We start from the raw sequence: 57,671 nt of genomic DNA on the forward strand, positions 1-57,671 counted from the left end.
CGAAGAAGTCCATCAGCTGGTAGAACCCCTTGTCGACCTCGCCGATGACGTTCTCCTCGGGGACCCGAACGCCGTCGAGGACGACCTCCGCGAGGTCCGAGGCCCGGATGCCGAGCTTGTTGTCTATCTTCTCGGTCCGGAAGCCGTCAAGGTCGGTCGGGACGAGGAACGCGGTGATGCCCCGGTGGCCCTCGCCCGGGGAGGTCTTGGTCATCACGACCGCCACGTCGGCGACGGTCCCGTTCGTGATCCACATCTTGTTGCCGTCGATGACGTACTCGTCGCCGTCCTTTTCGGCCCGCGTCTCGATTCCCGCGACGTTCGAGCCGTGGGCCGGTTCGGAGATGCAGCTACAGCACGCCGAGTCGCCCGACGCGATGCGGGTGAGCCACTCGTCTTTCATCCACTCGTCGCCGTACTTCCGTATCATGCTCGAGCCGAACCCGCGACTCCCGATGGCGCTCCCGATGCCGGGGTCGGCCCGCCAGAGTTCCTCGGTGACGATGATCGACGAGAGGGTGTCCATCCCCGCCCCGCCGTACTCGTGAGGGACGTTGGGCGCGACGAAGTCGAGTTCGGCCGCCTTCTCCACGAGGTCGGCGGGGTACTCGCCCGTCTCGTCGTGTTCCCTCGCCACGGGGCGGATCTCCTCCTCGCCGAACTTCCGGACCGCCTGGCGGATTGCCCGCTGTTCGTCTGACAGTTGGAATGCCATACGGACTCATAGCCTTCCAATGAAAAATATTTTTGGGGCAGGGGAAATACTGTTAAACAACCATGCGCGCCGCAGTCCTGGAGGAGTACGGGGAACCGCTACGGATAGAGGACGTCGACAGGCCCGAACCGGCCGCGGACGGCGTCGTCGTCGAAACCGAGGCCTGCGGCATCTGTCGGAGCGACTGGCACGCCTGGCAGGGCGACTGGGACTGGATCGGCGCCAAGCCGCCGAAGGGCCAGATTCTGGGCCACGAACCCGCGGGAACCGTCGTGGCCGTCGGCGAGGACGTGACTCGCCTGGAAGAAGGCGACAGCGTCGCGGTCCCGTTCAACCTCAGCGACGGCACCTGCCCGGAGTGTCGGACCGGCCACTCGAACGTCTGCGAGAACCTGCTCCCGCTCGGGTTCGCAGAGGCCGCGCCCGGCGCGTTCGCCGAGCAGGTTCACGTCCCGGCCGCCGACCAGAACGCCGTCGCGCTCCCCGACGGCGTCTCGCCGGTCGCGATGGCGGGGTTGGGCTGTCGGTTCGTGACCGCCTTCCACGGCCTGGTCCACCGCGCCGACGTCGACGCCGGCGACTGGGTGGCGGTCCACGGCTGCGGCGGGGTCGGCCTCTCTGCGGTCCACATCGCCGACGCGCTCGGCGCGAACGTCGTCGCGGTCGACCTCGCCGACGAGAAACTGGCGAAGGCCGAGGAACTCGGCGCGGCCGCGACCGTCAACGCCGCCGAGACGGAGAACGTCCCCCGAGCGGTCAAGGGAATCACCGACGGCGGCGCGCACGTCAGCGTCGATGCGCTCGGCATCGCCGAAACCTGCCGGAACTCCGTGACCAGCCTCCGGCGGCGGGGCCAACACGTCCAGATCGGCCTCACGACGAAGGAGGAACGCGGGAGCGTCGAACTCCCGACCGACGCGATGGTGATGCAGGAGGTGGACTTCCTCGGCTCGTTCGGGATGCAACCGCCCCGGTACGACGAGATATTCCGGATGGTCGAGAAGGGCGCGCTCGACCCCAGTGCGGTCGTCTCCGAGACGGTGACCCTCGACGACGTGCCCGAGAAGCTCGCCGCGATGAGCGACTACGAGACGATGGGCATCCCGGTCGTCGACGAGTTCTAGCGGAACGCACAATTCGCCGCGCGTTGTGACAGAAATCCGCTCCGTCTCGGGGACGAATCTCCGTCACAGCGTATCGTGGTCGCGTTCTTAGCAGTCCGGCGGCTCGACGGGGTTCGACGGTGGTTCACCGGCGGGCACGCCGAGGAAGATTATGTACGCCATCGCCGGCTGGGTGTCGCTCGCGTTCTCGACGATGTCGGCGTGCTTCCCGGTAGCGACGACCGCCTCTCCTGCCGTGTAGGTGCGGGTGACGCACCGATCCCCGAAGGTAACGTCGATTTCACCTTCGACGACGACGGCGATGGCCGGTCCCCTGTCGACGTGCCAGCCGCTCGTCCCTCCGGGCTCGAGGCGTGCTCTGACGAGCACCACGGTCGACGCATCAGGGACGAATGCCAGTTCCGCGGCACCGTCCCGGTAGGCGACGCCGTACGCCGCAGCCACGTCGTCGGGGAAGGTCGCGTGGGGTGCGACCACTTCGGTCTCGAAGCCCTCCGCCTGGTTTACCTCGGTTTCGAAACGCTTCGCCCGGTCGACCCGCTCTCCGTCGTCCTCGGTATCGTCGGCAATCGCCGTGTTACTGCCCACCGAGAGCGCAGCGCCAGCACCGAGCGCTTTCAGCAGCGGACGTCGTCCTATTCCAAGCCGGTCGTCGGTCGTGCGGTCGGCTTGTTCGAGGTGCTCCGTTAGTTCCCAGTTCCAGTCTTGCCCTTCCCCCGCATCTTCGTTCTTTGGTGTTGCCATGGGTTCTTCCCACCCGTTCTCCTCCCGGAGAACCGTTATCGGCCTCAGAAACCCCTCCGGTGGTTTCAAGAGCCGTGATAGCTACCATTACGAGCGGTAAGTAACTACCTGGCGACGGTCGAGTAACAAGTGGTTGTTGTGCAGACGGTGCAAGATGGTCAGCTGTTGCAAGCCGCCGAATACGTCTCTCGGTGCTGTTCCACGAGCGAACGCGAACAACGAAAACGGACTACTATCTGCCGTTAGACGGTCACTCACCCCGGAACCGCCGCCTGACGCGCTCGGCGAACATCTCGCGCTCGACGGCCGCGTGGCGCATCCGCCCGGTCGCGGCGGTGCCGTAGTCGTCCTCGACCGTCGCCGACGAGACGAGTTGGCCCTTCTCGGCGTCTATCTCCTCGACGGTTATCGAGACGGTCACTTCCTCGCCCGCGGGCGTGGGCGCGCGGTGGTCGCACTCGATGCGGACGCCCACGATGCGGTGGCCCTCAGGGAGTCGAGGCACCACGCCGTCGTAGACGGTCTGCTCCATGTAACCGACGATTTCGGGGGTGGCGGCGATCTCGATACCGTCGGCGACCTCCTGGGGTTCTATCTCGCCGACCTCCCATGTGGCCTCGTGTTCGAACCCCGGCGCTATCGCCGAGAGCGGGTCGTCGCTCACGTCACCGCCCCTCGAACTCGGGTCGGCGGTCCTCGAGGAACGCCCGGACGCCCTCGGCGTGGTCGTCGGTTTCGAAGACGATGCCCTGGGCGGTCGCCTCGTCGGACATCGCGCGCTCGACGGACTTGTCGAACCCCTCGCCGAGCAGCCGCTTGGCGTGCCGGAGCGCGACCGTGGGGCCGGACGCGATGCGCGTGATCAGTTCGTCGGCCCGGTCGTCGAATTCGTCGGCGGGGTAGACGTGGTTCACCAGGCCGAGGTCGAGCGCCCGGTCGGCCTCGACCAGTTCGCCGGTGAACACCAGTTCCTTGGCGACGTTCTCGCCGACGATGCGCGGGAGCAGGTAGGACGTGCCGGCGTCGACGCTGAGGCCGACCTGCCGGAACCCGAAGCCGACGGCGGCGTCGTCGCTCGCGAGTTGGAGGTCGCAGGCGATGGCGAGGTTCGCCCCCGCGCCGAACGCTACGCCGTCGACCTTGGCGACGGTCGGCAACGGGAACGTCGCCAGTCGGGCAATCGTCTCGCTCGTGGTCCGTTCGAGGCGCAACACCTGTTCGTCGAGCGGTTCGTCGGATTCGAAGCGCTCGCGCATCGCGTCGACGTCACCGCCCGCCGAGAAGGCCTCGCCCGCGCCCTCGACGACGACGCACCGGGCGTCGTCGGTTTCGGCGATTTCGTCGAGCGCGTCGCGGACGCCGGCCGAGACTTCCTCCGAGAGGGCGTTGCGCCGGCCGGGGCGGTTCAGCGTTATCGTGGCGACCCCGTCGTCGATTTCGAGCGTCGTGGGTTGGTCTGACATCGTGTCCGTTGCTCACTCGGCGGCTTTCTTCGACTCTCGGTCGCGGAGTTCGAACTTCTGGACCTTGCCGGTCGTGGTCCGGGGGAGTTCCTCGACGAACTCGACCTCGCGGGGGTGTTTGTACTCCGCGAGGTTGTCCAGGCAGAATTGTTTGAGTTCGTCGGGCGTCACGTCGACGCCCGGCGCGGGCACCACGAACGCCTTGACGGTCTCGCCCCGTCGGTCGTCGGGGATGCCGACCACGGCGACGTCGGCGACGCCCTCGTGTTCGAACAGCAACTCCTCGACCTCGCGGGGGTAGACGTTGTACCCCGCCGTGTTGATCATGTGCTTCTGGCGGTCGACCACGTAGAAGAAGTCGTCCTCGTCCCAGTAGCCGATGTCGCCGGTGTGGAACCACCGTGTGCCGTCGACCTCCGTGAACGCGTCCTCGTTCGCCTCGGGCAGGTTGTAGTACCCTTTCATCACGTTCGGGCCGGCGACGACGAGTTCGCCGGTTATCTCGTCGAGGTCGAACTCGTCCTCGTCTACGGGACCCTCTTCGACGCGGGGGCGCTCGTTGAACTCGCGGTCGACGATCTTCGACTGGACGCCCGGAAGCGGTTTGCCGATGGAGCCGACCCGCCGGCCTTGATTGGGGCTGTTGAAGTGGGTCACCGGGCTGGTTTCGGTGAGTCCGTAGCCCTCGTACACCTCCACGTCGTACAGTTCCTCGAACCGCCGGAGCACCTCGATGGGGATGCCCGACCCGCCGACGCCCGCCAGTCGGAGCGACGAGAGGTCGAACTCCTCGGCGTTCGGCTGGTTGATGACGTCGTTGTACATCGCCGGCACGCCGTGCATTAGCGTGAGCCGTTCGTCCTCGATGAGCGAGACGGCCTGCTGGGCGTCCCACGACGGTAGCGGGTAGTACGCCCCGCCGTTGAACAGCGTCGCGTTCATCACGACGGTCATCCCGTAGATGTGGAACAGCGGGAGCACGCCGAGTTGTCGGTCGTCGGTCCGGATGCCCTCCGGTACGAGCCCCGCCGCCGTGTCGGCGTTCGACGCGAGGTTCCGGTGGGTCAACTGGACGCCCTTCGGTTCGCCGGTCGTCCCGCTGGTGTAGGGCTGGACCGCGACGTCGTCGTCGTCCCTGTCGACGATGTCGGGTTGGCCGTCGCCGAGGAACTCCTCGAAGTCGGTGCCGGCGTCGGTTTCCTCGCCGACCGTGACGACGTGGTCGACGTCGGTGTCGTCTTTGACCTCCTCGACGAACGGGACGAGGTCCGACAGCGTGACGACCGCCTTCGCGCCGCTGTCGGCCAGCAGGTGGCTGATCTCTCGGGCCTTGTACTGGGGGTTCATCGGCACCACGATGCCGCCGGCCCGGAGCGTCCCGTGGAACGCGGTCACGAACTGTGGGACGTTCGGGAGGTAGACGGCGACCCGGTCGCCGGCGCCGACGTCGCGGTCGGCCAACCCGGCGGCGAACTGGCCCGTTCGCGCCCAGAACTGCTCGTAGGTGAGGTCCCGGCCCTCGTAGGAGACCGCCGTCTCCCCGGGGTGTTCCTGCGCGACCGACGCGACGTTCGTGACAAGGTTTGCCATGTACCGTAGGTATCGTATCTCATACCCTAAAGGATTTCCCCCGGAGGGAACCAATCTTGTCTCCCCGGCCGAGTTGTTCTAACAGTACTAGAACTACATCAGTAAATCTTTACGGTGGAAAAGAACGGGGGTTACCCGCCGAGGTAGGCGTCGCGGATGTACTCGTCGCCCCGGAGCGTCTCCGGCGGTCCTTCGCGCTCGAACCGGCCGTTCTCCAGCAGGTAGATGCGGTCGGCGTGGTCCATCGCGAAGGTGACGTTCTGTTCGCAGAGCACCACCGTCACGCCCGCGTCCCGAATCTGTTCGATGCCGTCGCTGATATCGTCGAGGATGACCGGAGCGAGGCCGAGCGTCGGTTCGTCGAGCAACAGCAGGTCGGGGTCGCTCATCAGCGCCCGGCCGATGGCGAGCATCTGCTGTTCGCCCCCGCTCATCGTCCGGGCGTTCTGGTCCGACCGGTCTTCGAGGACCGGGAAGAGGTCGTAGACGAACTCCAGTCGCTCTCGCTTGTCGGCGCGGTGGCGGTACGCGCCCAGGTCGAGGTTGTCGGCCACGGTCATGTAGCCGAACAGGTCCCGCGTCTCGGTGCAGTGAATCAACCCCCGTGAGACGAGTTCGCTCGGGCCCGCGCTCGAAGCTTCCGCGCCGCGGTAGGTGACGCTCCCCTCGTAGGGCAGGTGGCCCGAGACGGCGTCGGCGAGCGTCGACTTGCCCGCGCCGTTGGGGCCGATGACCGAGACTATCTCGCCCGCCTCGACGTGGAAGTCGAGTCCGCGGAGCGCGGCGACCTCGCCGTAGGAAACTCGGAGGCCCTCGGCGCGCAAGACCGCTTCCGAGGGGTCGGTTCGTCCGCCCGAGTCGGCGGCGCGCGCCGCCGACTCGGGCGTTTCGGGTTCCGCCTCAGTCTCGGCGTCGTCGACTCGTCCGTCGGCGTCGCCGCCGTGGGGTCCGGAGTCGGCGCTCACAGCGAATCGCCTCCCAGATACGCCTCCTGGACGCGGGGGTTCCGCTTTATCTCCTCGGGGCGACCCTCGGCGATCTTCGACCCGAACTGGATGACCAGCGCCCGGTCGATGAGCGAGAGCAGGCCGCGCATGTTGTGGTCGACGACGACGAGCGTGATGCCGTCGTCCCGGAGCGACTCCAGCAGTTCGGATATCTCGCCGACCTCCTGGTTCGAGAGGCCGGCGAACGGTTCGTCGACCAACAGTAGGTCGGGGCCGGTCGCGAGCGCCCGGCCGAGTTCGAGTCGGAGCAGGCCTGCGTGGGGCAGTTCGTCGGGGAACTGGTTCAGTCGGTCGCCCAGGCCGACCCGCTCGCAGATGCGGGTCGCGCGCTGTCGGGTTTCGCCGCGCAGGCCCGACAGCGACAGGATGCGGTCGGGAATCAGCGCGAGCGCGACGTTCTGGACGATGGTCCGGTCCTCTAGCGGCCGGAACGACTGGAAGGTACGGGCCATCCCGCGCCCGACCATCTCGTAGGCGGGTTCGCCGGTGACGTCCTCGCCGCGGTACCAGACCGTGCCCTCGGTGGGCGGGTAGGTGCCGGTGACGCAGTTGAACGTCGTCGACTTGCCCGCGCCGTTCGGCCCGATGAACCCCAGTATCTCGCCCTCCTCGACCGCGAACGAGAGGTCGTCGACCGCGGTCAGGCCGCCGAACCGCTTGGTCAGGCCGTCGAGGACGAGGAGGCCGTCGTCCGGCCCGTACGTCGCCGACTCGGAGTCGGGGGCGGTCTTCGGCTCGGTTCGGGCGTCGTCGGCGTCGGTTTCAGCGCTCATGGTCGTCCTCCTGAGGGGTCGGTCGGTCGCCTTCCTGCGGGTTCAGTCGGTCGCGTAAGGCCTCGTCGTAGCTGTCGAGCGTTCGTTCCAGCGGCGTTCGCAGGTCCTCGACCCGCTCGCCGCCGTCTGGAACCGCCCGGTCGGCGCCCGGTTCGCCGCGGCGCATCGCCCGCCGACCGTTCCGTATCGCCCAGCGGACGACGCCGCCCGGCAGGAAGAACAGCAGCGCGAGCGTGACCAGCGAGAACAACAGCAGGTCGAGTTCCGACACCGGCACGCCGACGACCGGCACGGTCCAGGTGAGTCCGCCGAGGTAGTCCCGGAGCATGTAGAACACCAGGCCGCCGACCGCCGGGCCGACGATGGTCCCCATGCCGCCCAGCACTGCGGCGATGATGACCTCGATGCTGACGGTCAGCACGAGCAGTTGGCTCGGCTGGGGACTCCCGACCGACGGGGTGTGGACGAACATCGCGCCGGCGAGGCCGCCGACGGCGGCGCTCAGCACGAACGCGAATATCTTGAACTTCGCCGGGTTGAGTCCGGCCGCCGCCACCGCGTCCTCGTCCTCGCGGATGGCGGTGAACACCGCGCCGGCGTCCGACCGCGTGACCGCGAGCAACAGCACCAGCACGAACACGAACAGCCCGAACGCCAGGTAGTAGTTGGCCGTGATGGCCGTCTCGAAGCTCTCGAACGTGAGCAGCGCCTCGGGGCTCGACAGGCCGAGTTCGCCGCCGAAGATGTCGCTGAACACGATGAATATCTGGAGCAGGATGAGCGGCGCGACCAGCGTGATGAGCGAGAGGTACGGCCCCTCGAGCCTGAGCGCCGGCACGCCGACGACGATGCCCGCGACGGCCGCGAGCACCGTCCCGGCCAGTATCGCCGCGGCCGGTGGGACGCCCCAGCCGAGGTTGAGCAGCGCCGACGAGTAGCCTCCGACCGCGAAGAACAGCGCGTGGCCGAAGCTTATCTGGCCGGTGTAGCCCGAGACGGCGTCCCAACTCATCGCGAACACCGCGAAGTAGAGCGCGCCGGTGAGCTTCAGCGCCATCAGCGGGCCGACTCCCAGCGGGAGCAGACCGATGGCGACCAACCCGAGGAGGCCGAGTTTGTGCCGGAGCGCCAGCGACGTCGGATCGAGCAGGTCGCGGTAGGTCGACCGTTCGGTGGTCACGTCCTCGGACATGGGTCAGGCCTCCGCGAGTTCGCGGCCGAACAGTCCCTCGGGCTTGACCAGTAGCACGACGACCAGGACGACCAGCGACGCCAGTCCGCTCAGGCTCGAATCGACGTACGAAACCACGAACACTTCGAGGAAGCCGATGAGGTACGCGCCGAGCACGCTCCCGCGGATGGAGCCGATGCCCCCGAGCACGACGATGGAGAACGAGAGGACGAGCGGCCCCCGGCCCATCGTGTAGCTCGCGGTCCGGAACGACCCGAGGAAGACGCCGGCCACGCCCGCGAGCGCGCCCGCGAGCAACCACGTGTAGAGGTACATCCGGTCGCTCTCGATGCCGACGAGCGCCGCTCCCTTCGCACTCATGCTGGTTGCGAGGATGGCCTTGCCGGTCTGGGTGTAGTTGACCGCGACGATGAGGGCACCGATGAGCAACCACGAGAGCGCGAACGTCAGCGCCTGGTTCGTCTGGACGGTGATGCCCGCCGCCGACAGTTGGCCGGGCAACAGCGACGGAATCGCCTTCGGTTGGGTGCCGAAGACCACGACGAACACCTGCTCGACGGCGATGGACGTCACCAGCGTCAGTATCATCACCATTATCGGTTCGTCCTGCACCCAGCGAATCATCCCGAGGTAGAGCACCGCGCTGAACAGGCCGGCGACGACGAGCGCGGCAAGCGTTCCGGTCCAGATTCCCAGCCCCAACGCGGCCGTGGCGTAGTACGCCGTGAACGCGCCGATGGTGAGCGTCGCGCCGTGGGCGAGGTTCAACACGCCGCCGACGCCGAATATCAGCGTGAATCCGATGGCGACGAGCGCGTACAGCGCGCTTATCATGACGGCGTTGACGGCCGTCGTGAGTACGTTGACCATGTGTCGAAGGTAGGGAGTTCAGTTAATCCACGGCGGCGCCTGGTACTTGGTCGACGCGAGGTTCTCGGGCCAGATGACCTCCTGGCTGCCCGACCCGCCGGTTTCGCGCCACTGGAGCCAGACCGGCCACGCGTACTTCTTGCCGTACTTCACGTCGTGGGGGTACTCGTGGTCCTTCCCGTAGTACTCCAGCGACGAGGTCGTGGTCCCCGTGTAGGACATGTTCTCCAGTTTCGGGATGACTTTGCCCGCCTCCTTGCTCTTGGCCTGCTTGACCGCCTCGGCGTACATCTTCACAGCGTCGAAGGTGATGTAGCCGGTGTAGACGGGGTACTTGCCGTTGGCCTTCTGGTAGGCGTTGGCGTACGGCACCGTCTTCTTGGTTATCTTGCTGGTCGGCGTCGCGGAGTTCTGAGTCACCGCGTACCGGCAGGCGCCGTTGACCGCCTTGTAGTACGAAGGCAGTTGCATCGGCACGTGGATGCCGCCGAACTCGAACGGTCGTTTCTGCTTGTGCCACTGGACCACCGCCGAGGTTCCGGTGTGGGCCATCACGACGTAGGCCGCGTCGACGCCCGCGTTCGCGACCTGGTCGTAGATGGGCGAGAAGTTCTGCGTGCCGCCGGCGTAGCGCTTGTTTATCGGCACGTCGATGCCCGCCTGGCTCAGCGACCCGGTGAGCGCCTTCGAGATGGGTTCGGTCCACTTGTAGTCCTCCGCGAGGATGGCGACCGACTTCCAACCCATCGACTCGAAGTTGGCCTTCGCGAAGTCGACCATGTTCTGGCCCAGGTAGTGGGAGTTGACGGGACCGACCCGGAAGTAGTACTTGAACCGGTCGTAGTTCTGTGCGACCTTCCGGGTTGCCTCCGGCGTCGCCGCGCCGGTACTCATGTGGAGCGTCTGCTGCTGGGCGATGGACGACATCAGGTTCATCTGGACCTCGCTCGTGAACACCCCGGTCGTCAGGTCGACCTGCTCGCCGACGGTCAGTTCCTGGTACTTGCGCTTGCCGGTGGCCGGGTCCTCCTTGGTGTCCTTGACCGAAACCTCGACGTTCGCGCCGAGGACGCCCCCGTCGTCGTTGAGCTGTTTGGCCGCCAACTTCGCCGAGTTGGCGATGGACGCGCCGATGGGGTTGTTCCCGGGTTCGGGCGCGAGGACTCCAATCTTCAGCGGCCCGCCCTGGAGCTTCTTCGAACTGCTCGACTGCGACCCGCCCATACAGCCCGCCACCGACGTTCCCGCGACGCCCGCGCCCGCGAACCGCAGGAACCGGCGCCGGTCGATTCCCGCCGCCACTCGATTTTTAGCATTGTTGTCTATTCTCCCGCCATTCCTTTCACCCGACCGTTTGTCGCCCGCTCGGTTATCATCGTTAACCATAGTCCCGGATGTTCGTTTCCATTACTATGCACATAAATGTGTGGGATGGTGACACCCCTCTCACTGCTGGCGATTCTGCCCCGAACGACCCCGCCGGAGGTCCACGGGCGGTGGTGGGTGTTGTACGCGAAGTCGAACATGAGACGCACATCGTCCTTGCCGTCGCTCCCGCGCGACCGAACGTCCGCGGACGAGCGCCACCGGAAACGAACAGAGACGGCGATAACGGCTTTCGGTTCCGGCGACCGAACGGACCGAATTGCGAAGAGAATAACGGTATACGGAAATATATTCTTCCATCACACGAAATGTGTGTCTCTTGCCGTAACATAAATACGGGTAAAGGGAAAATATCATCGGTGGATTTATAGACGATTGCTCGCATCGATGAACTGTAGGAGACACATCCAATGTCAAACGACGAAACGCCGATGATGCGAGGGCGTAATCACGAGTGGTGGCCGGACCAGTTGAACCTGAAGGTTCTCGACCAGAACGCCCGCCCGGTCGATCCGATGGGCGAGGAGTTCGACTACGCCGAGGAGTTCCAGAAACTCGACCTCGACGAAGTAAAGGCGGACATCGAGGACGTAATGACGACGTCGCAGGACTGGTGGACGGCCGACTACGGCCACTACGGACCGCTCTTCATCCGGATGGCGTGGCACAGCGCCGGCACGTACCGCACCAGCGACGGTCGCGGCGGCGCGTCCGGCGGTACCCAGCGCTTCGCGCCGCTCAACAGTTGGCCCGACAACGCGAACCTCGACAAGGCGCGCCGACTGCTCTGGCCGGTCAAGCAGAAGTACGGCCGCAAACTCTCGTGGGCCGACCTCATCGTCCTGGCCGGGAACGTCGCCCTGGAGTCGATGGGATTCGAGACGTTCGGCTTCGCCGGCGGACGCGAAGACGCCTACGAACCCGACGAAGCCGTCTACTGGGGGCCCGAGAGCGAGTGGGAGGCGTCCGAGCGCTTCGACGAGGAGGACGAGCTTCAGGAGCCGCTCGCCGCCACGGTGATGGGCCTCATCTACGTGAACCCCGAGGGACCGGACGGCGAACCGGACCCGGAAGGGTCGGCGGAGAACATCCGGGAGTCGTTCGGCCGCATGGCGATGAACGACGAGGAGACGGCCGCGCTCATCGCGGGCGGTCACACCTTCGGTAAGGTCCACGGCGCCGAAGATCCCGAGGAGCACGTCGGCCCCGAACCCGAAGCCGCCCCCATCGAGGAGCAGGGCCTCGGCTGGAGGAGCAGCCACGGTTCCGGCAAAGGAAGCGACGCGATCACCAGCGGTATCGAGGGTCCGTGGAACTCCACGCCGACCCAGTGGGACATGGGCTACCTCAACAACCTGCTCGAACACGAGTGGGAACCGCAGAAGGGGCCCGGCGGTGCGTGGCAGTGGACCACGAAGGACGGCTCGCTCGACGAGGCCGCACCCGGCACCGAGGACCCGTCGGAGAGGGAGGACGTGATGATGCTCACGACGGACGTCGCGCTGAAGCGAGATCCAGACTACCGGGAGATCATCGAGCGCTTCCAGGAGAACCCCGCCGAGTTCCAGGAGGCGTTCGCGAAGGCGTGGTACAAGCTCATCCACCGCGACATGGGCCCGCCGGTCCGGTTCCTCGGTCCGGAGGTTCCCGACGAGGAGATGCTCTGGCAGGACCCCGTCCCCGAGGTCGACCACGAACTGATCGGAGACGAGGAGATCGCCGAACTCAAAGAGGAGATCCTCGACTCTGACCTGTCCGTCTCCCAACTCGTCAAGACCGCCTGGGCGTCGGCGTCCACGTACCGCGACAGCGACAAGCGCGGCGGAGCGAACGGCGCCCGCATCCGACTCGAACCCCAGAAGAACTGGGAAGTCAACGAGCCGGAGGAACTGGAGACGGTGCTGGAGACGTTCGAAGGAATCCAGGAGGACTTCAACGGCTCGCGGTCCGACGGCAAGCGGGTTTCGCTCGCCGACTTGATCGTCCTGGGCGGCAACGCGGCCGTCGAGAAGGCCGCGACGGACGCCGGGTACGACGTCGAGGTTCCGTTCGAACCGGGCCGTACCGACGCCTCGCAGGAGCAGACCGACGTCGAGTCGTTCGAGGCGCTCGAACCCGAGGCGGACGGGTTCCGTAACTACCTCGGTGGCGACCACGACCTCTCGGCCGAGGAGCTGCTGGTCGACAAGGCCGACCTCCTCGACCTCACGGCCGACGAGATGACGGCCCTGGTCGGCGGCATGCGCGCGCTGGGTGCGAACTACAAGGGGTCGGAACTCGGCGTCTTCACCGACCAGCCAGAGACCCTGACCAACGACTTCTTCGTGAACCTGCTCGACATGGACTACGAGTGGGAAGCGGTCTCGGACTCCCAGGACAGGGACATTACGGGATGGGAAGCGCACTCGGACTCCCACGACGTCTTCGAGGTGCGCGACCGCGAAACCGGCGAAGTCGAGTGGGCCGCTACCCGTGTGGACCTCGTCTTCGGTTCGAACTCCCGACTGCGAGCGCTCGCGAGCGTCTACGCGGCCGACGACGCCGAAGAGGAGTTCGTCCACGACTTCGTGGACACGTGGAGCAAGGTGATGAAGCTCGACCGCTTCGACCTCGAGTAATCTCGACGCTTTCTCTCTCGGTCTTCGTCTCCCTTTCTTCTGTCTTCGTCTCGCTTCGCTCTCGTCGTCGTGAAATGGTTCGCTACATGAAACAGCCCCGGACGGACGGGTAGCTACTGGCGTCCCCCGGCCGCCCGTCGAGTCGTTCAGGGCGTCAGTTCCGACGGGAAGACCGACCGCTTCTCCCGAGCGCCGAGCGGTCTGGCTTCCGCGCGGTACCGTTCGAAGACCGAGAGGGCCCACTCGCGCGCTTCGGGGGCGTCGGTGTCGACGACGGCTTCGAGCATCCCCGTCTCGGCGTCGTGACAGCAGATGTCGATTCGGTCGTCGAAGATGCCGAGGCCGCACCGCTTCCCGTCGGGTAAGTCGTCGTGCAGGAGGACGGTGCAGTTCTCGCAGGCCGCCGCTTCGGCTACCCTCTCGGGGTTCCAGGCGACCGTCGCCTCGAAGACCTCCGGCGAGAAGACGTACTCGTACTCCATCCCGTCGACGATGGCTAGGCAGACGGCTTCGTTGTTACTCGACTTGAAGACGGTCGTCCCGAATCCCCGCATCGTCTCGGTCTCCTCGATGAGTTCGGTGACGCGTTCGACGGGCCGGTACGGGTAGTCGGGTCCGGGGTACGAGACGACCGCGTCGGCGAACAAGTCCGCGGAGAACCCCTCCATCTCACGGGGAAGCCACCGCCAGACGTCCCTGAGTTTCCGTTCGGTCGCCATCGCGTCGCGGAGGGCGAAGAACCGCTCGGCGACGAACTCGCCCAGTCGCGTCAGTTCGTACGTCGGACCGACCCTGACGACCCACCGACGCTCCTGGAAGTCCGAGAGGATTCGACCCATCGTCGGCGAAGAAGCGCCGGTCGCGGTTCGCAGTTCGTGTCGGTCGCGCGGGCGGCCGGCCAGCGCACCGAGCACCCCCACCCGGTGGTCCGAGCGGGCGAGAAACTCGATCTCCTCGACTGGAGAACTCATGCTAGATGTACTCTCGCACCGACCTAAACCGTTCGGTGAGCACCGCCGTCGAACTCCCGGCGAGGACGGCGTTCGAGACGGAGAGCGGGGAGGGTTTCACGGCGTGAAAACTTTCGCGAGGTAGCTAAATCACCTTCCGCGGCGTCCCGTCGGGACGCCATGAGTGACCGAGAGCGGCCGACGACCGGGTGGCAACTCGACCGGAACGCCCCGGCAGCCTACGAAGCGTATCTGGTGCCGCGACTGTTCGCGCCGCGGGCCGAGCGACTCGTCGACCGAGTCGGCGTACGCGACGGAGATACCGTGCTGGACGCGGGCTGTGGCACCGGCATCGTGGCGCGACTGGCGGCATCCAGGGCGAGCGAAGGAGGCGCCGTGGTCGGACTCGACGTGAACGAGGGGATGCTCGACGTCGCTCGGGAGGCCGACGACGAGGACCGACCGCCCATCGAGTGGCGCCGGGGAGACGCGACCGACCTCCCGTTTCCGGACGGGAGCTTCGACGTCGTCCTCTGCCAACAGGCCCTGCAGTTCTTTCCGGACCCCGTCGCCGCACTTCGGGAGATGCGTCGCGTACTGACCCCGGAGGGGCGCGTCGGAATCGACGTCTGGCGACCGGTCGAGTTCAACCCCGGCTACGTCGAACTGGCCGACGTCCTGTCACGCTCCGTCGGCGACGACGCCGAGGAGACGGTACGCTCCCCGTTCCCCGCGTGGAACGGGGACGACCTTCGACGCCTCGCCCGCGAAGCCGGATTCGACGGGTCGTCGGTCGTCATCGAAATCGTCTCCGTGCGCTACCCTTCGGCCGAGGAGTTCGTTCGTCAGGAGGTCGCCAGTTCGCCGCTGTCGGAGTCGTTCGAGGACGTCGGACGGGACGACCGGGCGGCTCTCGTCGGCGAACTGGAGGCGGCGCTCCGGGAGTACACCGACGACGAGGGAGTCGTCTTTCCGATGGAGTCGCACGTGCTCGTCGCACGTCGCTAGCGGCGACCGGGTCCGTCGTCGACCGGGAGGCCGAGGGGTTTCTCGGCGGAGCGGACACGTGTCTCCTCTTCTGCCCGCTCCGGGCGCACGATGTCTCGATGCGATTCTCGAGGCACTACGTCCGATTTCCGCTCGCCTTGCGCGCCACGGCGACGTAGTTCGTTCCCAGCGCGAAGGTTTCGACGACCGTGACGTCCTCGAACGAGTCTCGTAGCCGTTCGAGGACGTCCTCCTCGGAGTTCCAGTTTCCGACCACCCGATAGAAACGACGGACGAGCGGGTTGAGTACCCGACCGGGACCCGACGGGACCAGCCGAATCTCGTACACGGCGAATCTCGCGTCCGGTTCGAGCGCGTCGTGGACGTTCTCGACGACCGCGCGAACGTCCGGCGTGGCGCTCACCGCGGTCGTCGCCAGCGCCCCGTCGAACCGGTCGGCGTCGAGTGCCAGGCGGGTCGCGTCGGCGCGAACGATTTCGACGTTCTTCCAGCCGTGCGCTTCGATTCGCTCGTTCGCTCGCGCTACCATGCCGGCACTGTAATCGACGCCGAGAACGCATCCCTCGGGGCCGACCGCCTCTCGGAGCAGTTCGAAATTCGTCCCCGGCCCGCAACCGATATCGACGACGGCGTCGCCCAGTTCGAGGCCCAGCCGAGAGACGGCTTCTCTCCGGTGCTCGAGGGTGTCCTGCTCGTAGAAGTCCCAGAGCGACTCGCGCGCTCCAGAAGTCCCACTTTCGCCGACCGCGCTCTAACTGCGTCCGGCGCTCCGACGAATCGGTCGTTTCGTTCATACGATACGCGTGTCTGCTCCCTCCTCTATCGATGCGTTCTCCAACGGCTTATGCGTAAGGCGGTATCGAACTCCAGAACCGTCGCTGTTGTGCGGACGAAATGTGCGCCCGGAACACTAACCTCCAGCGTCATCCCGAGGCGGCGTGCCGCGTCGGCTGGCAAACCCTCGTGCCGGGCGGGCTGATTAGGGGTAGCCGACCCACTGATGTCGCGTACCCGGGTTCTCCGCGCGGTCATCGCTCCCGTGTGGGAGTACTCGGGCGGGGACTTGAGGTACGCACCGCTTACTAGACGACCCCCGGGGATAAGGGTTGCCCGAACGCGTACCTAAGTCGTTAGGCATCGTCCTTTTTGTACCGGAGTGCACCTATTCGAGCGTATGATGGATGCTGACTCCACCGGCGTTCCCCGGAGCCGCCTCGGAGACGAACGGACCATCTCTCCCCGTCTCGACGAGGCCCTCGAACTCCTCTCGAACCGTCGGCGACGGTACGCGCTCTACCACCTCCGGCGGCGGGACGAGGCGGTTTCGCTCGCCGAACTCGCGGCGCGCATCGCCGAGTGGGAGGAAGGGGCGACCGACGAGGCGCGCGTCCGCGCCGACCTCTATCACAGCCACCTCCCTCGACTGGCCGACGCCGGCGTCGTCGCCTTCGACCCCGAGATGGAGATCGTAGAACTGACCTCGCGGGAACAGTCTCCGCTGTCGAAGTACCTCGACCTCGCCGCCGACGAGGAGAACGTCGCCTGAGAGCGCCGCCGACGTCACGGCACCACGGCACGCCGCCGACTCGCCGACCTCCGGGCGTCCTCGGCCGACCGTTCGGCATTCGTCGCCCTCCCTTCTGCAGAGCGCCTACCCCTGCCGTCCTTCGCCGACGCTCTCGGCCGCGGTGGAGAGAAATCGGCGACCAAACCGGGCCTGCACGTCCGGCGGAACGGGGACCGAGCGAAGTCGGAATCCGAGATGCATATACCCCTCGCAACCCTGTTGTCCGTACCGAATGCACGACGAGGCCCTCGCTGTACTTCGCCAAGACGACGTGATGGCACGGCTCATCGACGAACACGACCCTTACGTCGAACAGGACTGGTCGGAGTACGAACGACTCTGTATCTCGATCATCAACCAACAGCTCTCGACCGCGTCGGCGGCGGCCGTCAGAGGCCGCGTGTTCGAACATCTGAACCACGAGGTCACTCCCGACGCTGTGCTGGAAGCGGACGAGGAGGAGCTCCGCGACGCCGGCCTGTCCGGGATGAAGATCAAGTACATGCGGAACGCCGCGGAGGCCTTTCGGGAGTCTGACTTCTCGAGGGAGGGGTTGGCCGGCCACTCGAACGAGGAGGTCGTCGAGGAACTGACCGCCGTCAAGGGTATCGGGGAGTGGACCGCGCAGATGTACCTGCTGTTCGTGTTGGAGCGGGAGGACATCCTTCCCCTCGGAGACCTCGCCGTTCGCCGGGGTATCGAGGAGCTATACGGAAACGGTGCCGAGATGACGCGCGCCGAAATGCGGGAAATCGCAGAGCGGTGGCGACCGTATCGGTCTATCGCCACGCGGTACATCTGGGCCGATTACGAGTCCAGTAAGTGACGGCCCGTCGGTCCGACGGCCGCTGGCCTCCGGCCACGACTGCGGCATCCGGTCGCGAGTTGCTGACGCAGTAAGTGACGCGGGAGTACCGACCTACTCCTCGACGTTCTCCTCCTCTTCCTCCTCGGTTTCCTCCTCCTGGTCGACGCGCTTCTGGACGTTGACCTGGTAGTGTTTGAGGATGTCCCGGCCCAGCAGGACGGGGTAGTCCATGTGGCCGCGGTCCTCGACGCTCGCGGTCACGGTGTGGCGGTTGCCGCCGACGCCGATGACCACGTCGACGACCGGCCGGGACCGACTCGACTTGCTGGACCCCGATTTGACACGGGCGATGCTCTTGATGGGACCCGCGCCGATCTTCGCCGCGAGTTTGGTGTCGATGCTCGTCCGGGTCGCGCCGGTGTCGGACTTGGCGGTGATGGTTTCGGAACCGCTGGTACCGCTGACGATGACCTCCTCGGTGTAGCCGATGACGACCGGTTCGGTCGGCGCGGTGTCCTCCGGAATCGGCTTGCACGCGGGTACCGAGTCGTCCAGCGAGACGGCGAGGTCCTCGACCTTCGCTTCGTCGACCGAGCCGCCGGCGCGTTCGATGGCTAACTGGGCGATGTACGGGGCGGCGCTCCGTTCCGTCGCCTTGAACAGCCCCTTGAACCCGGCCGTCGGGTTGACTTCGAGGACGTACCAGCCGTCGTGGCCCTCGATGAGGTCGACGCCGGCGTAGTCGAGGCCGATGGTTTCGGCCGCGTCGCGTGCGATGTCCGCCACCTCGCGGGGCATCGAGTCGGTGGCGTCCTCGACGTCGCCGCCCAGCGCGACGTTGGTCCGCCAGTCGTTGTCCGGCGCGTAGCGGTTCATCGCGCCGACGATGCGGTCGCCGACGACGTACACCCGGAGGTCGCGGTGGCGGCCCTCGTCGCGGTCGATGAGTTCCTGCAGGAACGCCTGGCGGTCGCCCACCCGGGGGTTGACCAGTTCGTCGGGACCGACCTTCCACGTACCGCCGCCGTGGGTGCCGATGGCGGTCTTGTAGACGGCCTCCTCGCCGAAGTCGTCGCGGCCCCGGTTCAGCTTGGAGTTCGACAGCGCCATCAGCGCGTCCGGGACCGGCAGGCCCGCCTCCGCGAGCGTGGTCGCGGCCGCGAACTTGTGGATGGCGGTCATCACCGAACTCGGCTCGTTCAACACCGGCAGTACGCCGTCGTATATCTTCGCGAGGCCGAGCGTCTCCGAGGGCTGTTCGGTGTTCGACAGCAGCAGTCGGTTCGCGACCAGGTCGACGTCGGGTTCTAACGTGACCTGACCGTCTTTGAGCCGGACCGCCGTGTTCTCCTCCCGAAGCCAGAACGGTTCGTGGCCCAGGTCCTCGATGGCGTTGAGGATGGCCTTCGTCTCCTTGCTGTTATGTAGACTGAGTACACCGATGCGCGCGGACGAACCCTCGCTGCTCATGACGTCCGTACATTCGTCGGCGTACCTTAAAAATGGGAACGCCGAGAGCCGAGGGCACCTTCGGCTCTGCGTCCGACACAGAGACGACCGTGGGATGGGGTGTTGCACGAATTTATATACCCCGATACCCGAGTGGGTGACATGGCCGGGTCTGACGAGGCGTTCACGTACAACGGCGGCATCGTCGAGCCGGGCGAAACCCAGAACATTCGCTACGGAATCAGCGAGACGTATCTCGGCGACCCCGTCCGCATCCCCGTCACCATCGTCAACGGCGCCGAGCCCGGACCGACGGTGTTCCTCACGGCGGCGGCCCACGGCGACGAACTCAACGGCATCGAGGTCGTCCGCGAGGTCGCCCACGAGTGGAACCACGACGAACTCCGTGGCACGCTGGTCTGTATGCCCGTGCTCAACGTCCCCGGATTCCTCGCCCAGGAGCGCTACCTCCCAATCTACGACCGGGACCTGAACCGGTCGTTCCCCGGGAGGCAGGGCTCTACCAGCGCCAAGCGGATGGCCCACCGCATCTTCCGGAACTTCATCGCGCCCTGCGACCTCGGACTCGACTTCCACACGTCCACGCGCGGGCGCACGAACATGCTACACGTGCGGGCCGACATGACCGACCCCGACGTGGCCCGCCTCGCCAAGGCGTTCGGCTCGCACGTCGTCATCTCCTCGGAGGGACCGTCGGGGACGCTGCGCCGCGAGGCCAGCGACTACGGCGTCCCGACCATCACCATCGAGATGGGCGAGGCCCACCGGTTCCAGCGCGAGTTCATCAACCGCGGGCTCGAAGGCGTCGAGAGCGTCCTCGCCGAATACGGCGTCCACCGCACGAACGCCGTCAAGTGGCCGGGCTGGCGGACCATCATCGACGAGGCGAAGGAGAAGACCTGGCTCCGGGCCGACGTCGGCGGACTGGTCGAGATGCACCACGACCGGGGGTCGCTCGTCTACGAGGGTGACACCATCTGCACCATCACGAACCCGTTCAAGACCGACAGCGACAGCGTGGAGGCGCCGTTCACCGGACTACTGGTCGGCGTGCTGGAGAATCCGGTCGTCTACCCCGGCAACCCGCTCTGTCACATGGTCGAACTGACCGCCGACACCCGCCGGGCGCTCAAGCGCGAGCGCGCCCACGCCGACGAACCGAACGGCGATGTCGCCCCGCCGCCCGAGAGTCGGTAACGGGACGTCTCCGCCGAACTTCGACTCTCGTCGTGTCCCCGTGCCTCTCCCGTCGTCTCTCCTTTCACTTCCTTTCGTTTTTCTGCCATCGAAATCGCGATGTTCACCGCAACGCTCACCGCGACGTTACACGTTCGACCCCGCGCTCGTCTGGGGGAAACGGTTTCGGCCCGACGGTCGCTCGAAATGAGGTAGAAACTTCTATTTGCCCACAGTCCAACCTCCCGAACGGACAAGTATGAGTCAATCGTATAATCGAGGCCTCATCGAGGATTTCGGCCGGTGGCGGGAGTTCACGGCCGGGATGTGGGCCTGGATATTCCACAAGTTCACCGGGTGGGTACTCATCGGCTACCTCTTTACTCACATCGCCGTACTGAGTACCGCTTTCGCCGGTAGTAACGCTTACACGGACACGATCCGGGGTCTGGAGAGCCTCGCCGTCGTCCGCGTCATGGAGATCGGTCTGCTCGCGGTCGCCGTCTTCCACATCCTGAACGGCGTGCGCCTGCTGTTCGTGGACCTCGGTCTCGGCCTCGAATCGCAGGACAAGAGCTTCTACGCCTCGCTGGTCGTGACGGCGGTCATCGTGCTGGCGAGCGTCCCGACGTTCTTAGAGGGGGCGTTCTGAGATGGCCGAACGCTACTCCTCGTTCCGGAGCGGGAGCGCCTCGTGGCTACTCCAGCGCGTGACGGCGGCGTTTCTCGTCGTCGTGCTGGCGTTCCACTTCTTCCTGCTCCACTTCGTCCACCACGCCTCGGAGGTAACGTTCGCCGGGACGACCGCGCGCATGGAGCAGTGGGGCTACCTGCTCACGATGGTGCTGTTCCTGCTGACCGCGACGTTCCACGGCGTCAACGGCGTCTACGCCGCGCTGTTGAACCAGGGGCTGACCGGTACCGCGAAGACTGCGGTGAAGGGCGTACTGGCGATCGCGGGCCTCGCGCTCGCCGCCCAAGGCGTCTACCTCGCGCTGTTCCTGTCCGGAGTGATGTAACAACATGAGTACGCAAACGCAAGAAGAACGCGGCAAGACCGAAAGCGCAGAGCACGAGGCCGAAACCTCGGTCGAACAGGAGGACGCGTCGCACGGCGCGCAGCGTCGCGCCGACCGCGACGCCGAGCGCCGCCAGTCGGTGTCCGGCGCGCCCGCCCGACCGGAGGGCGAGACGATTCAGCTGAAGGTGTTCCGCTACGACCCCGAGGTCGAGGGGAAGATGGAACCGCGCTTCGACGACTTCTACGTCCCCAAGCGCAAGGGGATGACCGTCCTCGACGCGCTCATCTACGCCCGCGACCACTACGACACCACGCTGACGTTCCGCCACTCGTGCCGGCAGGCGGTCTGCGGTTCCGACGCGCTGTTCATCAACGGCCGCCAACGACTCGGCTGCCAGACCCAGATGTCGGACCTCGAAGCGCCGGTGCGCGTCGAACCGCTCCCCCACCAGGACGTCGTCAAGGACCTGGTGGTCGACATGGAGCACTTCTACGACCAGATGCACTCGGTCGAGCCGTTCTTCCAGCCCGACGACGCACCGCCGGGCGAACTCGACGAGTACCGCCAGACCCGCGAGAACCGCGAGAAGATCAAGATGTCCACGCGCTGTATCTGGTGCGGCGCGTGCATGTCCTCGTGTAACATCGCGGCCGGCGACAACCAGTACCTCGGGCCAGCGGCCATCAACAAGGCCTACCGCTTCGCGATGGACGAGCGCGAGGGCGACACCAAGAAGGAGCACCGACTCAACGTGATGGACCAGGAACACGGCGTCTGGCGGTGCCAGACCCAGTTCTCCTGCACCAACGTCTGTCCGAAGGACATCCCGCTGACCGAGCACATCCAGGAGCTCAAGCGGGAAGCGGTCAAGCAAAACCTGAAATTTTGGTGAGAACATGCACGAACACGACGTTCTGGTAATCGGCGGCGGCGGCGCCGGCCTCCGGGCGGCCATCGCGGCCCACGAGGAGGGCGCCGACGTGGCCATCGTGACGAAACTCCACCCGGTGCGAAGTCACACGGGCGCGGCCGAGGGCGGCATCAACGCGGCGCTTCGCGACGGCGACGACTGGGAACTGCACGCCTACGACACGATGAAGGGGTCGGACTACCTCGGCGACGCCCCGGCCATCGAGACGCTGGCACAGGACAGCCCCGAGGAAACCGTCCAACTCGAGCACTGGGGGATGCCCTTCTCCCGCGAGGACGACGGTCGGGTGTCCCAGCGACCGTTCGGCGGCCTCTCGTTCCCCCGCACCACCTACGCGGGCGCCGAAACCGGCCACCACCTGCTGCACACGATGTACGAGCAGGTCGTCAAGCGCGGCATCCAGGTGTACGACGAGTGGTACGTCACCCGCCTCGCCGTGACGAACGAGGACGACCCCGACGACCGGCAGTGTCACGGCATCGTCGCCTACGACATCAAGACCGGCCAGATAGAGGGCTTCAAGGCGCGAAACGGCGTCATCCTCGCGACCGGCGGCCTCGGCCAGGTGTACGACCACACCACCAACGCGGTCGCCAACACCGGCGACGGCGCGGCGATGGCCTACCGCGCGGGCGTCCCGCTGGAGGACATGGAGTTCATCCAGTTCCACCCGACCACGCTTCCCTCGACCGGCGTCCTCATCTCCGAGGGCGTCCGCGGCGAGGGCGGCATCCTCTACAACGAGCAGGGCGAGCGGTTCATGTTCGAGTACGGCTACGCGAACAACGCCGGCGAACTCGCCTCCCGCGACGTGGTTTCGCGGGCCGAGCTCACCGAGATCAACGCGGGCCGCGGCGTCGACGACGAGTACGTCTACCTCGACATGCGCCACCTCGGCGAGGAGCGCATCACCGACCGCCTGGAGAACATCCTCCACCTCGCGCGCGACTTCGAGGGCGTCAACGGACTCGAAGAGCCGATGCCGGTCAAGCCCGGCCAGCACTACGCCATGGGCGGCGTCGAGGTCGACGAACACGGCCAGACCTGCATCGACGGCCTCTACGCCGCCGGCGAGTGCGCCTGCGTGTCGGTCCACGGCTCGAACCGCCTCGGCGGCAACGCGTTGCCCGAACTCATCGTCTTCGGCGCCCGCGCGGGCCGCCACGCCGCCGGCACCGACCTCGGCGAACCGCAGATTCAGACCGGCGGCTCGGCCGACACCGAGGCCGAGGAGGACCTCGAGACACCCGTCGAACCCGGCGCGGTCCGGACGAGCGACGAGGACGCCGTTGCCGACGGCGGCGCCGCCGTGACCACGCCCGACGAGACGGTCAGGAGCGCGGTCGAAGCCGAGCGCACCCGCGTCGAGGGACTGCTGGAGAAGGACACCGGCATCCAGCAGGCCGAACTCCGCGCGCGCCTCCAGAAGTCGATGACCGAGAACGTCAACGTCTTCCGGAACGAGGACGGCCTCAAACAGGCGCTTCGCGACATTCGCGAAGTGCGCGAGTCGCTCCAGGACGTCTACGTCAACGACCCCTCGCGGACGTTCAACACCGACCTCATCCACACCATCGAGATGCGCAACCTCGTCGACCTCGCGGAGGCCATCACGCTCGGCGCGCTGGCCCGCGACGAGTTCCGCGGCGCCCACTGGCGCCAGGAACACCAGGAGCGCAAGGACGACGAGTGGCTCAAGCACACGATGCTGTCGTGGAACGACGGCACGCCGGAGCTCTACTACAAGCCGGTCATCCTCGAAGGCGAGGACGGCGAGTACGAGCCGAAAGAGCGCAGTTACTGAACCCACCTTTTTTCTTCGTCGGGTAGCCGTGAGCGCCTGCGGCGCTCCGGCTACCACTCCTCGAAAAAAGCTGGACCAAAAAAGGACACGCGCCCGAGGCGAGTCGCGTCGCGACTCGCCTCGGGCGCATCTTCTAATCGCCGGTACGACTACCGCCTCTGATTCTCGTGCGGGCGCGAAGCGCCCTGCTGACCGCCACCGCACCGCGACCGCAAAGCCACACGCCTCCCCAGCCGATTCGCTCGTTCGCTGACGCTCACTTGCTCATCCACCGTCGGAGCTTTGCTCCAACGAGCCTTCGGTCGCCGACGCTCCCGAAGACCTCACGCAACGTCGGCGCGACCCAACACCGCCGGGTCGCGCCAGCGCGCGCCTCGGAGTCGCAGAGCGTTCGCCAGGGCGGTCCACCGAATCGCTACATATTTCCCTCGTTCGCCGTTTTCACAGTGTGGTATGATACTCGAAGGGACCGTCATCCCCGACGCGCACACCGTCGTGGAGGACGGAGCCGTCGCGGTCGAAGGCGACCGCATCGTCGCGGTGGGCGAACGCGAGGAGGTCGTCGAGCAGTATCCCGACATGGAACGCAAGTCCTACGACGTTCTCGCGCCGGGAATCGTCGGGGGTCACGTCCACTCCGTCCAGTCGCTCGGCCGGGGCATCGCCGACGACACCGAACTCCTGGATTGGCTGTTCGACCACGTCCTCCCGATGGAGGCGTCGTTCGACGCCGCCGAGATGCGGACCGCTGCCGAACTGGGTTACGCCGAGTGCATCGAGTCGGGCGTCACCACGGTCGTCGACCACCTCTCGGTCCACCACGCCGACCAGGCGTTCGAGGCGGCGACCGAGATGGGAATCCGCGGTCGCATCGGGAAAGTCCTGATGGACAAGGACTCCCCCGAGGGATTGGAAGAGGACACGCAAGCCGCCCTCGACGAGAGCGAGCGACTCGTCCGAAAGTACCACGGCGCGGGCGACGGCCGCATCCGGTACGCGCTGACGCCCCGCTTCGCGGTGAGTTGCACCGAGGAGTGCCTGCGCGGCGTTCGCGAACTCGCCGACGAGTACGATGGCGTCCGCATCCACACCCACGCCAGCGAGAACCGCGACGAGATCCGAACCGTCGAGGCCGAGACGGGGATGCGCAACATCCACTGGCTTGACGAGGTCGGCCTCACCGGCGAGGACGTGGTGCTGGCACACTGCGTCTGGACCGACGAGACGGAGCGCGAGGTGCTGGCCGAAACCGGCACCCACGTCACCTACTGCCCCTCCTCGAACATGAAACTCGCCTCGGGCGTCGCCCCGATCCTCGACTACCTCGACCGGGGCATCAACGTCGCGCTCGGCAACGACGGCCCGCCCTGTAACAACACCCTCGACCCCTTCACCGAGATGCGCCAGGCCAGCCTCCTCCAGAAGGTCGAGCACCTCGACCCGACGACGATTCCGGCCGAGACGGTGTTCGAGATGGCGACCGAGAACGGCGCTCGGGCCGCCGGCTTCGAGGAGGTCGGCCGCCTCGCGCCGGGGTGGAAGGCAGACGTCGTGGGACTGACCACCGACCTAACCCGGGCGACGCCGCTCCACGACGTGCTCTCGCACCTGGTGTTCGCCGCCCACGCCGACGACGTCCGGTTCACGATGGTCGACGGTGAAATCCTCTACGAGGACGGCGAGCACGTCCGTGCCGACGTCGAGGGAATCCGCCGCCGCGCCCGGGAGTACGAGGCGCCGGCGTGAGTTCGGTCGAGGAGAAGTCGGCTACCCGGTCAGACCGAGCATCGAGAGCACGTCGACGCTGACTCCGAGCGCCTCGACGGCCCGGTAGCCGAGGTAGATGCCGACGATGCCCATCACGCCGGGCAACTTCGGCGGGGCCGGGATGGGAATCTGGAGGAAGTGGAACAGCCCGCCGATGAGGAACCCGCTCAGGAGTGCGAAGATGGTGAGGGTCGCGTTCATCGGGACAACGTGGTGGCCCGGACCGTAAAAGCCATTTGCTCTCCGGCGATTCACCCCCAGACGACGGGGCCGGCGACGGAATCGCGTCGAGCGCGAGCTCATATTTAAACCTTTCTACGATTCGGGTCGGTTTCCCGCCGGAAGACGGAGTTTAGAACGTCGATAAGGTGAGTTTCGCGGGCGTGCGAGACGGTCGGAGGGTCGGTCGCGTTCGCACGCTCGCCGTCGTCCGGTCTGCGCTTCGAAGGAAATCACGGAGGTGTCCGGGCGGCCGCGTCGTCGGCCCGCTGTCGAGCGAGGGCCGTACGTCACTCGGCGCCACGGGGCGGGGTCGGTGGCGGTCGAGAAGCGGAACTTCTCTCGGCGCCACCGAGGGGAGTTCGGTGGGGTTCGCGGACCGGATAGTCCGCTTACTACCGAGAGAGGGCCGACGGGCACTGCCCGTCGGCCCTCTCTCGGCGTTCGGGGAGCTTCGCTCCCCTCACCGCCACCGAGCGAATCTCGGCGAGGTTCGCGGACCAGATGGTCCGCTCACCGCCACTGCGAGAGGGTGTGGGACTCGTCGTACGGCATGGCGATCCACGCCTGGTCGTTCGACACGTCGGCGATGACCGTCGTCCGGTCACCCTGCGTGTCGTCGACCGCCAGCATCACTTCGCCTTCTTCGAGCGGTTCGTCGATGTCGTCAGTGGGAATAGTCCAACTCAGAGCTGATCACCGTCGTTTCCGATACGCTAGGTTTCTGCGTGGTCGGTGCTTGCCACGGGAGGGCCTTTAGTATAGACCACCTTCCCGACCGTAACACTGTGTTACGAACGGTAAGACCGCGTGAAACGGTCCGGAACGGTGGCCTTAGGCAGTGCGTCGAGCCACCAGAGCGGCCGCGAGGAGCGCCACGACGGCCGTCGCGGGCGTGAAGCCCGGGATGGACCCCTCACCGCCGTCGGAACCGCCGCTGGTTCCGTTCTGTCCGTCCTGCTGGCCGACCTTCACCGACAGTTCCTTCGTCACCGTCGCGCCGTGTTCGTCGGCGACGACGACCGTCACCGTCTTGGTGCCGGCGGTGGCGAAACTGTGCTCGACCGACTCGCCCGTGACCTCGCCGTCACCGAACTTCCACGTCACGGTGGTGTCGCCGACCGTATCGGAGACGTCGGCGCTGAAGGTCGCCGCCTTCCCGACTTCGACGGTGCTGGGACCGTCGAGGCTGACGCTCGGCTTGTCGTTGACCACGACCGACGCCGTGGCGCTGTCGTTCAGCCCCACCGCGTCCGTGACCGTGAGGTTCACGGCGTGCTCGCCGAGTTCGTCGAACGAAACCGTCGCGGAGGCGCCGGTGTAGGTTTCGCCGGCGACGGTCCACCGGTAGGACTCGATCGTCCCGTTCTCGGCGTTGGAGCCGTCGGCCGAGAGTTCGAGCGACTCGCCGACCAGTACGGATTCGTTCGCGTCGATGCTCGCGCTGGGCGCGTCGACGCTCGTCACCGCGAGCGTGCCGGTACCACGAGCCTTCGCCGACAGGATGGCGGTGCCGTTCGACTCCGAGACGACCGTCGTCTTCAGGAACTTCCACCCGCCGTCGGTCCGGTGGGCGACCTTCACGTCCGAGAGTTCGGCGACTCCGTCGGTCGGGACCGCGAACTCGACCGCCGCGGTGCCCGTCGCCGACTCGGGGCCGGTGACCGTCACGGCGTACAGCGCCTCGCCGGGCGGCGAGAGCGCCGAGAGGTTCGTCTGCTCCGAAACCGCGAGCACGCCAGAGGCGTTCGCGTTCGCGAGCGTGACCGACCGGACGGGCGACCCCGACAGCATCACGGTCGAACCCGAGGCGTTGGGCGCGGCGTCCTCGATGGCCGCGACCGCGGGACCGCCGAGTCGGACGAGCCAGCCGTCGCGGTTCTCGCCGAAACTCGTGGTGTCGCCGACCGCGAGGTAGCCGCCGCCGTGGCCCTCGACCGCGGGCCAGAACTTGTCCCACGCCTTGTTACCGAAGGTCCGGGACCACTGCTTCTTCCCGTCGGCGTCGGTGCGGAGTATCCAGCCGTCGGCGCCGTTCTGACTCAGCTTGTTCATCGCGCCCGTGAAGACGTAGCCGCCGTCGGCGTCGCGGGTCACGCCGTAGAAGGCGTCGTCGCGCGCGGTGCCGTAGGTGCGGGACCACTCGCGCTCGCCATCGGCGTTCACCTTGAGCAGCCAGCCGTCCTGGCCCTGGTCGCCCTCGCTGGCCGAGCGGCCCGCGAGCAGGAAGCCGCCGTTCGCGCCCGCGGCGGCGTCGTGGACCTTGTCGAGTTTCGCGCCGCCGTAGTCCTTCTGCCACTCGACCTCGCCCGACCGGCTGAGTTCCATCACCCAGGCGTCGGCGGGGTCGGTGCCGGACCCGCCCTCGATGGTGCCGGTCAACAGCAGTTTGCCGCCGTCGGTGGCGAAGATGGAGTTGACGTACTCGTCGGTGCCCGACCGGAGCGTGTCGTACTCCTCGCTCCAGACCTGACGGCCCTTCGCGTCGAGTTCCATCACCCACGCCTCGGCGGTGTCGCGCTTCTGGTAGCCGGCGGTGAAGATGGCGTCGCCCGACTGCGCGAGCGACCAGACGGCGTCGGGGCCGCTCTCGCCGTAGGTGCGCTCCCACTGGACCGCGCCCTTCTCGTCGATCTTGAGGACCCAGCCGTCCCACGCTTCGCCGGAGTCGGCGGAGAGGCCGGCCAGGAGGTAGCCGTCGTCGACTTTCACCACGTCGAACACCCGGTCGACGCCGGGACCGCCGTAGGTGCGCTCCCAGGACGTCCGACCGGTCCGGTCGACCATGGCGACGTAGCCGTCGTGGGCCTCCGCGCCGTCGGTACTGTTCGACCAGCCGACGACGAGGTAACCGCCGTCGACCGCGACGGCGTCGGTGAACTTGTCGTCGCCCGACCCGCCGACGGTCCGGTTCCACCGCTCGGGCAGTTCGGGTGCGTTCTGTGCGGCCGTGTTCGCCGTGTCGGACGCCGCGACCGGCGTCGTGGTAGTCGCGCCCGCGGCGGCGACCGTCCCGGACAGCGGTGCCGCGACGACCATCACCAGGAGCGCGACGCTCAGCATCGCTTCTCTCATAGACAGTTCCCCCGCTCGCGATTCGTCGTTAGTTTCGGTGAGTGCATGGTATTCCGTCGTTGCTCGATGGTATTCCGGCGTTGTTTCACTCGTTCCCCCCGGCTTAGGCTGCCGGAGCGAACGTTGTTCCAGATATATCCTATTTTTAGTCTTTGTTATTCGGCGTCTGACGCGACCGTAGGCGGTGTCTGAAAGCCGCCTCGGCGCGCGGAACCGGGAAACGTCGTCGACGTCTCGCGCTCCGGACGTGTCGGGCACGTCGTCGGGTTCCCCGCCGGTAGGAGCGCCGTATCCGCCGACAGACGGCGGGTAACAAAGTGGTGATACGACGACGGTTCGGGCAATGCATCGCCCATGTGTCGCCCGACGGTACCGTGAGCGAGTCGCCTGCGGAACTACCGAACCATGAGTCACGGAACTGCCGACGAGACGCTGTGGGACCGACTGGCCCACCCGGCGATTCCGCTCGACCTGCTGTTCGTCGTCGGATACGTGGTCCTCGCGGCCGCGCTCGTCTTCCAGCCCGGCGTGTACGCCACGCCGCTGGCGGTCGCCCTCGGCCTGCCGCTGCTGCTGTTCGCGCCGGGGTACGCGCTCGTCTCGTTCCTGTTCCCCGGCGCGACGCCCGACGACGACTTCGCGGGCGGTCGCTCGCTGACCGACGTGCGCGAGCGCGGCCTCACCGGCACCGAGCGCCTCGCGCTCGGGTTCGGCGTCAGCCTCGCGCTCCTCCCGCCGATCGGCGTCGCGCTCGCGCTCGCGTGGACCATCAAACCCGTGAGCATCCTCGCGGCGGTCGGCGGGTTGACCGTCGTCGCCGCAATCGGCGGGGCGGTTCGGCGACTCCGCCGGCCGACCGACCGCCGGTTCGCGGTCCCGGTCCAGGGGTGGCTGAAGCGGGCCCGCGGCGGCCTCAGCGGGAGCGCGGCCGACGTGGTCCTGAACGTCGCCCTCGCGGCCGGCGTCGTCGTCGCCATCGCAGCGGTCGGGTACGCGGTCGCGGTCCCCGGACCGGGCCAGCAGTACACCGACGTGGCGCTGCTGACCCAGAACCAGACCGGGGAGTTCGTCGCCGAGGACTACCCCCAGGATTTCACCCGCGGCCAGAGCAAACCCATCGTCCTCAGCCTCCAGAACCACGAGAGCGAGCGGACCTCCTACTCGGTGGTGGTCGAACTCCAGCGGGTTCGGAAGACCGACAGCGGGGCCGCGAAAGTGGTCCAGGAGCGCCGACTCGCCCGGTTCACCCCGACCGTCGAGGCCGGGCAGACGTGGCGGACGCGCCACGACGTGACGCCCACGATGACCGGCCGGAACCTCCGGCTGAACTACCTGGTCTACAAGGGTGACCCGCCGAAGAACCCGACGTCGAGCAACGCCTACGAGCACGTCCACGTCTGGGTGAACGTCTCGGCGTGACCCGGTCACGCCGACGGAGTAACTGGACGTCCGTTTTCGCGAGAGCCGAACTACTCATGACGGAGGGACGCTAACTGCGACCATGTGGCCGTGGGAACACCTCGCCGTCGGGTATCTCGCGTACTCGGCGTTCACGCACTTGCGCGGCAAGGGAGCGCCGAGCGCGCCGGCCGTCGTCGCGCTGGCCGTCGGAACCCAGTTCCCCGACCTGGTGGACAAGCCGCTCGCGTGGACGTTCGGCGTCCTGCCGAGCGGCCACTCGCTGGCCCACTCGCTGTTCGTCGCCGTCCCGCTCGCGCTACTGGCGATACAAGTCGGGTGGGTGACCGACCGGAAGGCCGTCGGCGGGGCGTTCGCGTTCGGCTACCTCTCGCACCTGCCGGCCGACGTCTACTATCCCCTGCTCGTCGGGGGTGAGGCCAACTACGACTTCCTGTTCTGGCCCCTGATTCCGGCGCCTCAGACGGAGGCCAGCATCGGCTTCGCCGAGATGTTCCGGACGCTGTTCGGGCGCTACCTGACCGAGCTGTTCCACGCACAGCTCACCCCGTACCTCGCGGTCGAACTCGGGTTGATGCTGGCGGTGTTGCTGCTCTGGGTCTACGACGGCATCCCGCCGCTCGGCGCGCTGCTCGGGTGGAGTCGGGCTCCCACGGAGGAGACGTCGTAGCCCGAGCGGCCGCGGTGCGGTCGCTCGCGCCCGAGAAGCCTCGGCCTAGGGCGTGCCAGGCTACCCATAACAATAGTCGGATGAGACGCACTTCTACCCGTGCCGAGCGACGAGAGGTCGTCCACGAGGCGCGGCTACCTTCGGGTGGCGGGAACGGCCGCGCTCGCAGCGCTCGCGGGATGTGGAGCGTTCGATCGCAACGACGAAACAGCACCCGGAGAAACCGCGGGGGAAACCACCGATACGACCACGACCGGAGACGGAGCATCGGGCGAGACTACCGAGACGACCACTTCCGAGAGTCCGGAAACCACCGCCGGCCCGCCCACCGACGGGTACGGAACCGTCGTGAACGTCGCGAAGGCGGGCGCCGACGACTCCGGGAAGAAACCGGTCAACCCCGTCCTCAACGAACACCTCGGCGACGACACCCTGCTGTACTTCCCGCCCGGTCGGTACCGCCTGACCGAGTGGGAGGTCGTCGACTACCGGAACCTGAGCATCGTCGGTGAGGACGCCACGCTCGTCCCGCCGCCCGACGAGCGCAACTACTGGCTGATGTTCGACGAACTCCGGGACTTCCGGCTCGAGGGGTTCGAGTTCGACTGCCGCGCCCCGAACGTCGCGCCGATCACCTACCTCACGGTGACCGGCGGGTCGAACGTCGTCCGCGACGTCGCCATCCGCGGCCACCGCAAGCGCTCGCCGAACGGCTTCGAGATCGCAGTGGCGAACCCGAAGGCCGACCTGCTGTTCGACCGGGTCCGCCTGCCCGACGGCTCGAACCGCGGAGTCGCCATCTACACGTTTCCCAAGAGCGTCGGGCGGCTCACGTTCCTGAACTGCCACGTCGAGCACTGGAAGGAGGGGCTGTACGCCTCGCCGCACTCCGGCCCGCTCGCGGTCGAGGGCGGCTACTACGCGAACAACGGCATCGACCAGATTCGGGTCGGCGGCGGGCCGAACGGCGCGGTCGTCCGGGGCGCGACCGTCAGGGTCGACGAACCGAAGCGACCGAAGTTCAAGCCGAACATGCGCGGCATCTGGCAGGAGGAGGGCGCGCACCTCCGCGTCGAAGGGTGCGTGCTGGCGTTCACCGACCTCACCGGCACCTACAGTTCGGGGGCCGTCGTCGTCGGACGCCAGGGCGGGGCGGCCGACATCAGAAACACCCGCATCCGGACCGACGTCGACACCCACGCGATCCACGTCCGGCGGCCCGTCACGTCCGCGAAAGGCCAGGTGATGCCGAGCATGGACCGACTTCCGAAGAGCCGGAAGGTCACCTGCGAGAACGTCGAAATCGTCGGCGACGCGGTGCACGGGGCGGCGATTCGGGTCGACCAGCGCGACGACGTCGACTTCCGGAACGTCTGCGTCCAACAGCCAGAGGGCGAACGCGACGGCGCGCTGGTCCAGCACACCGACGGCGTCTCGATTCGCGACTCGACCATCGCGGTTGCGGGGAAGGCCATCCGGACGACCGACGCGAAGGTGTCGACGAAGAACCTGCGGACGAAAGGCAACTGCCGGCTGTAGCCGCGAGAAGGGTCGCCGCTCGTTCTCGCTCGGTTCGGCGGTTCAGATGTAGCCGAGGTCGCTGAGACGCTCCTCGACGGCGCTGTCGTCGCCGGACTCGACCGACTCGGTCCCGAACGGAACCTCGCCGTAGTCTGCCCGCGAGACGGACACGGAGTCGGCGAGCAGTTCCTCTGGGACGGCCCCGGTCATCCGGGCGGGCACGTCGAAGCCGGAGGCCGCCATCGTCGCGGGCGCCACGTCGGTCAGCGACAGGCGGTCGAGCGCCCTGGCCTCGTCGGCGAAGTCGGGTCCCGAGGCGAGGAACACCCCGTCCCGCTTGTGGTCGTGGTCCGACAGCGGCGCGAACGCGGTGCCGACGAGGCTCGGACTGACGACGTGGTTCATGTCCTTCGGCATGTAGAGCACGTCGCAGGCCCGGTCGGTGTACGGACCGCCGTACACCTCCTCGCGCCTGCGGACCCACTCGAACACCGGGTCACCGTCGGGCGTCCGGAGCGACGAGAGCACGTCGATGATCTCCTCGCGCACCACCTCGTACTCCGACTCGGGAACCACGCCCGCGGGTTCGCGGCCCGCGAGGTTCACTCGGACCCCGAGTTCGGCGGTCCGGCAGAAGCACTTCGAGTTGCGCCAGTCGACGCCCTCGCTGGCCGCCGAGAGCGCGTCGTCCGGCAGGACGGTGGTGATGAAGTCGTCGACGCCGACCCGCTGGGCCAGCGCGTAGGCGTCGCCCGGCGAGACGCCGACGCGGCCGAGCGCGGCCGTGGCCGCGGAAACCGCCCGCCCGGTCACCGAGGGACCGCCCGCGCTCGAATCGGCGGCTCCGCCGTCGGCGTCGTTCTCGCCGGTGAGCGCCGACTTCCGACTCGCGAGACTGGGTCGGTCGGAGTCGGTCGTGGTTTCGAGCAGTCCGGCCTGCCGGAGCACCTCGTTGAGATAGACGGTGTAGCCCTCAACCGGTCCGATGCCGTGGTCCGAGCAGACGACGACGTTGGCGTCGCCCGCGACGCCGAGGATGCGGCCGAGCGCCTCGTCGGCGCGCTCGTACACCCGCCGGAATATCGCCGGGTCGTCGAAGTTGTGGAACACCGCGTCGGTCTTCTGGAACTGGACGAACGCGACGCGCCAGTCGTACTCCGAGAGGAGGTACTCGGCGGCGCGACCCCGCAGTTCGACCAGGTCGAGGTAGCCCGCCAGTTTCTCGTCCTTGTCGTCGCTCGTTTCGCCGCGCGAGTAGATGGTGTATGGCTCGCCCAGCGCGTCGGCGAGTTCCTCGCGGACGTCCTCGGGATAGCTCGCATCGTCCTCCTTCGCGAGGTAGCCCGGCACGAGGACGCCGGCCAGCGGTTCGGCGGGGTGGGTGACCGGGACGTTCAACACGACCGCGGGTTCGCCGCGGGCGGCGAGGTAGTTCCAGATGGCCGGCGCGCGCACGCGGTTGCGCGTGACCAGTTCGTCCTCGTCCGGGTAGTCGGACTCGTGGTGGAAGAACCCGTAGACGCCGTGGTGGCTCGGGTCGGTGCCGGTGTACGTCGAGGGCCACGCGCTCCCCGTCCACGGCGGAAACGTCGAGCGCAGCGGCGCTTCGACCCCGCTTTCGCGGAGCGACGAGAAGTTCGGAAGCGATTCCTCGAAGCGGTCGAGATATTCGAAGTCGAGCGCGTCGAAACCGACGACGACGGTGGCGTTTGCGTTCGTCATGTGTCCCTGGAGAGAGTGGTAAAGCCGGCGGCGCCGGCCGTTTTCGGTATCTCGAGTTCGACTCGTCCGGGCATTGTTCTCTGGTGCCTAGGCGAGCAACAGCGTCGGATTAACGACCGAAAACGGCGGAAACAGTGTAGAAAGTTGGAAAGAGCGACATCCGGGCCGAAGCCGGTGCAAACGGGGGTTCGGGGCCGGAGGACGCTGTGGAAAGCGAGCGAAGACGTGAGACGACCGGGGTACGAGCAGAAACGAGAAGGAGTCGACGGAGACGAACGTGGAGGCAGGAAGAGCGACCGGGGTCGGTGACTGCGGGCGGTCAGCGGAGCTTCTTGTAGACGCTCGAAAGGGCGTTGGTCATCCGGGTGCCCTTCTCGAGGCTGTAGTAGCTCTCGAGTTCGGGGCCGAACTTCGCCTTGTAGCCGCAGAGGCGGCGCTCGTTCGCGCCGACGAGGTCGTACTTCTCGACGCCGCGGTCCATCGCGTCGGTCATTATCTCCCAGTCGACCAGGTCGTTGACCGGCAGGTCGCGGTCGTGTTTCGCGCCGCCCTGCCACCGGTAGACGGTGTCGTCGAACTCCAGGGCGACCATCCCGCCCGCGAACTCGCCGTCTATCTCGCAGGCGTAGGGCCGGACCGTCCCCTCGGGCAGGCGCTCGTAGAGGTCGGCGACGAACTGCGGGGTGACCCCGTAGCTCTCGTCCTGCTCGTCGTGGCGGGACTTCACCTGGGAGATGATGGCCTCGATTTCGCGGCGGCCGCCCTCGTAGATGCGGTAGTCGCACTCGGTCCGGATGTTGCCGCGGGCGTCGCTGGAGAAGGACATCAGCACCTCCTCCTCGTCGCGGGTCAGGTCGACCGCGTAGGTGTGGCGGACGTCGACGTCGAAGTCGTTCCAGTCGAACGGTCGGACGTCCTCGAACGCGCCGTCGGGCCGTATCTGGGTGTACTTCGGCGCTATCTGGCGGTCGATCCAGTCGAGACAGCCCTCGACGAACCGCCAGCCGCGGCGCTCGGCCTTCCGACGCTTGAGCTTCTGGTGGTTGACCAGCGCGGGGCCGAGGTACGACACCCAGAGGCCGGGTGCGGGCGAGAACGCCATCGTCATCCCGCCCTTGCGCTTCTCGAACACCGGGAAGACGCCGACCGGCTCCTGGCCCTTGTACCCGATCAGCGGGTGGAGGTCGGCGTCTGCGTGGGCCGCTTGCACCTCCAGCGATTCGAGGTAGTGAAAGACGTTCGTCTGTGGAGATTTCTCGACGAGGTCGTTCCAGCGTTCGAGGTCGTCTCCGTCAGCGCGTGCGATACTCAATCCCTTCTTCTCTATCGTGACACTCATTATTCGAGGTACCCGAGGTCGGCCAGTCTCGCTTCGACGTCGCCGTCGTCCGTTGCTACCTGTGCGCCCCCGTCGAACGCGGGGTAGGCGCGCCGCCCGACCGGTTCGACCGCCGGGAGCACCACCCCGTCCATCCGGTCGCCCGCGGGGAGTCCGAACGTCGCCAGCACCGTGGGCGCCACGTCGAAGAGGTGCGCGCCCGAGAGGTCGGACCGGTCGTCGACGTTCCGCCCCGTGACGGCGACGATGCCGTCGCGCTTGTGGTTGTAGGGCTCGCTCGGCGGACCGAACTCCCCGTCGCCGACCCGGGTCGAGAGGAACTCGTCGAAGTCGGCGGGAATCGTCACCACGTCGGGGGCCTCGTCGACGTAGGGACCCGAGAATATCTCCTCGCGGCGGGCGACCCGTTCGAACACCGGTCGGCCGTCGGGCGTCTCGACCCCCGAGAGCGCGTCGATGATCTCCTCGCGCACCGCCTCGTACTGCGACTCGGGGACCACGCCCGCGGGTTCGCGGCCTTCGAGGTTCACCCGAACCCCGAGTTCGATACGGTCGCGCATGTAGGCGGCCGACGCCGGGAAGTCGACCTGCTCGGTCGCCGCCCGGATGGCGTCGGTGGGCACCCGCTCGGCCACCGCGTCGGCGAGTCCCACGGCGTCGAGCGCCCGATAGATGCGCTGGCTGGTCAGTCCGAACTTCGCCGCGGTGGCCAGCCCCCGCTGGAGCGGGGTCGGGTCGGTTTCGACGGCCTCGGTTTCGCCGTCCTGGAGTCGGTTGTTCGCGATGGTCGACCACGTCGGCATCCCCTCGCCGCCGCGCTTGGTTTCGACCAACCCGCGCTCGCGGAGGTGTTCGTTGACCCGAAACTCGTGGCCGTCGTACTCGCCCATGCCGTGGTCGCTGGCGACGACGACGGTGTCCGGGTCGCACCGCCGGAGTATCTTGCCTAGCTGTTCGTCGACCGCCTCGTACACCGCCCGGGCCTTCTCGTCGTCGCCCGGGAACTCGTGGAAGACGGTGTCGGTCTGCTGGAACTGGACGAACCCGAAGTCGGGGTCGTAACGGTCGGAGAGATAGCGGAACGCTTCGCCCCGCATCCGAACGAGACGGCGATACCACTCGGTCTTCTCGCGTTCGCCGGTCGCTTCGCGGGGTGCGTACACGCGGTAATCGCCGATTTTCTCCCGGATTTCGGCGAGTAATCCGCGTGGATGACACGCCGGGTCCTCCGGAGCGGTGTATCCCGGCACTATCGCGCCGTCTATCTCGCGCGGCGGATGTGTCACCGGCGCGTTCACGACGACGCTCGAATGGCCGTGGTAATCGAGGATTTCCCAGAGGGTCTGTTCCCGGACGTGGCTCGCGTTCACCACGTCCCAGTCGTAGCCGTCGAACGTGAGGAAACCGAATACGCCGTGCTTGCCGGGGTTGACCCCGGTGTACAGCGACGGCCACGCGCTCGGCGTCCACGGCGGAATCTGGGACTCCAACGGTCCGCTCGCCCCCTGGTCGAACAGAGAGCGCAAGTGGGGCGTCGCACCCGCCTCGAACAGGGGTTCGAGGACCGACCGGCAACCGGCGTCCAGACCGACCAACAACGTCCGCATATCCGTCTGCGCGCGGTCTGCCATGTACCTCTACACACCTTACGTTCGTCCTTTGTTATGGGCAGTCTGTCGGCAGGAAAACAGCTCTTATCCCGGTATGCTCCCGTTACTGGCGGCCTAACACGGGGTGGGTCGGCGGGCAGGGCGGCCCTGCTCTCGTCCCAGTTCGTTCGGGAGCGTTTCACCGCCGAGGCGGTGACTGCGGCCATAGGACTTAAATCAGTAATGTCGCATTGAACGTAAATCGGTATCTTTTTTAATGGGTAGGCTCGCATTGAAGCGTACATGGCACGCGACGAAATGGCACGCGATTCCGACTCCGACAAACTGCTCGACCGACGATCGTACTTGAAGATGGCCGGCGCGGCCGCCGCCTCGGTCACCGCAGCGGGCGTCACCGCCGACGGCGCGAAGGCGGCGTCCTACGACACCATCAAGGTCCCCGCAGGAAGCCGCCGCACCATCAAGGTGGGCCCCGGCGAGACGTTCGAGAACAAGCTCATCGACATCACCGCCGACGGCGCGCACGTCAAGCTTCTCACCCAGGGGAGCGGCTGGACGATCCGGAACGTCGGCCTCAAGGGTGTGAACAACGACCGGAGCGATACCTACGGCACGTTCTACCTGCGCTGCACCGACGGCGGCGAGGGCCTCGCGGAGAACATCTACATGGGCGACGGAACCGCCGACCGCGCGCACCACGCCGCGATGTCCGACTGGGACAACTCCGGCACCGTCACCATCCGGAACATCCACGTCCAGGGCTGGGGCGCCGACGGGATGTACATGTCCCACGCGGGCGTCTCCCAGAGCCACGGCATGGGCGACACGCGAATCGAGAACGCCTACCTCAAGAACAACAACATCGAGAACGCCCGCCTCGGCACGCCCGGGTCGTACATCAAGGACTCGGTCGTCCACGTCGAGGGCGAGGACGCCGTCCAGTCGAACGAGTCCGGCCAGAAGAACCCCCGCGGTCTCTGGTTCAAAGAGCAGTCGGGCATCAAGGCCATCAACTGCGACATCAAGGTGAACGGCGCGTACGCGGTGTTCGCCAGCGACAACGGCAGCGGCACGCTGGAGAACTGCCGGGTCGACGGCCGCATCGGCGGTCCCGTCACCAAGAAGAACGTCTCGGGCAACCCCGACGTCACCCCGCCGAAGGGTGTCCCGATGTCTGCCGAGGAGGCGGCCTCGGGAAACGTCGGCGGCGGTAGCACGAGCGCACCGACGACCAGCGACGACCAGCAGAACCAGCAGGACCAGCAGAACGCCCAGGGAACGCCCCTCGAACTGGTGTCGAGCGACGACGCCTCCAGCGAACAGTACCAGTTCACCGTCGAAGGCGCCGTTCACAGGAAGACTTCAGGCAGCGTCACGGCCGAGTCCGGCGACAAGTTCGCGAAGAACGACGACGGCACCGTCACCGTCTCGGGCGTGGCAGGCAACGGCTACGGCGACGCCTTCCTCGTCGACGGCTGTATCACCGCGATGGACATCGACGAGAGCAAATGGACGCTTCGCTACGACGGGAGCGAGGTCGCCGTCTCGGACATCGTCCTCCCGAACGCCCTCATCATCGACGGCAGCGACCACCCGCGACAGGCGAGCACGTACGAGTTCGCGGTGAGCGGGACGGCCCGCAAGAGTGCGGCGCTGGCCACGGTCAACCCCCACGACACCGTCGAGGGCGGAAAGATCTCCGGCCGAGTCATCGGCGGCAAGGACGCCTTCCGGTACTCCGGCGAGATCACCGGCTTCACGCTGAGCGGTCCGGCGAACGTTCGCGTTCAGGACGGTTCCTGACCGCGAACACCCGCGAAACCCCCCGCTGACGCACCTCGGGTCGACCCCCTCCACGGCGTCCGTCGCCGACGCATCGACCCTCCGAACGCTCCTCCCCTTCTGACGTCGTCGCTTCGGTGAGCGCCGGCCGGACGTCGACCCCGGCGAACGCTCGTTCACTCCGCCGAAACCGCGTCCCGCGGCCGACACCGCCGGCCTTCGTTCGTCGAAATTCTTCCCGCTCGCGACCCGGAAACCGGTTTCCGGCCGCGATTCCCTCGTCTGTTTCCCCGTGCGCACGTAGGCCGACTAGATTTTCCTTCGCGCACGCGAAGGCTCGCGCATGCGCGCCGAGGCACGGACGCGACGGGGCGGTAGTGGTGACGAGTCGGGGTGAGAAGACGGGGATCGGGCGCGAACCGCACGCGGTTCGCGCCCGACCCGCCACCGGCCCGAATTTACTCGTGCAACGGACGGAATCTCGACAGTTTCGCTCGGTTCCGGTGAAAATGCCTCGGAGAAAGGACGGGTTACCGGCCGATATTCCACGGAGGGAATATAAAGAGGAGTTTCCATCCGTAGCGGGAGGGCGCGGTTCGGCCCCAATCGACCGGATTCCGTTCGCCGGCCGCTATACTTAAATTGGTAAGCGAACATTGAACGAAAATCAGAGCGTTTATCAGGTATTAACCTCGCATTGAAAACTGCATGGCACGCGACGAAATGGCACGCGATCTCGACTCCGACTCCGACTCTCTGCTGGACCGCCGCTCGTATCTCAAACTGGCCGGCGCGGCCGCCGCCTCGGTCGCCGCGACCGGGGCCGCGACCACCGCGAACGCGGCGTCCTACGAGACGATCAAGGTCCCCGCTGGCAGCAGCCGCACCTTTGAGGTCGGCGACGGTGAGACCTTCGAGAACAAGCTCATCGACATCTCCGCCGAGGGTGCTTCGGCCTACATCCAAGCCACGAGCAACAACTTCACGATCCGCAACGTCGGGTTCAAAGGCACGCACCCCGGCGACGAGTTCCCCGTCATGGTTTCGGTGCCGGACGCGAGCGCGACCGGGACCGTCGAGAATCTCTACCTCGGCGACGGGAGCATCGAAGGGTCGTACTCCGGCGGCATCTTCGTCCAGTACTCGCCCGAACACAACGGCACCCTTCGACTGAAGAACGTCCACATCGCCCACTTCTCGAACAACGGGCTCTACGGCTCGGCCCCCGGCCACCGCGGCCAACAGGGCATCACGCACGTGGAGGACTCGTTCTTCTACAGCAACAACATCGCCAACATCCGCCTGGGCAACGACACCGAACTCAACTACGTCCGCAACTGCACGGTGAAAGTCGACGGGACGACGCCCGCCTGCGACGCCAACTGCTCGTCGCCCGGCGCGGTCCGCAACCGCGGCGTCTGGGCGTGGACCGGCCGCGTCGAACTCGAGAACTGCGACATCCAGGGCGACCTCGAAACCATGGAAGGCGGCGAGATAACCCAGACGAGCACGAAGGTCGGCAGCTCCGCCGACACCACCCCGCCCGCGGGCACGCCGATGTCGGCCGAAGAAGCCGCCAGCGGCGGCGGCTCCGGGTCGGGCGGTTCGTCGGGTTCGGACGGTTCGTCGGGCTCCGGGTCTGACGGCTCGACCTCCGACGGCTCGGACTCCTCCGGGTCGGGCGACTCCTCGGGCTCCGACGGCTCGACGACCGACTCCTCCCAACCATCAGGACGTTTGCTCGAACTCATCTCGGGCCAGGACACCGACGCCGAACCCTTCGAGTTCACCGTCGAGGGGAGCGTCACGAAGGCGACCGCCGACGTCCAGCATCCCGCGGGTTACACCGACACCGTCACCGACAACGGCGACGGCACCGTCACGGTATCCGGCACGGCGGGCCAGGGAACCGGCGACTCGTTCTGGGTCGACGGCTCCGTGACCGCGATGAACGTCACCGGGAGCAACTGGACCATCCGCTTCGACGGCAGCGAGGTTTCGGTCGCCGAACTCACCGGTAGCTCGTCGGGTTCGGACGGCTCGGACTCCTCTGGGTCGGGCGACTCCTCCGGGTCGACGTCGCTCCCGAACACCATCCTCGTCGACGGCACCGAGCACCCCCGGCGGCTCAGCTCCTACGAGTTCTCGGTCACCGGCGACATCCGGAAGGACGGAACGCGGGGCTCCATCAACGCCCGCGACAACGTCTCCGGAAGCGACGCCGCCGGCCGGGTCATCAGCGGCAAGGACGCCTACCGGTTCTCGGGCGAGATCACCCACTTCCGACTCCAGGGTTCGGCCGTCGTGGAGGTCCGCGATGGTTCGCAGTGAAGCCCAGGCCGCCCGCGATAGCTGGGAGTCCGCGCCCCGGGACCCCGAACCCGAGGACCTCGGCTACGAACTCGCCGACTGGGAGGTCATCCGCGCCCGCAAGGACGACCGCGGGCATCTGATGTTCCTCCCCGAAGACGAAGAACAGCTCAGAAAAGAGGCGTTCATCGTCGCCGACGCCTGCTCGGTCTGCGACGTGAACGAGCGAATCTAGCGACTCAGGGCCGCTCGGTAGCGGTTCCCCGCTCCGCGGCGTCTCCCTCCGCCGCGTTCCCCCTCGCGTCCCCTTCCGCGGTGCGTTCCCCCGCTTCCGCGGCGAGTTCCCCCTCCGTCGCGGATTCTTCCGCCGCCGTTTCTTCCTCCGACGCGGTTTCCCCTTCCGCGTCCGCCGCCGATTCTACCAGCGCCTTCGCTTCTCCGAACAATTCCGCCGCGCGCGCCTCGCTACGGGCCTCGGCGGTCACGCGCACGACCGGTTCGGTGCCGCTGGCGCGAACCAGGAACCACCCTTCGTCGGTCCCGACCCGGACGCCGTCGGCGGTCGCGACGTCCCCGTACTCGCGCCGGACCCGCCGCTCGACGCCCGCGACGACCGACGCCTTCTCGGTCGTCTCGACGTTCCCGCGGCGGATGGGGTAGGTTTCGATTTCGGCGAGGAGGTCTGCGAGCGGGCCGCGGTCGGCAACCAGCGCCGCGAGCCGACACGCCGCCAGCGGGCCGTCGGGACACAGCGTCTCCTCGGGCCAAATCCACGCGCCGCTCGGCTCGCCGCCGAAGGCGACGTCCGGGTCGGTCGCGCGTTCGGCGACGTAGACGTCGCCGACGCGCGTGCGGGCGACGTCGGCCCCGCGGTCGGCGAGCGAGTCGGCGACCGCGAGGCTGGTGTCGACGGGAACCGCCACTCGGTCGCCGGGACCCGCGGCTTCGCGGGCGAACAGCGCGAGCAGTACGTCGCCGTCCGGGAAGGTACCGTCGTGGGCCACCGCGCGCATCCGGTCGGCGTCGCCGTCGTGGGCGATGCCGAGGTCGGCGTCGGTCGCCGCCACCAGTTCCGCGAGTTCCCGGCAGTTCTCGGCGGTGGGTTCGCTCGGCCGTCCCGGAAACCGGCCGTCCGGCTGGGCGTTCAGCGTCCGGACGTCACAGCCCAGGCGGTGGAGCGCGTCGGCGGTGACGCCGCCGACGCCGTTGCCGACGTCGACGACGACCGAGAGGTCGGCGAGCGGTCGGGCGGTCCCGTCGCGCTCGCCGTCCTCGCGGGTCCCGTCTCCGTTGCTCACCGCGTCGGCGAGCGTCCGGGCGTGGCGGTCGGTCGCGCCGTCCCATCGCTCGACCGCACCGAGGCCGTCCCAGCGAGCCAAGTTGTAGTTCTTCGCGCGCACGCGCGAGGCGATGGCCTCGCGCTGGCTCTCGTCGAACGCCTGGCCCGAGGGGTTCCAGAGCTTGATGCCGTTGTCCGTCTCGGGGTTGTGGCTCGCGGTGACCATCAGCCCCGCGTCGGCGTCGCGCCAGCCGACGCTCCGGGCGACCGTCGGCGTCGCCGCCTCGCCGATTCGAATCACGTCGGCGCCGCACTCCCGCAGGCCCGCCGCCGCGGCGTCGGCCAGCAGGGGACTGCTCGTTCTGGCGTCTCGGCCGACGACCACGCGGTCGTAGCCCTCGCTGGCGAGCGCCCGGCCGACCGACAGCGCGAGGTCGGCGGTGACCTCGTCGCCGACCGGCCCGCGCACGCCGCTACTTCCGAACATCAGTGCTCCTGTCCGTCGGCCCGCCGGAGTTCCGGCGGCGTCCCCACTTCGTTGCCGTGGCGGTACTGGAGGAAGTGGACGACCGCCGACGCGCCGAACACCAGCAGGATGATCGTCGCGAGGACGAGTCCGGGCACCAGGCTGAACGGGTAGATGTTCAACCAGACCGCGCCGACCAGGACCGCCCCGACCCCCGCGAGCGCGAGGTAGTAGCGGTCCCACGGGAACTCCTCACGCGAGACGTCGCCGAGGTAGATGTCCAGGTCGGAGGACCGACTTCCGAGGCGGACGACGCCGGCGTCGCGGTCGTACTCGACGATGTTCGCCTCGTCGAGTTTGGGGAGGTGGGTCTGGTACAGCGAGATGTACACGCGCTTTCGCTGCTCGGTCGAAAGCGCGGCGGGCGTCGTCTCGTTCTCCCACGCCGCGACCTGTTCGGTGAGGTCGGAGAGGTCGGCCTCGCCGCCCTCCCGTCGGAGATAGTACAGCGCGTAGCGTCGCCGCGGGCTCTTCAGGACCTCGAACACCTCGTCCTGGGAGAGCTCTTCACTGTGCGCCATGCTCCTGTTGCCGTCGACCGGTCGTCGGAGGCGATACACTGTCGGAACCGCCGGGGTGTGGGAGTAGCAACGACTGAGACCGCCACATACACCGAGAATTGCTCCGTTGGCACTTTGTTACCCAGTTGCTGTTCGGGGGTAATCCCGCGATGTGCGGAGGGCTCGCCCCCGTCACGGGGCGCTTATCGCCGCGGTAGGCCCCAACACCGCGGCGGGGCGAACCCCCCGCCTAAACCGGGCGTATTCGCCAGCGGGAACGCCGATAGGTCCGTTCTACCGCGAGTCCAAGCGGCGTATAACAAAGAGGTCAACAATGCATGGACTGGATAACGCCCGGCCCGCCGTCCGGCGGTACGGTCGGGCAAACTACCTACCTATGATTCAGCTATCGACCGAACGTACTCGATACGGCTCGGTGGGACGCGGCGGAGGTGACGCTCGGTGAGTCGGCCGGACTCCGCGGAGGCCGCGACCGACTCGGGAGCGGCCGACGACCCCGTCGACGCGGACGCCGAGACGACCGGAGCGGCGCTCGGCGACGACTGCGAGGTTTCCCCCGACGCGACGGTGGGTCACCGCCACCGCGAGGGCGCCGAACCGCCGAAGATCGGCGACCGCGCGACCATCCGGTCGGGCGCCATCGTCTACGCCGACGTGACCATCGGCGACGACTTCACGACCGGTCACGGCGTGCTAGTCCGCGAAGACACCGATATCGGCGACGACGTCGTGGTGGGCACCGACACCGTCATCGACGGGACGACCACCATCGGCTCGCACGTCAGCCTCCAGACGGGCGTCTACGTCCCCACGGACACGACCATCGGCGACGAGGTGTTCGTCGGCCCGAAGGCCGTCCTGACGAACGACCCCTACCCCATCCGCAAGGACGTCGACCTCGAGGGGCCGACCCTCGAAGACCACGTCTCGGTGGGCGCGAACGCGACCATCCTGCCGGGCGTGACGGTCGGCGAGGGGTCGTTCGTGGCGGCCGGCGCGGTCGTCACCGAGGACGTGCCGCCCGAGACGCTGGCGGTCGGCGCGCCCGCCGAGCACCGACCGCTCCCCGACGACCTCGAAGGAGGGAATCAGATCGCATGAGCGACGTTCCCATCGCGGACCCGGAGCTTCGGGACCGCGAAATCGACGCCGCGGTCGAGACGCTCGAATCGGGGATGCTGGCCGACGGCCCGCAGGTCCGGGAGTTCGAAGCCGAGTTCGCCGGCTTCTGCGAGGCCGAACACGGCGTCGCCACCAGCAACGGGACGACCGCCCTCCACGCCGCGCTCGAAGCGCTCGAAATCGGCGAGGGCGACAAGGTGGTCACCTCGCCGTACTCGTTCGTGGCGAGCGCGAACGCGGTCCGACTCGCCGGCGCCGAACCGGTGTTCGCCGACATCGACCCCGACACGTTCAACCTCGAACCCACGGCGGTCGAGGAAGCCATCCGGCGCGAGGACGACGTGGCGGCCGTCATGCCGGTCCACCTCTACGGCCTCCCCGCCGAGATGGACCGCCTGCTCGAAATCGCCGACGAGTACGACCTCGCGGTGATCGAGGACGCCGCCCAGGCCCACGGCGCGGCGTACGAGGGCCGGAAGGTGGGGTCGTTCGGCGACGCCGCCTGCTTCTCGTTCTACCCCACGAAGAACATGACCACCGGGGAGGGCGGGATGATAACCACGAACCGCGAGGACGTCGCCGAACGCGCCGAGAGCTTCGTCAACCACGGTCGGCCTCCCGAAGGCGGCTACGAGCACGTCCGGACCGGCCACAACTTCCGGATGACATCGACGGCCGCCGCCATCGGCCGGGTCCAGCTAGACCGCCTCCCCGACTACAACGAGGCTCGCCGCGAGAACGCCGCTCGCTTCGACGAGGCGCTGGAGGACGCCGACGTGGTGACGCCCTACGTACCCGAGGGCCGCCGCCACGTCTACCACCAGTACACGATTCGCGCCGACGACCGCGACGGCCTGGCCGACCACCTCGAAGCCGAGGGCGTCGGCACGGGCGTCTACTACCCGACGCCCATCCACGAACTGAAAGCCTACGCCGACGTCGACCACGCCGCGCCGGTCGCCGAGCGGACCGCCGGACAGGCGCTGTCGCTGCCGGTCCACCCGAATCTCACCGAGGAGGACCGCCGAACCGTCGTCGACGCCGTCACCGAATATCAGCCCTGAAACTCCAACCATGAACCTCGACGTATCCAACCCAGTCAACGCCGCCGTCGTCGGCGTCGGAAGCATGGGTCGCCACCACGCCCGGGTGTACAGCGAACTCCCCGGCGTGAACCTCGTCGGTGTCTACGACGTCGACGAGGACCAGGCCCGCGCCGTCGCCGACGACCACGGCACCCGCGCGCTGAACCTCGAAGCCCTGCTGACCGCCGCCGACGTCGCATCGATCGCCGTGCCGACGCCGTTCCACGCCGACATGGCCGAACAGTGCATCGACCACGGCGTGGACGTGCTCGTCGAGAAGCCCTTCGTCGATGACCCCGAGGTGGGTCGCGACCTCCTGGCGGCCGCCGACGAGGCGGGCGTCACGATACAGGTCGGCCACGTCGAGCGGTTCAACCCCGCCATCCGGTCGCTGGCCGACATCGTGGCCGACCTCGACATCATCGCGGTCGACGCCCGCCGCCTCGGGCCGCCGCCCGAGGACCGCGAACTCGACCAGAGCGCGGTGCTCGACCTGATGATCCACGACATCGACGTGGTGCTGTCGCTGATGGGCGAGAAGCCCTCCTCGGTCGAGGCCCGCGGCGCGAAGGACAACCAGCACGCCACCGCCACGCTCGGGTTCGACGACGGCACGGTCGCGACGCTGACCGCCAGCCGAGTCACCCAACAGCGGGTGCGAAAGCTCGCCATCACCGCCGAGGAGTGTCGGGTCAACGTCGACTACATCGACCGGTCGGTCGAAATCCACCGCCACTCGCTGCCCGAGTACATCGAGGACAACGGCGACGTGCGCTACCGCCACGAGAGCATCGTCGAGCGGCCGACTGTCGAGACGGGCGAACCGCTCAAGAACGAACTCCAGTCGTTCGTCGCCGCGGCGACGAACGACGAGGCCGACCCGGTGGTTTCGGGCGAGGACGGCCTGCGAGTGCTGGAGGTCGCCCGCGAGATAGACGACATCGCCTCGGGCGAGGAGCGCGAGGAAGTCGGGGTGAGCGCACGGTGAGCCTCCAGGAAGTGGGCCGACTCTACGGGAGCGACGCCCCCGAAGCCGACCAGCGAACCGCGTTCCGCACCGGCCAGATTCCGGTCGCGGTGTACGGCCTCGGCAAGATGGGCCTGCCGCTGGCGGCGGTGTACGCAGAAACCTGCGGCAACGTGGTCGGCGCCGACGTCGACCCCGACGTGGTCGAGACCGTCAACGCCGGCGACTGCCACGTCAAGCGCGAACCCGGCCTGGCCGATGCGGTCGCCGAAACCGTCGAGTCGGGCGCGCTCCGCGCGACCGACTCGCCCGCCGAGGCCGCTTCCGAGGCCGCGGTCCACGTCGTCATCGTGCCGACGCCCATCACCGAGGAGAAGGCCGCCGACCTCTCCATCCTGCAGTCGGTCGCCCGCGACATCGGGTCGGGACTCGACCGCGGCGACCTGGTGGTCGTCGAGTGCACCGTCCCGCCCCGGACCTGCGCGGACACCCTCTACCCGCTACTCGCCGAGGAAGCGGGCCACGAGGAGTTCGGCCTGGCGTTCTGCCCCGAACGGACCTCCAGCGGTCGCGCGCTCGAGGACATCCGGGGCGCGTACCCGAAGGTGGTCGGCGGGGTCGACGACGAGTCGACTCGGGTCGCCGAACTCGTCTACGACGACATCACCGACAACGAGGTGCTGACCGTCTCGGACGCCACGACCGCGGAGGCGGTGAAGGTGTTCGAGGGCCTCTACCGCGACGTCAACATCGCGCTGGCGAACGAACTGGCGACGATGACCGACGAGATGGGCGTCGACGTCAACGAGGCCATCGAGACGGCCAACACCCAGCCCTTCTGCGACATCCACGACCCCGGGCCGGGCGTCGGGGGCCACTGCATCCCCTACTACCCCTACTTCGTCATCGACGAGTTCGACACAGACTCGCGGTTGCTCGAGACCGCCCGCGCGGTCAACGACGACATGCCGACGTTCACGGTCGAGACGCTTGCGCGGGAACTCGACGCCGAGGGGACGCCGGTTTCCGAGGCGACCGTCGCGGTGCTGGGTCTGACCTACCGGCCCGGCGTCGAGGAGACGCGGGCCTCGCCCGCAATCGGCATCTCGGCGGGACTGTCCGAACTCGGCGCGGAGGTGCTGGGCGTCGACCCGATGCTCGACGACGCCGACGAGTTCGACGCCGAGAAGGTCGAGTTGGAATCGCTCTACGAACGAGATATTGACGCCGCGGTGCTGGTGACGCCCCACGAGGACTTCGAGCGAATCGAGTGGAATCGGTTCGACCCGCTGGCCGTCGTCGACGGCCGCGGGACCCTCGACCTCGGGGACACCGCCCACCGCGTCTACACCATCGGTAGCGGATAGCGAGACACCAGAGACACTAGAGACACGATGTACTCCGAGAAATCTGTCGCCGTCGTGGTCCCGGCCTACAACGAGAAGGGACTCGTCGGCGGTGTAATCGACACGATTCCGTCGTTCGTCGACCGCGTCTACGTGGTAGACGACCGGTCGACGGACGGCACCTGGGCCGAGATACGGGAACACGCCGAACGACGAAACGCCGAGGTCGGCGCGCGCTCGCACGCGGGGGTGCGTTCTCCTGCGGGGGAGCGCGCTTCCGCCGACGGGCATGGCTCCGACGACGCGTCCGGAGGAGAACGCGCCGGCGGCGGGTCGACGCGACCCGCCGCGTCGGCGCAACTGGACGGCGGTCGGTACGTCGTCCCGATTCGCCGCGAGGAGAACGGCGGCGTCGGGGCGGCCATCAAGACCGGCTACCGCCGGGCCGCGGCCGACGGGATGGACGTGGTCGCGGTGATGGCCGGCGACGGTCAGATGGACCCCGACGCGCTTGACCGACTCGTCGCGCCCGTCGCCGACGGGCGCGTCGACTACGCGAAGGGCAACCGCCTCCAGTCGCGGCGCGACCGCGGCAGCATGTCCAACTTCCGGTACTTCGGCAACACCCTGTTGACCGGCCTGACGAAGGTAGCGAGCGGTTACTGGCGGATTTCGGACCCGCAGAACGGCTACACGGCCATCTCCCGCGAGGCCATCGAGGCCATCGACCTCGATTCGGCCTACGACCGGTACGGCTTCGCCAACGACGTGCTCATCCGCCTCAACGTGGCGGGGATGCGCGTCGCAGACGTGCCGACGCCCTCGCGGTATGGCAACGAGACGAGCCACATCGATCTCAAGTCGTTCGTGCCGCGGCTGTCGGCGCTGCTGGCGACCGGGTTCCTCCGTCGAGTGACCGAAACGTACGTGCGGCGGGGTGCGAGCCCCGTCGCGGCGCTGTTCGGCGTCGGCGTCCTGGCCTCGGTGGTCGGGACGCTCGGCGCGGTCCGGAACCGCCTGTCCGGCGAGGACGGTTCCGGACTTCGAACCGCGCTGGCGGGCCTGTGCTCGCTCGGACTCGCCGGACTACTCGATATGAACCGAAGTGAACCGCTCCAACTCGAACTCGACGACGAATCGCCCTCCCAGAAACGCCCGCGAGCGCCGGAGGCAGACGAATGAAGGTGCTGACGGTCGTCGGCGCCCGCCCGCAGTTCATCAAGGCCGCGGCGGTCTCCCGAGAACTGCGCGAGCGCCACGAGGAGGTGCTGGTCCACACCGGCCAGCACTACGACCAGGAGATGTCCGACGTGTTCTTCGACGAACTCGGCATCCCCGAACCCGACGTCAACCTCGGGGTCGGCTCTGACGACCACGGCGCCCAGACCGCCGAGATGCTCGTCGGCCTCGAAGAGCAGATCGCCGCGGAGGACCCCGACGCGGTGCTGGTCTACGGCGACACCAACTCCACGCTCGCGGCCGCCGTCGCCGCCTCGAAGATGGACACCGCGCTGGCCCACGTCGAGGCGGGCCTGCGGAGCTACAACCGCGAGATGCCCGAGGAGATAAACCGGGTGTTGACCGACCACGCCTCCGACCTGCTCTTCGCGCCCTCCCGGCGCGCGGTCGACAACCTCGAAGCCGAGGGCGTCCAGGCGGGCGTTCACATGACCGGCGACGTGATGTACGACGCCGTGCTGTGGGCGCGCGACCGGGCCGAAGAGCACTCGACCGTGCTCGACGACTTCGGGGTCGAGGCGGGCGAGTTCGTCCTGGCGACGGTCCACCGCGCGGCCAACACCGACGACCCCGAGCGCCTGGCGGCCATCTTCGACGCGCTCGCCGACGACCCCCGCGAAGTCGTGCTCCCGGCCCACCCGCGGACCGTCTCGAAGTTGGAGGAGTACGGCATGTACGAGGACGCCGAGGAGAAGTTGACGCTCACCGACCCGGTGGGCTACCTCGACTTCGTGCGCCTCCAGGACGCCGCCGACGTGGTCGCCACCGACTCGGGCGGCGTCCAGAAGGAGGCGTTCTTCCTCGACACGCCCTGCGTGACGATGCGCGAGGAGACCGAGTGGCGCGAGACGGTCGAGGCGGAATGGAACACGCTGGTCGGCGCCGACGGCGAGGCGATCCGCCGGGCGCTGTCCAGCGCGGAACGCCCCGCCGACAAGCCCACGCCCTACGGCGACGGCACCGCCGCGGCGACCATCACGGGTCTGCTCGACGATGCCTGAAGACCTCGACACCCGGTCGGCCGACGCCGCGTTCGCCGACGCCGACGCGACCGACGCGCTCGCCGACGAGGACGCCGAGTTCGCGCTGTTGCTCACCCACGACGTCGACCGGCCGTACAAGACCGGCCAGTCGCTGTACTACGCGCTCGCCGACCGCGACCCCAGACACCTCCGGAGCCTGCTGCCAGACCACAACCCGTGGTGGCAGTTCGAGGAGATAATGAAACTCGAAGCCGACCTCGGGGTCCGGTCGTCGTTCTACTTCCTGCGCGAACGGCACGCGCTCGAACGCGCGCCCGGCGACTGGGTCGACCCCTTCTACTGGGTCGAGACGCTGGGTCGGTACGACGTCGGGAACGCCGAGATGGTCGACCTGCTGCAGCGACTCGACCGGGGCGGCTGGGAGGTCGGCCTCCACGGGTCGTTCGACTCCTACGACGACCCGGCCCGCCTCCGGATGGAGAAGTCGGCGCTCGAAACCGCGCTCGGTCGCGGCGTGACCGGGGGCCGCCACCACCACCTCCGACACACCCCCGAGACGTGGAAGCACCACCGCGAGATGGGTCTGCGCTACGATGCGAGTCCGGGGTCGTCGAGCGAGTTCGGTTTCGCGCGTTACCAGCCGTTCCGTCCCTTCGGCGACGAGTTCGTGGTCTTTCCACTGACGCTGATGGAGATCGCGCTCCCGGACCCCGGCGAGTCCTTCGAGGCGGCGTGGCGCGAGTGCGAGTCGCTGCTCGAAGAGGCCGCCGAGAACGACGCCGTGATGTCGATCCTCTGGCACCCGCGGATGTTCTACGAGGTCGACTTCCCCGGCTACCGGGAACTCTACCGCCGAATCATCGAGCGCGCCCTGGAGATGGGCGCGTGGGTCGGCCCGCCTGCAGACTTCTACGACCTGCTGGACCACCCCGAGGGTAACGACCGGGGACGGACGTCCCCGACCGCGAAGCGCGAGCGGGGCCTCGCCGGCGACTCGGTCGGCGACCGCGAGGCGGTCGCCGACGGGGGCGAAACCGAGGAGGCCGGAGAGGAGAACTCCGAGGAGTCCTCCTCTCCGGCTGCACCGGACGAGACGGCCGACAAGGCGGGCCTACGCGGCCGACAAGCGGAGGATAACAAAGTGCAAACCGACGATACCAGAGAATCAACAGGATGAGAGTCGAGCAACTCGAACTGTCCGAGTGGGAATCGGCACTACCGAACGACGGCTTCGAGGTCTTCCACCGCCCGGAAGCGCTCGAAGTCGTCGACCGACACGCCGACGCAGAGATGAAGCTGTTCGGCGGATTCAAGGGCCAACAGCCCATCGCGCTGTTGCCCGTGTTCGTCCAGCGCCGGTCGGTCGGGACGGCGGTCACCTCGCCGCCGCCGGGGCTCGGGATTCCGCGACTGGGTCCCATCCTCATGCCGACCAGCCCGAAGCGCCGCAAACAGGAGAAGGTCAACCAGGAGTTCACGGAGTCCGTCCTGGAGCAGGTCGGCACCGACCTCGACCTCGACGCCCGCCTCGCGGAGGCGGGCGTCGAGTCGCCGTTCGCCGAGAAGGTGCTGGACACCCTCGACGTCGACTCGCGGCTGACGCTGTTCCGGATGATCTGCAACACCGACTACGCCGACCCCCGGCCGTACTCGTGGGGCGGCGACCTCCAGGTCGAGCCCAACTTCACGTACTTCCTCGACCTGGAGAACCGTGACGCGGAGGAGGTCCGCAAGTCGTTCTCCAAGAGCCTCCGCCGGGAGATTCGGGACGCCGAGGACCTCGACGTGACCATCGAGACGGAGGGCTTGGAGGGCGCCCGCGACATCTACCGGGCGACCGAACAGCGGTACGCAGAGCAGGACGAACCGTTCACGCTGTCGTGGAGCTACGTCCGGGACCTCTTCGAGGCGCTTGACAACCGGGCGCGGGCCTACGTCGCCCGCGACGAGAACGGCGAGTACCTCTCGGGCATCACGACGCTGTACTCGAACGACGCCGCCTACTTCTGGCAGGGCGGCGCCAAGTGCATCTACGAGGGGACCGCGGTCAACAGCCTCATCCACTGGCGGCTCATCGAGGACATCATCGAGGAACCGCCGGTCGAATCGGTGACCCAGTACGACCTGATGGGTGCGAACACCGAGCGACTCTGCCGGTACAAGGCGAAGTTCGGCGCCGACCTCGTCCCCTACTACGTGGTCGAGTCGCCGGGCGCGGCGATGAACGTCGCCAAGCGCGCCTACCAGTTGGTTCAGTAGTCTCGGGCGGCAACCTGCCGGCGGCGGCGAGCGGAACCGAAATCGTCCGCCGGACCGCGACGCGGACTCGCTCTTTCTCGACGCGGCGACCGAAAAACGACAGCCAGCGCACGGTTTGCCCGGATTCAGCCGAGATTCGCTGTTCAACGAGCGAATTACAAAGGTCATCTCGGCCCAAGATGTTCGCCGACGCTCGAACGGCGGGCCGTTTCGGGCGAATTCGAGCATGAAGGTACTGAGCTTACTGACGAACGAGTCGGGATTCCACCGACGGGAGACGGCCGCGATGGCCGACCTCGGCGTCGACCGAGACGCGCTGGTCGTGCCCGGCGACCCGAACGACCGGTCGGTCGCCGACTACCTCCGCTATCTACCCGCGGTCGTGCGCCGGGCCGGCGACTACGACCTGGTCCACGCCAACTACGGGCTGACCGCGCCGTTCGCGCTGGCCCAGCGGCGGGTCCCGGTCGTGCTCTCGCTGTGGGGGTCGGACCTGATGGGCGAGTACGGCCGGTTGAGCGAGGCGTGCGCCCGGCGGGTCGAAGAGGTGGTGGTGATGTCCGAGGAGATGGCCGGGCGACTCGACCGGGACGCCCACGTAGTTCCCCACGGCGTCGACGCGACCCAGTTCCGGCCGGAACCGGCGGGGCGCGCCCGGCGGCGACTCGGGTGGGACGCCGACGCGCGCCACGTCCTGTTTCCCTACTCGCCGGGGCGCCCCGTCAAGGACTTCCCGAAGGCCGGCCGGGTCGTCGAGGCCGCCCGCGACCGACTCGACGCGCCGGTCGAACTCCACCCGCTCGGCGGGGTCGACCACGAGGAGATGCCGACGTACTACAACGCCTCGGACGCGCTGCTGGTGACCTCCCGACGGGAGGGGTCGCCGAACTCCGTCAAGGAGGCGATGAGCTGCGGCGTCCCGGTGGTTTCGACCGACGTGGGCGACGTGCGCGAGCGACTCGCGGGCGTCAGGCCCGCGACCGTGGCGTCGACCGACGAGGAACTCGCCGCGGGACTCGCCGACGTGCTGGTCGACCCGCGGCGCTCGAACGGACGCGAGGCGATAGCCGACGTCCGGGTCGAGGCGACCGCGGAGCGCCTCAAGGCGGTGTACGAGCGCGCACTCGACCGCGGGCCCGAGTCGGGCCCGCAGCGGGCCGCGGCGCCGGCCGACCGAATCTGAGGCGACGCCGGAGGACGACAGGCCGGGCGGAAAGGCGGCCGAATCGAGCGGAAGAAGCGGCCGAATCGCGGGGGAAAGACGGCCGAATGGAGCGGTGGGAATCGCGGTGGAGCCCGAAAACGAACGGGAGCGCGTCGACGACGAGTGCGCCGTTCGACTGCGCACGGCGGGGCGCCGGCGAGTGAGAATCGCCGGCGCGCCGACGGAGGAGAGAACCAATGGACACGAGACAGACGACGGCGACGGAAACGGTAGTATCGACACCATCGACACGACGAGCGGAAGCGGCGGCGGCCGACGAACGAGCGGCGGCCCGGGAGCGCGACCCGACGCGCGGCCGACGGAGGGTCCGGCCGTGAAGGTCGTCGTCACCGTTCAGCACCCCGCCCACGTCCACTTCTTCAGGCCCGTAGTGGCGAAACTCCGCGAGCGGGGCAACCGGGTCCGAATCTTCGCCCGGGAGAAGGACGTGGCGCTCGACCTGCTCGACCACTACGGGATGGAGTACACCGTCCTCGCGGGGAAACCCGACTCGCTCGGCGGTCTCGCCCGGACCCAGGCGACCTACGAGTACCGACTCCTCCGTGCCGCCCGGGAGTTCGACCCGGACGTGATGACCGCCATCGGCGGGACCGCGGTCGCGCACGTCTCGCGACTGGTCGACGCCCGGAGCGTGGTCTGGATAGACAACGAGGGCATCTTCGCCCACAAGATCACGACACCGTTCGCCCACGCCGTCGCGACACCCCGGCAGTTCGGGACCGACCTGGGCGGCAAGCACGTCCGGTACGACGGCTACCAGGAACTGGCGTACCTCCACCCCGACCGGTTCGACCCCGACCCGGGGCGACTCGCCCGCCACGGCGTCGACCCCGACGACCGCTACGCGTTCGTCCGGTTCCGCGACTGGTCGGCGCTCCACGACGTGGGCGAGGCCGGGTTCTCGGGCGCCGACAAGTGTGAACTGGTTGAGTCGCTCTCCGAGCACGGCACCGTCTACGTCTCCAGCGAGTCGCCGCTCCCCGCGGCGTTCGACGACCACCGCCTGCCGGTGCCGCCCCACCTCGCCCACGACCTGCTGTACCACGCCGACCTCTACGTCGGCGATTCGGCGACGATGTCGACCGAGGCGGCGCTGTTGGGCACGCCGGCGGTGCGGTGTCAGTCGTTCGCGGGCGACGACGACATGTCGAACTTCGAGGAACTAGCCGAACACGGCCTGCTCTACTCCACCGACGACGGCCGGGAGGCCGTCAGGGAGGCGAAGGCGCTGGCTCGGTGCGACGAGACGGCGGTCGCCTGGCGGCGTCGGCGTCGGCGATTGCTTCGGGAAAAGATAGACGTTGTTCCGTTCGCGGTCGAACTTCTGGTGCGAGAAGGGAGGAAGGCGGGCGGCGTCGAACCGCGGCGCGAACGCCCCGCGCGGGGCGTTCGCGCCGCGGCGACGGCGGACGACTAGGCCATCCCGTCGATGTCGACCGCGCAGTCGGCCTGAATCCACGCGTTTCCGTTTCGAGTGTCGTAGACGACGACCGAACCGGCGCCGTCGCGGAACGCGGCGTACCGCTGGTCTTCGGAGAGCGTTTCGGAGCGAGTCGTGTTGTCGCTTTCGTACTTGGAGGTCATTGGGTCGTCCCACTCGGGTTACGTCGGTGGGTTTCTATCGATAGCTCGGGACCCGCCCCTGATAAGTGTTGTCACTACACATCACCGCCGTGAGGTGACGACTCGGCGTCGATCGGGGACGGCGAGTCGCCGTCGCGCGAAATCGCACACGGTTCGATGTCGGCTTCTCGACCGTTTTGGCCCGCCTAGTCGCCGACAGGCCGCGTATAACAAAGGCCAAAAGCGGGTTACCTGGCGAACAACGCACCCTATGGTTTCGGAATCACGCTCCTCCCGACGCTGGGAGAAAGGCGCGCTTCTGGTCGGTTTCGTCTCGCTCGCAGCGGCGGTGCTGCTGGCCCACGGGTCGCCGCCGGAGGCCTACGAACTGTCCATCTACGGCGCGACGCCGGTGGCGTTCTGGGTCGGAGCGGCGGTCGCGCTGTTGGTGACCATCGCCGTCTCGCTGGCCGGCACCGAACTCCCCCGAAAGCTGGCGCTGTTGCTCGGGGGGACGACGATGCTCGCGGTGGCGTCGTTACCGGTCATCCGCTCGTACTACTTCTTCGGCGCGGGCGACTCGCTGACCCACCTCGGCTGGGCGAAGGACATCGCGGCCGGACGGCTGTCAGTCCTCGGGTTCCTCTACCCGGGGACCCACACGGTCGCGGTGTTCCTGGCCGACCTGACGGGGATGCCCATCCGGCGGGCGATGCTGGTGATGGTGATGGCGTTCACCGCGGTGTTCCTGCTGTTCGTCCCGCTGGCGACCTGGGCGGTGACCCGCGACAAGCGCGCGACGACGATCGCCGCGCTCGCGGCGTTCATGTTCCTGCCCGTCAACAACATCAGCGTCTTCGAGATGGCCCACCCGACCTCCCAGGCCATCCTGTTCCTCCCGCTGATACTCTACCTGGTCGCGCGCTACGCGACCGACGCCGGCCGGGACACGCTCCCGTTCGGTACCGCCGAGGGCGTGCTGCTGGCGCTGACGTCGGTCGCCATCGTACTGGTCCACCCCCAGCAGGCCGCCAACGTCGTCCTGGTCTTCGGGGCGCTGGTGGTTCTGCAGTTCGTGGCGCGGTGGGTCGGCACCGCCGAGCGCGACCACCGGTCGCTGCTGCTCCAGACGCTGTTCCTCGTCGGCGTGTTCGCGTTCTGGGCGCCACGCCACGAGCGGGCCTCCGGCGCGTCGACCGCGCTGGTCAACATGCTACTCCACGGCGCGAACGTCGGGAGCGGCATCCAGGCGCGGGCGGTGTCGCTGGGCGCCATCGGCGGGAGCTTCTGGATGCTGTTCGCCAAACTGTTCCTCGTCAGCGCCATCTTCTGCGGGCTGGCGGCGCTGCTCGTGCTCGAAAGCGGCCTGGGGCGGGTCGGCGACCCCGACACGAGCGCGTTCTCGCGGTACTACGGGCTGGCGCTCGTCCCGCTCCTCGGCCTGTTCGCGGCGTACCTCGCGGTGAGCTACGCCCAACTCCACTTCCGCCAACTCGGCTTCGTGATGGTGCTGGTGACCATCCTGGGGGCGATGGCGCTCTCGCGGTTCGTCGGCGGACTCTCGAAGCGGACCTCCTCGGGCACCGCCCGGACCGTCCTCGGCGTCTTCGTCGTCGCCATGCTGGCGCTGTCGGCGCCGACCATCTACCAGTCACCGTATATGTACCAGGGGACCGGCCACGTCACGGCCGCGCAGATGGACGGCTACTCGACGGCGTTTGAACACACGGACCAGAAGCGGCTTCCGGGTATCCGAGCGCCGGGAGAGCGGTTCGCCGACGGCATCATGGGCTACCAGCAGAGTCGTGCCGGCAAGCCCAGCGCGCCGAGCCTCTACAGCACCAGCGCGAACGTGACCGGGCAGAACTTCACCGGGAGCCGGGTCGCCAGCTACCTCGACGGGC

Annotated in this window: 50 protein-coding genes (2 of these 50 cut by a window edge); 28 read left to right on the forward strand and 22 right to left on the reverse strand. The window is 67.7% G+C overall.

The genetic code is table 11. The features are described 5' to 3' along the window. Positions 1 to 715, reverse strand: the 5' portion of a protein-coding gene (locus NGM07_RS04075; protein ID WP_253517510.1) for an acyl-CoA dehydrogenase family protein. Its footprint begins 425 nt before the window's first position; 715 of the gene's 1,140 nt are visible here — the first part of the coding sequence; the start codon lies at positions 713 to 715; the stop codon falls past the left edge of the window. Between the two features lie 62 nt (positions 716 to 777). On the opposite strand from NGM07_RS04075, the gene NGM07_RS04080 reads away from it, so the two are divergent. Then, entirely contained in the window at positions 778 to 1,839 is a 1,062-nt protein-coding gene (locus NGM07_RS04080; protein WP_253517513.1) for a zinc-dependent alcohol dehydrogenase family protein, read from the forward strand. An 87-nt stretch (positions 1,840 to 1,926) separates the two neighbouring features. On the opposite strand, the gene NGM07_RS04085 is transcribed toward NGM07_RS04080, so the two are convergent. From NGM07_RS04085 to NGM07_RS04125, 9 genes are all read right to left on the reverse strand, one after another. After that, entirely contained in the window at positions 1,927 to 2,652 is a 726-nt protein-coding gene (locus tag NGM07_RS04085; protein WP_253517515.1) for a cupin domain-containing protein, read from the reverse strand. A 181-nt stretch (positions 2,653 to 2,833) separates the two neighbouring features. Continuing rightward, positions 2,834 to 3,247, reverse strand: coding sequence for a thioesterase family protein (locus NGM07_RS04090; RefSeq protein WP_253517517.1), 414 nt, complete (start codon positions 3,245 to 3,247; stop codon positions 2,834 to 2,836). 1 nt (position 3,248) lies between these two features. Next, complete coding sequence (locus tag NGM07_RS04095; RefSeq protein WP_253517519.1) at positions 3,249 to 4,046, reverse strand: enoyl-CoA hydratase/isomerase family protein; 798 nt, start codon at positions 4,044 to 4,046, stop codon at positions 3,249 to 3,251. Positions 4,047 to 4,058: 12 nt separating this feature from the next. Further along, positions 4,059 to 5,636 carry a long-chain-fatty-acid--CoA ligase gene (locus tag NGM07_RS04100; protein WP_253517521.1) on the reverse strand — a complete coding sequence of 526 codons (1,578 nt, stop codon included), beginning with the start codon at positions 5,634 to 5,636 and terminating at the stop codon, positions 4,059 to 4,061. A gap of 131 nt (positions 5,637 to 5,767) precedes the next feature. Next, positions 5,768 to 6,601 (reverse strand): ABC transporter ATP-binding protein, encoded by an 834-nt coding sequence (locus NGM07_RS04105; RefSeq protein ID WP_253517523.1) that lies wholly within the window; start codon positions 6,599 to 6,601, stop codon positions 5,768 to 5,770. After that, positions 6,598 to 7,416, reverse strand: a complete 819-nt coding sequence (locus tag NGM07_RS04110) for an ABC transporter ATP-binding protein (protein WP_253517524.1) — start codon at positions 7,414 to 7,416, stop codon at positions 6,598 to 6,600. The genes NGM07_RS04105 and NGM07_RS04110 overlap by 4 nt, the downstream gene beginning before the upstream one ends. Beyond that, complete coding sequence (locus NGM07_RS04115) at positions 7,406 to 8,608, reverse strand: branched-chain amino acid ABC transporter permease (protein ID WP_253517526.1); 1,203 nt, start codon at positions 8,606 to 8,608, stop codon at positions 7,406 to 7,408. Before NGM07_RS04115 ends, NGM07_RS04110 begins: the two co-directional genes overlap by 11 nt. Positions 8,609 to 8,611: 3 nt before the next feature. Continuing rightward, positions 8,612 to 9,478, reverse strand: a complete 867-nt coding sequence (locus tag NGM07_RS04120; protein WP_253517528.1) for a branched-chain amino acid ABC transporter permease — start codon at positions 9,476 to 9,478, stop codon at positions 8,612 to 8,614. An 18-nt stretch (positions 9,479 to 9,496) separates the two neighbouring features. Further along, entirely contained in the window at positions 9,497 to 10,780 is a 1,284-nt protein-coding gene (locus NGM07_RS04125; protein WP_253517530.1) for an ABC transporter substrate-binding protein, read from the reverse strand. Between the two features lie 518 nt (positions 10,781 to 11,298). Between NGM07_RS04125 and katG the strand changes: the two genes are divergently transcribed. Beyond that, the gene (katG, locus tag NGM07_RS04130; protein WP_368410272.1) at positions 11,299 to 13,482 is read left to right on the forward strand and encodes a catalase/peroxidase HPI; all 2,184 of its coding nucleotides are present in this window, start codon (positions 11,299 to 11,301) and stop codon (positions 13,480 to 13,482) included. A 146-nt stretch (positions 13,483 to 13,628) separates the two neighbouring features. Here katG and NGM07_RS04135 read toward each other — a convergent pair whose 3' ends face one another. Next, complete coding sequence (locus NGM07_RS04135) at positions 13,629 to 14,453, reverse strand: helix-turn-helix transcriptional regulator (protein WP_253517535.1); 825 nt, start codon at positions 14,451 to 14,453, stop codon at positions 13,629 to 13,631. Positions 14,454 to 14,612: 159 nt separating this feature from the next. Here NGM07_RS04135 and NGM07_RS04140 point away from each other — a divergent pair, with 159 nt between their 5' ends. Next, positions 14,613 to 15,440, forward strand: coding sequence for a class I SAM-dependent methyltransferase (locus NGM07_RS04140; protein ID WP_253517538.1), 828 nt, complete (start codon positions 14,613 to 14,615; stop codon positions 15,438 to 15,440). A 115-nt stretch (positions 15,441 to 15,555) separates the two neighbouring features. On the opposite strand, the gene NGM07_RS04145 is transcribed toward NGM07_RS04140, so the two are convergent. Next, entirely contained in the window at positions 15,556 to 16,092 is a 537-nt protein-coding gene (locus tag NGM07_RS04145) for a methyltransferase domain-containing protein (RefSeq protein ID WP_368410273.1), read from the reverse strand. A 522-nt stretch (positions 16,093 to 16,614) separates the two neighbouring features. Between NGM07_RS04145 and NGM07_RS04150 the strand changes: the two genes are divergently transcribed. Further along, entirely contained in the window at positions 16,615 to 16,986 is a 372-nt protein-coding gene (locus NGM07_RS04150) for a DUF7344 domain-containing protein (protein ID WP_253517540.1), read from the forward strand. A 253-nt stretch (positions 16,987 to 17,239) separates the two neighbouring features. Further along, positions 17,240 to 17,833, forward strand: a complete 594-nt coding sequence (locus tag NGM07_RS04155; protein WP_253517543.1) for a DNA-3-methyladenine glycosylase family protein — start codon at positions 17,240 to 17,242, stop codon at positions 17,831 to 17,833. A gap of 93 nt (positions 17,834 to 17,926) precedes the next feature. Here the strand turns inward: NGM07_RS04155 and NGM07_RS04160 are convergent, their stop codons facing one another. Next, positions 17,927 to 19,285, reverse strand: a complete 1,359-nt coding sequence (locus NGM07_RS04160) for an ATP-grasp domain-containing protein (protein WP_253517545.1) — start codon at positions 19,283 to 19,285, stop codon at positions 17,927 to 17,929. A gap of 141 nt (positions 19,286 to 19,426) precedes the next feature. On the opposite strand from NGM07_RS04160, the gene NGM07_RS04165 reads away from it, so the two are divergent. The 6 genes from NGM07_RS04165 (at position 19,427) to NGM07_RS04190 (ending at position 25,964) form a co-directional block, all read left to right on the forward strand. Next, the gene (locus NGM07_RS04165; protein ID WP_253517548.1) at positions 19,427 to 20,482 is read left to right on the forward strand and encodes a succinylglutamate desuccinylase/aspartoacylase family protein; all 1,056 of its coding nucleotides are present in this window, start codon (positions 19,427 to 19,429) and stop codon (positions 20,480 to 20,482) included. A gap of 238 nt (positions 20,483 to 20,720) precedes the next feature. Further along, on the forward strand, positions 20,721 to 21,113 hold the full coding sequence (gene sdhC, locus NGM07_RS04170) for a succinate dehydrogenase, cytochrome b556 subunit (protein ID WP_253517551.1): 393 nt from the start codon (positions 20,721 to 20,723) through the stop codon (positions 21,111 to 21,113). A gap of 1 nt (position 21,114) precedes the next feature. Continuing rightward, complete coding sequence (locus NGM07_RS04175) at positions 21,115 to 21,480, forward strand: succinate dehydrogenase/fumarate reductase transmembrane subunit (protein ID WP_253517553.1); 366 nt, start codon at positions 21,115 to 21,117, stop codon at positions 21,478 to 21,480. 4 nt (positions 21,481 to 21,484) lie between these two features. Continuing rightward, positions 21,485 to 22,375, forward strand: a complete 891-nt coding sequence (locus tag NGM07_RS04180) for a succinate dehydrogenase/fumarate reductase iron-sulfur subunit (RefSeq protein ID WP_253517557.1) — start codon at positions 21,485 to 21,487, stop codon at positions 22,373 to 22,375. A gap of 4 nt (positions 22,376 to 22,379) precedes the next feature. Then, positions 22,380 to 24,218 carry an FAD-binding protein gene (locus tag NGM07_RS04185; RefSeq protein ID WP_253517560.1) on the forward strand — a complete coding sequence of 613 codons (1,839 nt, stop codon included), beginning with the start codon at positions 22,380 to 22,382 and terminating at the stop codon, positions 24,216 to 24,218. Between the two features lie 453 nt (positions 24,219 to 24,671). Further along, complete coding sequence (locus NGM07_RS04190) at positions 24,672 to 25,964, forward strand: 5'-deoxyadenosine deaminase (protein WP_253517563.1); 1,293 nt, start codon at positions 24,672 to 24,674, stop codon at positions 25,962 to 25,964. A 21-nt stretch (positions 25,965 to 25,985) separates the two neighbouring features. Here the strand turns inward: NGM07_RS04190 and NGM07_RS04195 are convergent, their stop codons facing one another. The 3 genes from NGM07_RS04195 to NGM07_RS04200 all read right to left on the reverse strand — a co-directional run bounded on the left by NGM07_RS04195 (position 25,986) and on the right by NGM07_RS04200 (position 29,279). Further along, positions 25,986 to 26,186, reverse strand: coding sequence for a XapX domain-containing protein (locus tag NGM07_RS04195; protein WP_253517566.1), 201 nt, complete (start codon positions 26,184 to 26,186; stop codon positions 25,986 to 25,988). A 531-nt stretch (positions 26,187 to 26,717) separates the two neighbouring features. Then, positions 26,718 to 26,894, reverse strand: coding sequence for a DUF7556 family protein (locus NGM07_RS25520; RefSeq protein WP_438267718.1), 177 nt, complete (start codon positions 26,892 to 26,894; stop codon positions 26,718 to 26,720). A 144-nt stretch (positions 26,895 to 27,038) separates the two neighbouring features. Next, on the reverse strand, positions 27,039 to 29,279 hold the full coding sequence (locus NGM07_RS04200; RefSeq protein WP_253517567.1) for a PKD domain-containing protein: 2,241 nt from the start codon (positions 29,277 to 29,279) through the stop codon (positions 27,039 to 27,041). Positions 29,280 to 29,684: 405 nt separating this feature from the next. Here NGM07_RS04200 and NGM07_RS04205 point away from each other — a divergent pair, with 405 nt between their 5' ends. The 3 genes from NGM07_RS04205 to NGM07_RS04215 all read left to right on the forward strand — a co-directional run bounded on the left by NGM07_RS04205 (position 29,685) and on the right by NGM07_RS04215 (position 32,907). Next, entirely contained in the window at positions 29,685 to 30,698 is a 1,014-nt protein-coding gene (locus NGM07_RS04205) for a DUF1616 domain-containing protein (RefSeq protein ID WP_253517569.1), read from the forward strand. Between the two features lie 82 nt (positions 30,699 to 30,780). Beyond that, the gene (locus tag NGM07_RS04210; RefSeq protein WP_253517570.1) at positions 30,781 to 31,368 is read left to right on the forward strand and encodes a metal-dependent hydrolase; all 588 of its coding nucleotides are present in this window, start codon (positions 30,781 to 30,783) and stop codon (positions 31,366 to 31,368) included. A gap of 144 nt (positions 31,369 to 31,512) precedes the next feature. Next, complete coding sequence (locus tag NGM07_RS04215) at positions 31,513 to 32,907, forward strand: hypothetical protein (RefSeq protein WP_253517572.1); 1,395 nt, start codon at positions 31,513 to 31,515, stop codon at positions 32,905 to 32,907. Positions 32,908 to 32,949: 42 nt separating this feature from the next. Here the strand turns inward: NGM07_RS04215 and NGM07_RS04220 are convergent, their stop codons facing one another. The 3 genes from NGM07_RS04220 to NGM07_RS04230 all read right to left on the reverse strand — a co-directional run bounded on the left by NGM07_RS04220 (position 32,950) and on the right by NGM07_RS04230 (position 37,581). Beyond that, complete coding sequence (locus NGM07_RS04220) at positions 32,950 to 34,611, reverse strand: alkaline phosphatase family protein (protein ID WP_253517574.1); 1,662 nt, start codon at positions 34,609 to 34,611, stop codon at positions 32,950 to 32,952. A gap of 319 nt (positions 34,612 to 34,930) precedes the next feature. Then, entirely contained in the window at positions 34,931 to 35,950 is a 1,020-nt protein-coding gene (locus NGM07_RS04225) for a lipid II:glycine glycyltransferase FemX (protein WP_253517576.1), read from the reverse strand. Further along, positions 35,950 to 37,581 carry an alkaline phosphatase family protein gene (locus NGM07_RS04230; protein WP_253517578.1) on the reverse strand — a complete coding sequence of 544 codons (1,632 nt, stop codon included), beginning with the start codon at positions 37,579 to 37,581 and terminating at the stop codon, positions 35,950 to 35,952. Before NGM07_RS04230 ends, NGM07_RS04225 begins: the two co-directional genes overlap by 1 nt. A gap of 261 nt (positions 37,582 to 37,842) precedes the next feature. Here NGM07_RS04230 and NGM07_RS04235 point away from each other — a divergent pair, with 261 nt between their 5' ends. From NGM07_RS04235 to NGM07_RS04245, 3 genes are all read left to right on the forward strand, one after another. Further along, complete coding sequence (locus tag NGM07_RS04235; RefSeq protein WP_253517580.1) at positions 37,843 to 39,363, forward strand: right-handed parallel beta-helix repeat-containing protein; 1,521 nt, start codon at positions 37,843 to 37,845, stop codon at positions 39,361 to 39,363. Between the two features lie 687 nt (positions 39,364 to 40,050). Continuing rightward, entirely contained in the window at positions 40,051 to 41,673 is a 1,623-nt protein-coding gene (locus NGM07_RS04240; protein WP_253517582.1) for a hypothetical protein, read from the forward strand. After that, positions 41,660 to 41,887: a hypothetical protein gene (locus NGM07_RS04245; RefSeq protein WP_253517584.1), complete on the forward strand. Its 228-nt coding sequence runs from the start codon at positions 41,660 to 41,662 to the stop codon at positions 41,885 to 41,887. The genes NGM07_RS04240 and NGM07_RS04245 overlap by 14 nt, the downstream gene beginning before the upstream one ends. A 4-nt stretch (positions 41,888 to 41,891) precedes the next feature. On the opposite strand, the gene glmM is transcribed toward NGM07_RS04245, so the two are convergent. Both glmM and NGM07_RS04255 read right to left on the reverse strand, forming a co-directional pair. Then, positions 41,892 to 43,418, reverse strand: a complete 1,527-nt coding sequence (glmM, locus tag NGM07_RS04250; RefSeq protein ID WP_253517586.1) for a phosphoglucosamine mutase — start codon at positions 43,416 to 43,418, stop codon at positions 41,892 to 41,894. Continuing rightward, positions 43,418 to 43,978 (reverse strand): DUF7344 domain-containing protein, encoded by a 561-nt coding sequence (locus NGM07_RS04255; protein ID WP_253517587.1) that lies wholly within the window; start codon positions 43,976 to 43,978, stop codon positions 43,418 to 43,420. Before NGM07_RS04255 ends, glmM begins: the two co-directional genes overlap by 1 nt. Before the next feature lie 567 nt (positions 43,979 to 44,545). Between NGM07_RS04255 and NGM07_RS04260 the strand changes: the two genes are divergently transcribed. From NGM07_RS04260 to NGM07_RS04305, 10 genes are all read left to right on the forward strand, one after another. Next, the gene (locus tag NGM07_RS04260; RefSeq protein WP_253520149.1) at positions 44,546 to 45,079 is read left to right on the forward strand and encodes an acyltransferase; all 534 of its coding nucleotides are present in this window, start codon (positions 44,546 to 44,548) and stop codon (positions 45,077 to 45,079) included. Continuing rightward, entirely contained in the window at positions 45,076 to 46,164 is a 1,089-nt protein-coding gene (locus NGM07_RS04265) for a DegT/DnrJ/EryC1/StrS family aminotransferase (RefSeq protein ID WP_253517588.1), read from the forward strand. The genes NGM07_RS04260 and NGM07_RS04265 overlap by 4 nt, the downstream gene beginning before the upstream one ends. Before the next feature lie 10 nt (positions 46,165 to 46,174). After that, complete coding sequence (locus NGM07_RS04270) at positions 46,175 to 47,173, forward strand: Gfo/Idh/MocA family protein (protein WP_253517590.1); 999 nt, start codon at positions 46,175 to 46,177, stop codon at positions 47,171 to 47,173. Then, the gene (locus NGM07_RS04275; RefSeq protein ID WP_253517592.1) at positions 47,170 to 48,519 is read left to right on the forward strand and encodes a nucleotide sugar dehydrogenase; all 1,350 of its coding nucleotides are present in this window, start codon (positions 47,170 to 47,172) and stop codon (positions 48,517 to 48,519) included. Before NGM07_RS04270 ends, NGM07_RS04275 begins: the two co-directional genes overlap by 4 nt. Before the next feature lie 27 nt (positions 48,520 to 48,546). Then, complete coding sequence (locus NGM07_RS04280; RefSeq protein WP_253517594.1) at positions 48,547 to 49,680, forward strand: glycosyltransferase family 2 protein; 1,134 nt, start codon at positions 48,547 to 48,549, stop codon at positions 49,678 to 49,680. After that, entirely contained in the window at positions 49,677 to 50,738 is a 1,062-nt protein-coding gene (gene wecB, locus NGM07_RS04285; protein ID WP_253517596.1) for a non-hydrolyzing UDP-N-acetylglucosamine 2-epimerase, read from the forward strand. The genes NGM07_RS04280 and wecB overlap by 4 nt, the downstream gene beginning before the upstream one ends. After that, complete coding sequence (locus NGM07_RS04290) at positions 50,731 to 51,897, forward strand: polysaccharide deacetylase family protein (RefSeq protein ID WP_253517599.1); 1,167 nt, start codon at positions 50,731 to 50,733, stop codon at positions 51,895 to 51,897. The genes wecB and NGM07_RS04290 overlap by 8 nt, the downstream gene beginning before the upstream one ends. Continuing rightward, the gene (locus tag NGM07_RS04295; RefSeq protein WP_253517601.1) at positions 51,894 to 52,979 is read left to right on the forward strand and encodes a GNAT family N-acetyltransferase; all 1,086 of its coding nucleotides are present in this window, start codon (positions 51,894 to 51,896) and stop codon (positions 52,977 to 52,979) included. The genes NGM07_RS04290 and NGM07_RS04295 overlap by 4 nt, the downstream gene beginning before the upstream one ends. Before the next feature lie 226 nt (positions 52,980 to 53,205). Further along, a complete protein-coding gene (locus NGM07_RS04300) occupies positions 53,206 to 54,162 on the forward strand; it encodes a glycosyltransferase (protein WP_253517604.1) in 957 nt (318 codons plus the stop codon). Between the two features lie 355 nt (positions 54,163 to 54,517). Next, a complete protein-coding gene (locus tag NGM07_RS04305) occupies positions 54,518 to 55,621 on the forward strand; it encodes a DUF354 domain-containing protein (RefSeq protein ID WP_253517606.1) in 1,104 nt (367 codons plus the stop codon). On the opposite strand, the gene NGM07_RS04310 is transcribed toward NGM07_RS04305, so the two are convergent. Then, positions 55,618 to 55,788 (reverse strand): DUF7331 family protein, encoded by a 171-nt coding sequence (locus NGM07_RS04310; RefSeq protein WP_253517608.1) that lies wholly within the window; start codon positions 55,786 to 55,788, stop codon positions 55,618 to 55,620. The genes NGM07_RS04305 and NGM07_RS04310 overlap by 4 nt on opposite strands. A gap of 250 nt (positions 55,789 to 56,038) precedes the next feature. Between NGM07_RS04310 and NGM07_RS04315 the strand changes: the two genes are divergently transcribed. Then, positions 56,039 to 57,671: the 5' portion of a putative glycosyltransferase family protein gene (locus tag NGM07_RS04315; RefSeq protein ID WP_253517611.1), read on the forward strand. The gene runs 164 nt beyond the window's last position; the window shows 1,633 of its 1,797 coding nt (coding positions 1-1,633); the start codon lies at positions 56,039 to 56,041; its stop codon lies off the right edge, out of view.

Origin of the sequence: Halorussus vallis (assembly GCF_024138165.1) — an archaeon.
In the GTDB taxonomy this organism is placed as follows: Archaea; Halobacteriota; Halobacteria; order Halobacteriales; family Haladaptataceae; genus Halorussus; species Halorussus vallis.

Coding starts and splice junctions, on each gene's coding strand:
- glmM (WP_253517586.1), bottom strand. CDS start 43,418: ATGTTCGGAAGTAGCGGCGTGCGCGGGCCGGTCGGCGACGAGGTCACC.
- katG (WP_368410272.1), top strand. CDS start 11,299: ATGCGAGGGCGTAATCACGAGTGGTGGCCGGACCAGTTGAACCTGAAG.
- NGM07_RS04190 (WP_253517563.1), top strand. CDS start 24,672: ATGATACTCGAAGGGACCGTCATCCCCGACGCGCACACCGTCGTGGAG.
- NGM07_RS04220 (WP_253517574.1), bottom strand. CDS start 34,611: ATGACGAACGCAAACGCCACCGTCGTCGTCGGTTTCGACGCGCTCGAC.
- sdhC (WP_253517551.1), top strand. CDS start 20,721: ATGAGTCAATCGTATAATCGAGGCCTCATCGAGGATTTCGGCCGGTGG.
- NGM07_RS04135 (WP_253517535.1), bottom strand. CDS start 14,453: ATGAGTTCTCCAGTCGAGGAGATCGAGTTTCTCGCCCGCTCGGACCAC.
- NGM07_RS04290 (WP_253517599.1), top strand. CDS start 50,731: ATGCCTGAAGACCTCGACACCCGGTCGGCCGACGCCGCGTTCGCCGAC.
- NGM07_RS04235 (WP_253517580.1), top strand. CDS start 37,843: ATGGCACGCGACGAAATGGCACGCGATTCCGACTCCGACAAACTGCTC.
- NGM07_RS04210 (WP_253517570.1), top strand. CDS start 30,781: ATGTGGCCGTGGGAACACCTCGCCGTCGGGTATCTCGCGTACTCGGCG.
- NGM07_RS04245 (WP_253517584.1), top strand. CDS start 41,660: ATGGTTCGCAGTGAAGCCCAGGCCGCCCGCGATAGCTGGGAGTCCGCG.
- NGM07_RS04160 (WP_253517545.1), bottom strand. CDS start 19,285: ATGAGCAGCGAGGGTTCGTCCGCGCGCATCGGTGTACTCAGTCTACAT.
- NGM07_RS04175 (WP_253517553.1), top strand. CDS start 21,115: ATGGCCGAACGCTACTCCTCGTTCCGGAGCGGGAGCGCCTCGTGGCTA.
- NGM07_RS04165 (WP_253517548.1), top strand. CDS start 19,427: ATGGCCGGGTCTGACGAGGCGTTCACGTACAACGGCGGCATCGTCGAG.
- NGM07_RS04185 (WP_253517560.1), top strand. CDS start 22,380: ATGCACGAACACGACGTTCTGGTAATCGGCGGCGGCGGCGCCGGCCTC.
- NGM07_RS04180 (WP_253517557.1), top strand. CDS start 21,485: ATGAGTACGCAAACGCAAGAAGAACGCGGCAAGACCGAAAGCGCAGAG.
- NGM07_RS04195 (WP_253517566.1), bottom strand. CDS start 26,186: ATGAACGCGACCCTCACCATCTTCGCACTCCTGAGCGGGTTCCTCATC.
- NGM07_RS04150 (WP_253517540.1), top strand. CDS start 16,615: ATGATGGATGCTGACTCCACCGGCGTTCCCCGGAGCCGCCTCGGAGAC.
- NGM07_RS04100 (WP_253517521.1), bottom strand. CDS start 5,636: ATGGCAAACCTTGTCACGAACGTCGCGTCGGTCGCGCAGGAACACCCC.
- NGM07_RS04300 (WP_253517604.1), top strand. CDS start 53,206: ATGAAGGTACTGAGCTTACTGACGAACGAGTCGGGATTCCACCGACGG.
- NGM07_RS04255 (WP_253517587.1), bottom strand. CDS start 43,978: ATGGCGCACAGTGAAGAGCTCTCCCAGGACGAGGTGTTCGAGGTCCTG.
- NGM07_RS04205 (WP_253517569.1), top strand. CDS start 29,685: ATGAGTCACGGAACTGCCGACGAGACGCTGTGGGACCGACTGGCCCAC.
- NGM07_RS04140 (WP_253517538.1), top strand. CDS start 14,613: ATGAGTGACCGAGAGCGGCCGACGACCGGGTGGCAACTCGACCGGAAC.
- NGM07_RS04240 (WP_253517582.1), top strand. CDS start 40,051: ATGGCACGCGACGAAATGGCACGCGATCTCGACTCCGACTCCGACTCT.
- NGM07_RS04270 (WP_253517590.1), top strand. CDS start 46,175: ATGAACCTCGACGTATCCAACCCAGTCAACGCCGCCGTCGTCGGCGTC.
- NGM07_RS04225 (WP_253517576.1), bottom strand. CDS start 35,950: ATGAGTGTCACGATAGAGAAGAAGGGATTGAGTATCGCACGCGCTGAC.
- NGM07_RS04115 (WP_253517526.1), bottom strand. CDS start 8,608: ATGTCCGAGGACGTGACCACCGAACGGTCGACCTACCGCGACCTGCTC.
- NGM07_RS04080 (WP_253517513.1), top strand. CDS start 778: ATGCGCGCCGCAGTCCTGGAGGAGTACGGGGAACCGCTACGGATAGAG.
- NGM07_RS04295 (WP_253517601.1), top strand. CDS start 51,894: ATGAGAGTCGAGCAACTCGAACTGTCCGAGTGGGAATCGGCACTACCG.
- NGM07_RS04110 (WP_253517524.1), bottom strand. CDS start 7,416: ATGAGCGCTGAAACCGACGCCGACGACGCCCGAACCGAGCCGAAGACC.
- NGM07_RS04265 (WP_253517588.1), top strand. CDS start 45,076: ATGAGCGACGTTCCCATCGCGGACCCGGAGCTTCGGGACCGCGAAATC.
- wecB (WP_253517596.1), top strand. CDS start 49,677: ATGAAGGTGCTGACGGTCGTCGGCGCCCGCCCGCAGTTCATCAAGGCC.
- NGM07_RS04200 (WP_253517567.1), bottom strand. CDS start 29,279: ATGAGAGAAGCGATGCTGAGCGTCGCGCTCCTGGTGATGGTCGTCGCG.
- NGM07_RS04280 (WP_253517594.1), top strand. CDS start 48,547: ATGTACTCCGAGAAATCTGTCGCCGTCGTGGTCCCGGCCTACAACGAG.
- NGM07_RS04120 (WP_253517528.1), bottom strand. CDS start 9,478: ATGGTCAACGTACTCACGACGGCCGTCAACGCCGTCATGATAAGCGCG.
- NGM07_RS04155 (WP_253517543.1), top strand. CDS start 17,240: ATGCACGACGAGGCCCTCGCTGTACTTCGCCAAGACGACGTGATGGCA.
- NGM07_RS04310 (WP_253517608.1), bottom strand. CDS start 55,788: ATGACCTCCAAGTACGAAAGCGACAACACGACTCGCTCCGAAACGCTC.
- NGM07_RS04095 (WP_253517519.1), bottom strand. CDS start 4,046: ATGTCAGACCAACCCACGACGCTCGAAATCGACGACGGGGTCGCCACG.
- NGM07_RS04230 (WP_253517578.1), bottom strand. CDS start 37,581: ATGGCAGACCGCGCGCAGACGGATATGCGGACGTTGTTGGTCGGTCTG.